Genomic DNA, 54,562 nt, shown 5'->3' on the forward strand with positions numbered 1-54,562 from the left:
GAGACGCAGCTGGGCCTGCTGATGACCGGCAGCGGCCAGCACTGAGGTCGCGTCAGGCGGGGGGCCGGGGATGCACCCCGGCCCCTTTTTATGGGCCCTCGCCCTGCCGGCTGCTCAGGTTGATGCCGGCGCTCGCGGCGATCACGCACAGCATCGCCAGCCACTGCGCGCCGCTCAGGTGCTCCTGCAGGAACAGCCAGCCGCTCAGGGCCGCGATGGCCGGCTCGATGCTCATCATCACCCCGAACACCCGCGCCGGAATGGCCCGCAGGGCGATCATCTCCAGGGTGTACGGCAGGGCGCTGGACAGCACCGCCACCCCCACGCCCAGCAGGAACAGGTTCGGCGTGAGCAGTTTCGTGCCGGCCTGCGCCACCCCGAACGGCAGGGTCACCAGGGCCGCGACCAGCATGCCCGCCGCGACGCCGGTCGTGCCGGGCACGCTGCGGCCCAGCCGGCCCCCGGCGAGGATGTACGCTGCCCAGAACGCGCCGGCCAGCAGCGCCAGCCCGATCCCCACCAGGCTCACCGCCTCACCTCCGCTGCCGTGCGGGGTGATCAGCCAGATGCCCAGGCCTGCCAGGGCCACCCACGCGAAATCCTGTGCCCGGCGCGACAGGGCCATGGCGAGCGCCAGCGGGCCCACGAACTCGATGGTCACCGCCAGCCCCAGTGGCAGGTGCAGCAGCGACTGGTAGAAGGCGAGGTTCATCAGGCCCAGCGCCAGCCCGTACGGCACGACCGCCGCCCAGCCCGCGCGGCCCAGCGCGCGCAGGTTCGGGCGGAACACCGCCAGCAGGATCACGGCCGCCAGTGACACCCGCAGCGCCGACGTGCCGCCCGGCCCCAGGTCCGGGAACAGCGTCTTGGCCAGCGCCGCGCCCCCCTGAATGCTGAGCATGGCGAGCAGCAGCGCGGGCACCGGGGGCAGGCGGACAGCAGACATGACCGGCATTACAGCACCTTCCCGCCGGTGTCCCGTGCACGATCTGGACAGGCTCCCCGCCGCCGCAGGCCTGTTCAGGGTCGCCAAGCGTGGGTGAGCGACAAAGGAACTCCCCCGCCCGGGCGTGGGGCAGGGGAGAGGCTGTTCAGTGGTGTGGGTCTGGGCTTACGCCCACTTGATCAGGCCGGCCTCCAGCGGGTTGCTCAGCCCGGGAACCTCCGGGATCATGCGCACGCCCACGGAGTACAGGCCACTCTCGGTGAGGGGCACGTCGGCGCGGAAGGTGCCGTCCGGCTGCACCTGCAGCGGGTGGTGCGTGAGGTGCCCGCCGCGGTTCAGGACCGCCTCGACCTTCAGTTCGTTCAGCTTGATGCCGGCGGAGTTCACCTGCGCGGTCACGGGAATCGTCTGACCGGGCTGGGCGCTGGCCGGGAGGGTGGCCTGCGCGGTGATGGTGGTGTACGGCCACTGGGCGCGCACCCAGGTCTTCCAGGCGCCCAGGTCCCGGGCGCGCTGGGCGCCGTTCGCGGCGACTTCCGCGCCCCGCACGGCCAGCGGGCGGTAGTACTTCTGCACGTAGTCGATGACCTGCCGCTGCATGGAAAAGCGCGGGCTGACCGTCTCGATGGACCGGCGGACCGTGTGCGCCCAGGACTGCTCGCCGGACTGCGTGCCGTAGTAGCGGGGCACGATCAAGTCCTCCAGCGTCTCGTACAGGCTGTAGGCGTCGGCGTCGTCCTGCACGTTCAGGTCGGCGTACTCGCGTTCCTCGCCGATGGGCCAGCCGTTCGTGCCGTCGTACCCCTCGCGCCACCAGCCGTCCAGCACGCTGAAGTTGGGCGAGCCGTTGAAACTGGCCTTCATGCCGCTCGTGCCGGACGCTTCCAGCGGACGGCGGGGGTTGTTCAGCCAGATGTCCACGCCCTGCACGAGGTGACGGGCGACGTTCATGTCGTAGTTCTCCAGGATCACGATCTTCCCGCGGAACTCGGGCTCCTGCGACACCCGGTAGATCTCCTGGATGAACGCCTTGCCGGGGTTGTCGGCCGGGTGGGCCTTCCCGGCGAACACGAACTGCACCGGGTGCTCCGGGTCGTTCACGATGCGGCTGAGCCTGGCCTTGTCGCGGAACAGCAGCGTGGCGCGCTTGTACGTCGCAAATCTCCGCGCGAACCCAATGGTCAGGGCCTTCTCGCTGAGCAACTCGTCGGTGGCGGCCACGTCCGCGGCCGAAGCGCCGTTGCGGAGCATCTGCTCGCGCATGCGGGCGCGCACGAACGTGATCATCTCGCGCTTCATGACCAGCTGCACGTCGCTCAGCTGCGCGTCCGAGAGGTTGTCCACGCCCTTCCACATGTCCTCGTCTTCCAGGCGCTCGGTCCAGTCGGCGGGCAGCACGGTCGAGAGCAGGTCCCGCATGTGCTGGGACGTGAAGGTCAGGTTGTGCGCCCCGTTCGTCACGTGCCCGATCGGGACTTCCTCGGCCTCGGCGCCGTCGTACAGGAACTTCCACATGTCGCGGCTGACCTCGCCGTGCAGTTCCGACACGGCGTTCGCCGCGCGGCTCATGTTCAGCGCGAACACCGTCATGGAAAACGCCGGCACCAGATGCCCGTCCCAGTGCTGGTCATGGCGGGCCAGGGCGTACAGGTCGTCGCGGCTGGTCGCCAGCTGCGCCGGCCAGTCCCCGATGTAGCGGTCCATCAGGTCGTACGCGAACGCGTCGTTCCCCGCCGCGACCGGCGTGTGCGTGGTGAACAGCGTGCTGCTCGCCACCGTCTCCAGCGCCGTGCGGAAGTCCAGGCCGCCCGCGACCAGCTCCCGCACACGTTCCAGGCCCAGCAGCGCCGCATGCCCCTCGTTCATATGGTACACGTCCGCCGGCACGTTCAGCGCCCGCAGCGCCCGGATGCCCGCCACGCCCAGCAGCACGTACTGCTGCACGCGCAATTCCTGGTTGCCGCCGTACAGCCGCGCCGTGAGCTTGCGGTCGTCCTCACTGTTCTCCGGGACGTTCGTGTCCAGCAGCAGCACCCGGATGCGGCCCACCTGCAGCTGCCACACGCGAACCTGCACCGTCCGGCCCGCGATCTGCACACTCACGCGGACCTCCTGCCCGTCTGCCGTCTTCGCGGGCGTCAGGGGCAGGGTGGTCAGGTCCAGGTCGTCGTACGCCTCGTTCTGCCAGCCGTCCTTGTCGAACAGCTGCCGGAAGTACCCCTGGTGAAACAGCATCCCCACCGCCGTGAAGGGAATCCCCAGGTCCGACGCGCTCTTGCAGTGGTCGCCGGCCAGCACGCCCAGCCCCCCGGAGTAGATCGGCAGGGACTCGTGGAACGCGTACTCCATGCTGAAGTACGCCACCGGCTTCATGTCCGGCGCGTTCCTCGCCGCCCAGGTGTCCCGCTTGCCCATGTACGCGTCGAAGTCCGCCATCACCTGCGCGTACCGCTCCAGGTAGGCGGCGTCCGCGGCCACCTGCTCCAGCCGCTCCCGCGGCACCTCCAGGAGGGTCCGCACGGGGTTTTGCTGGAAGCGCTCCCAAATGGACGAGTCCAACTCCCGGTACAGCGCCTGCGCCCGCGGCGTCCACGACCAGTACACGTTGTACGCCAGCTCCGAAAGCCGCGACACCGCCGCCGGAAGCTGCGGCAACACGGTCACTTTCCCAATCACGTTCATGGCCCTGAGCTTACCGCACCCAGCCCCGCCAACCGCCCCCACCCCCCATGACCTACCCTGCCCCCATGACCGACCCCGCCCCCCTCACCCTCCTCAACGACGAAGGCGACCGCCTCGCCCGGCACCTCACCCAGACCCTCCACATCACCGAACACCAGCTCACCCGCACCACCCTCATCGGCCGCACCCTCACCTACAACCTGCTCCAGGCCTTCCCCCCCACCCTCGAACAGATCACCCGCCGCGCCGGACACCCCCTCCAGGCGCAGCTCACCACCGACGACCGCGGCCGCGCCCTGCTCCGCATCACCACCCCGGACGGCCAGGAACGCGCTCGCCTCCCCGCCGAAGACCTCCTCCACACCCTCCTGTACACCCACGGCCGCCTCCACCCCACCCTCCACACCCACCTGCAGGACGCCCTGACCGGCGATGAACACCACGCCACCCGCGCCCTCGTCGCTGCCCTGCGCAGCAAACCCGTCCTGGACGCCATGAACCGAGCACTCCAGAAGCTGATGGGGAAGTGAGGGGTGTCTCCGATGCCCGGCGGAACGAAGACAGGAGGCCATCAACGTTGGCTGTCAATCAATGTTGTTGGGGGTCACAAGTCATTGATGCAGATCAAGTTTTTGGGCGACGTCCCCTCGGTGGCTTCGGAGGGGCAGGCCTGAATGAAGAGGCCTGGCCAACCTAGCGTGCTGTCCAGCGAGAAGTAAGACACCGGAGCCGACCGTCGGGCCGTCCATTCTTCCAGCAATTCGCCTGCTTCGCCGAAACAGGCTGATTTGAGCAGGTAGGGTCGTCCCTTCGCGAAGCCGTAGGCTCTCGACGACCAGGAAGAGCCGGGGGCGACGACCGGACTGGTGTCTCGACCGCCCTCTCCTGAGACCGAGACCTGCAGTCCGCCCGGGCAATTCGTCCGAACTGCACCGAACTCGGGAAGATTCGCGACATGCAGATCTGCCTGCGCCCAGTCCCCAATGGGAATCACTGTTCCACATGACGACAGCGAGGCTGAAAATAAGACCAGCGCCAGTGCTCGCCATCTGAAAGGGGACATGCTTTCACGCTACAGTCTGTGCGTCCACGGTGCAGTCCCATCTGCGGCATCCCGCAGCAAGTCTCCTATTGCTCAGTTCAGGCGCTTTTTTTCCATTTGCCTTTGCTGCGGTAGCCGACCTTGTTGCCGGCCTGGGCGGTGCGGGTGCGGATGCGTTCGTCGTCGTAGCGGAGCATCAGGGCGAGGCGGGCGCGGCTGATGATGTGGTGGGGGTTTTTGGGCACGAAGGCGGTGACGATGTCCACGTGGCCGTCGCGGTAGTGCTGCACGACGACGTGCAGGGGGAGTTTCACGCCGTGCGCTTCAAAGTACCCGGCGACCAGCCAGCGGTGCTCCTGGGTGTACACGGCCTTGACGCGGCCGGCCAGGAGGACGTGCATGATGTCGTGTTCGAGGAAGCCTTCGGCGCGGGCGTGCTGGATGGCGTGCGGGCAGATGTGGTAGCGGGCGTCGTACACGGCCTCGCGGAGTTTCAGGTGCGCGCGGCCGAGGCTGAATTCGTCGGTGTTGACGCCGTCGAGGTCCACGGCCCGCTGGGGTTTGAGGGGCGTGGTGGTCTTTTTGGTGCTGGGGGCGGGTTCAGGGGGTTTGCGGGCGGCTTTTTCGGCGCGGTGCAGCTGGGCACGCAGGGCGAGGAGGTCCATGCCGGGGCGGGTGTCGTGGGCGGGGGGCGTGTCCGTCCTGGCGGCAGGCTGTTGTTTGCTGGGTCGTTTCGTCATGGCGCAGCACCTCCCGGCGAGCCGTGGTCGCCCGGTCCCTGAGTCTGCCCGCGCCGCTTCCCTGAAAAAGGAAAAATCCCCTCAAACACGCGTGTCGTGTTCGTGGGGTGGCAGGCGAAGTACCCAGTTCAGGGCATAAGCGGAGTGTATCACGCGTCCTGAAGTGAAGATGTGACGCTCCCGGCTGACACGCGGGGGGGGGAATCCTAGGCTGAGCGCAGTGAACCCAGCACTGCACGCGCCCGATCCGCACGCGCTTTGCGCCAGACGGCCTGATTCCTAGTTTCGCCCCGGTCCCGGCCGGGAACCGCATCACAGGAGGCACCGCAGATGATTCGCCCCATGCAGCACACCGACACGCCCGACGTCCTGACCCTGCTTCACTGGATGGACGGTGCGCCGGAACGCGAGGTGTTCGCCCCGGACGCCCGTGACCCGCACGAACTGCGCATGGAGGTGGAGGACAGCCGCTGTTACGTCACCGACGGACCGGACGGCGTGGACGCCTACTGCGGCATCAGTCCCTTCCGGGACGGCATGATCCTGGAAGGCCCGGTGGGCCACGACCCGGCCCGCATGAAGAACCTGATCGAGCGGGCCGTGAAGGACGCCGAGGGCCTGCCGGTGTACGCGTTCTGCTCGCGGGACAACACGCTGGTCCGGGACGCGCTGGAAGCGGCCGGGCTGAACCCCATGCACAGCACCGCGTTTTACAGCGCGCCCATCAGCGCCCTGCAGCACGCGCGGCCGCTGCCGCCCGGGTACACGTTCTCGGATTCCCTGGGCTTCACGGAGTACCGGGACCTGTACCGCGCCGCGGAGGACGCCTGGGCGGACCGCCTGGAGTGGACGCCGGAGGAGTACGACGCGCACTTCCGGCACGGGGACGTGAAACTCGTGGCCCTGCGCCGCGAGGGGCGCCCGGTGGGTTTCGCGGAACTGGAGCTGTGCCCGGAGGAGTCCCGCGCGGACCTGACGTACCTGGCGGTGCACCCGGCCGAGCGGGGCCGCGGGTACAGCCGGGCCCTGGTTGCGCAGGCGGCGCGCGTGGCGGGGCAGGACCCCACGGTGAAGACCCTGCGGGCGCGGGCGCATGACCACATGCACTCCGCGCGGGCGCTGTACACGAAACTCGGCCTGAACCAGTGCCGGTCCATCGTGACCTACATGAAGGAAGCGGAAGAGGAGGCCTGAACCGCCCGGTCTTGGTTACGGTCCGGGGCGGCGGGGGCAGGTACGCTCGGCGCCTATGGGAAAGAAGGCCCGCCTGTCCGACCGCACGCCGCAGCCGGCGTTCGTGACCCTGCGGGACCTGCCGGGCACCCGCGTGGTGTTCTGGATGGTCTCGGAGTGCCCGTACTGCGCCGGGCAGCACCTGCACGTGGCCGGGAACCTCCGGAACACGGAGACGGAGGTGGTGCTGGGCGAGGTGCCCGCTCCCTGCGACATGGAGCGCACGTACGTGCTGAGCCTGCCGCCCCGCCCGAAGAAGAAGAAGGGAAGACGCAGTGAGCGCCGCGAGCGGCATGAGGCGTGGCTGGACGACCCTGCGGACGGCTGGGGTGAGGACTGACCCCCGCAGCGGCTAGACTGCCGCGCGTGACGGACCGGATCGCCGGCGTGATGGAAGGCCTCGCTCTGGGCGCGGCGCTGGGCCTCCTGGCCGCCTTTCTGGGCGAGGTGCGTGCGCCCGTTCCGCTGCTGCTGGCGCTGCTGGTCGTGGGGGGGCTGCTGGGCACCTTCGGGACGGCGCGGCGCGTGTTCAGGGTGGGGTGCGGCCTGCTGGTGGCCGTGCTGAGCCTGACGCTGCTCACCCCGGTGCTGCGCGGGCCGCTGAACGCCCTGACGCTCTCCCAGACGCCGGTGCCGGCCGACGCGGTCGTGGTGCTGGGCGGCGGCGTGCAGTGCGGCACGCGCGCGCTGGCCCCCACCAGCGCGGCGCGGCTCGCCCGCGGCCTGGAACTGTGGCGGGCCGGATACGCGCCGCGCCTGACGGTTTCCGAGCAGTCGGACGTGTTCAGCGCCACCTGCCCGAAAATCAGCGGGATCATGCAGGCTCAGGTCCGCGCGCTGTACCCCACCGCCGGGCCTGAGGTGCTGAAGCTGCGGAACGTCACCACCACCCGCGACGAGGCCGCCCGCGTCCGCGACCTCGCCCGCGCTGGCGGATGGACGCGGGTGCTGCTGGTCACCTCGCCCAGCCACTCGCGCCGCGCCGCCGCGCTCTTCCGCGCCTCTGGCCTGACCGTGACCAGCGTGCCCGCCGACGAGACGCTGTACGACCCCACGCTGCCGCTGCCCAGCGACCGCCTGTACGCCCTGCGCACCCTGCTCTACGAGGCCCTGTCCCACGTGAAGGCCGCGCTGGGCGCGACCCCCGAACGGTAGACAGTTCCCCGGCCGCCCGGCCCGTACACTGTCCCCCTGATGAGCGGTTCCGACAATACCCCCACCATTACCGTGATCGGCGCCGGGCTCGCCGGGTCCGAGGCCGCGCTGGCCGCCGCGAAGCAGGGCGTGCGCGTGCGCCTGTTCGAGATGCGGCCCGTGAAGATGACGCCCGCGCACCGCACCGGGAACTTCGCGGAGCTGGTGTGCAGCACCAGCCTGGGCGGGGAAGGGGAGATGCAGAGCAAGGGCCTGCTGCAGGCCGAGATGCGCAGCGTCGGCGCGGCCATCGTGACCAGCGCTGACGCCGCCCGCGTGCCCGCCGGGAACGCCCTGGCCGTGGACCGCGAGGCCTTCAGCGAGACGGTCACCGCAAAGGTCCGCGCTCACCCCCTGATCGAGGTGGTGCCCGGCGAGGTGACCCTCATTCCCGACGGGATCGTGGTGATCGCCACCGGGCCCCTCACGTCCGACGCGCTGGCCGAGGACGTCGCCCGGCTCACCGGCAGCGAGCGCCTCGCCTTCTACGACGCGGCCGCGCCCGTGATCGAGGCCGACAGCATCAACTTTGATGTCGCGTGGCGCGCCGGGCGGTACGACCAGCAGGCCGACTACGTCAACTGCCCCTTCGCCAAGGAGGAGTACCTGGCGTTCATCGCGGCGCTGGAACAGGCCCGGGCGCACACCCCGCACGACTGGGAGAAACTGGAATTCTTCGAGGGCTGCATGCCCATCGAGGAGATCGCCCGGCGCGGCGTGGACACCCCCCGCTTCGGCCCGATGTCCCCGAAGGGCCTGGACGACCCCCGCACCGGCCGCTGGCCGTACGCCGTGGCGCAGCTGCGCCAGGAGGACGCGCAGGGCCGCATGTGGTCCCTGGTGGGCTTCCAGACCGGCCTGAAGTGGGGCGACCAGAAGACCCTGGTGCAGATGATCCCGGGACTGGAGAACGCCGAGATCGTGCGCTACGGCGTCATGCACCGCAACACGTACCTGAACGCCCCGCAGGTCCTGCACGGCACCCTGCAGCTGCGCGCCGACCCGCAGAAGTTCGTGGCGGGCGTGCTGGCCGGCACGGAAGGCTACCTGGAGTCCAGCGCGACCGGCTGGCTGGCCGGCACGAACGCCGCCCGCCTCGCCCTGGGCCAGGAGCCGCTGACCCCGCCGGCCGAGAGCATGCTGGGCGGCCTGGTGCGGTACCTCGCGTCCGCCAACCCCAAGGGCTTCCAGCCCATGAACGTGAACTGGGCGCTGGTGCCGGAACTGCCCGCCCCCATCAACCCCAACACCGGCAAGCCCCGCAAGCTGGGCAAACGGGAGAAGCGGCCCCCCATGTACCGCCGCGGCCTGGAGGCATTCACGGCCTGGGCCCGCACGGACGCCGGACTGGACGTCACTGAACCCGCGCCTGCTCCGGCGGAACCGGCCGAAGTGCCCGCCTGAGTCCCGGCGCCCCTGAGGCCCCGCCACGGGGCGGAGAACCACCTCACGCGCCCGCTGCGGGGCTCCTCACCCGCACGGCGCGTTTTCGCCTATGGTGTGCATGTGAACCTGGGGAACAAGGTACTGATTTACGGGCTGGGCCGCAGCGGACGGGGCGTCGCGCGGTTCCTGGCCGGGCGGGGCGTGCGGGCGGACTGGGTGGACGCCCGCCCCGCCCCCGAGGACGAGGCCCTGACCGCCGACCTGGGCCTGACGCGCGGCGACGCGCAGGGCAGTTACGACACCGTGATCGCCGCGCCCGGCGTGCCCATCGACCACGCCGACCTGAACGCCCTGCGAGGCAGGGGCGCCGAGGTGATCGGTGAGGTGACGCTGGCCGCCCGCGCCCGCCCGGACCTGCCGATGGTCGGCGTGACCGGCACCGCCGGGAAGGGCGGCACCACCGTGCTCACCGCCCACCTGCTGCGCACCTGCGGCCTGAGCGCCCTGGAAGGCGGGAACATCGACCCGCCGCTGCTGGACGTCGTGGACCGCGCCGAGGTCGCCGTGGTGGAACTCAGTTCCTTCCAGCTGGAACGCGTCCCCGGCCTGCGGCTCCCGGTGGCGGTCATCACGAACCTGGGCGTGGACCACCTGGACCGCCACCGCACCGTGGAGGCCTACCACGCTGCCAAACGCAACATCACCGCCGGGCAGGAGGCCGGGGACGTGCTGGTCGTGCCCGCCGGCCTGGACGTCCCCACCCGCGCCGATGTGCGGGCGTTCACCCCGGACCGCCTCGCGCTCGCCAACGGCACCGAGGTGCTGCCCGTGGCCGAGCTGCCCGAGGGCCTCCACCCCGCGAACGCCGCCGCCGCCCTGCTGGCCGCCGAGGCCCTGCTGCGCCACCTGGGCCGGCCGGTGGACCCCGCCACGCTGGCCGCTGGCCTGCTCAGCGCGCAGCCCGTGAAGGGCCGCTTCGAGACGGTCGCCCGCCTGGGCGAGGTCCGCTTCATCGAGGACAGCATCGCCACCCGCACCATCGCCGTGCAGGCCGCGCTGGAGCGCGCCGCCGCCCCGATCGCGTGGCTGGTCGGCGGGCGGGACAAGGGCGCCGACCTCGCGCCGCTCCGGGACGCCGCGCAGGGCCGCGTGGTCAAGGTCATCGCCTTCGGCGAGGACGGCCCGGCCCTCGCCGAGCGGCTGGGCCTGCCCGCCGAGACCGTGACCGGCACCACCCCCGACGAGACACTCATGAACGCCGCCCGCGCCGGCCTGCACGCCCTCCCGGACGGACGCGGCACGGTCCTGCTGGCGCCCATCGGCACCAGTTTCGACATGTTCCGCGACTACAAGGCCCGCGGTGAGAGCTTCACCCGCGCCGCCCGGCAGCTCGCCGGCCTGGAGGGTGACGCCCCGTGAGCATTCAGCTGGTGCTCGCTCAGCTGCTCCTGATGACCCTGGGCCTGATCGGGGTCGCCACCGCCGAACCGGGCAAGATCCTCGACCACGGCAGCAAACTCCTGCTGGGCCTCACCGTGACCTTCATGGCCGCCCGCCTACCCCCCCGCACGTACCTGCGCCTCGCCACGCCCGCGTGGCTGTTCACGCTGATCCTGCTGGCCCTGGTGCTGGCCGTCGGGGTGGGCACCGAGGAGAGCAGCGCCACGAAACGCTGGCTGGAATTCGGCCCCGTGCGCTTCCAGCCCAGCGAGCTCGCCAAGCTGGGCCTGGTGCTACAACTCGCGTCCTTCTTCTCCCGCCGCGGCGTGGAACGCAAACTGATCAGCGCCACCGGCATGATCCTGCTCACCACCCTGCTCGTCTTCCTCGAACCGGACCTGGGCACCAGCGTCCTTACGTTCGGGCTGGGCATCATCCTGATGTTCGCGGCCGGCGTGCGCATCAGCAACATCGCGTGGTTCGGCCTGGCGCTCACCCTGGTCAGCCTGCCCGTGGCCGGCATCTACCTGGAAAAACACCCGTACATCATGGAACGCTGGCGCGGCCACCAGAACCACGAGGCCGAACTCGTGCAGGGCCTCGACCAGATCGGCAAGGCGCACCGCGACCTCAGCAACGGCGGCCTGTGGGGCCTCGGCCCGGACGGCCCCCGTTACGAGTACTTCGCCGCGCACACCGACATGATCATCGCCTCGGTGGGCTTCAGCACCGGGCTGCTGGGCGTGACCATGGTGTTCTTCGCGTACTGGATGATCGTGTCCACCGCCCTGCAGGTCAGCCAGCTGGCCGCCCGCATCCGCCCCATGACCCCGGAAATCCACGGGGCGAGCACCATGGCGACCGGCGCGATGTTCATGATCGTCGGGCAGGCCCTCGTGAACCTCGCCGTGGCCGCCCGCATCTTCCCCGTGACCGGCGTGCCGCTGCCGCTCGTCAGTTACGGCTTCAGCTCCATCCTCACCATGAGCCTCGCGCTGGGCATCATTCACAGCGCCATGCGCGTCGTGCGTTCGCAACTGCCGGCCGAACCCAACCCGGCGGAACTCATGGCCATCGCCACCGACTGAGAGGATAAAGATAAGGGGCGGCGCGGGGTGTTCCCGGGCCGCCCTGATTATTTTCAGCGGGTCAGGACGGCGCGGGCGCCTCGGCCTTCCCGGCCTCGATGGCCTTGCGCAGCAGCCGGATCTGCCCGCGGTGACTGACCTCATCCTCCATCACGTGAAACCAGGCCCAGTGCTGGTTCGCGAAGCCCATCGCGTCGCCCGGCAGCAGGCTGGCGAGCCACGCGTCGTCCCGGGTGCGCAGTTCGGCCAGCGTCGCCGCCCGCACCTCCCGCAGTTGCCCCAGCAGGTCGTCCAGGGTGCGGCCCTGCACGCGTTCCCCCTGCTCGCCGAAGGTCATGGCGCCCACGAACGGCCGGTACGCGGGCGTGTCCTCCGTGATCGGGTCGCGGCCCTCGAAGGACAGGAACTGGTAGATGCGGTCGGTGGCGGCCACGTGCGCCAGCAGCATCCCGATGCTGTTCGTGAAGCCGAGCGGCACGGCATCCAGGTCCTTCACGCTCAGCCCCTGCACGGCGTGCTCGGTGGTCATGCGCGCGTACGCGAGCATCTGCACTAGTCGGCCGATGCCGGGCGTGAAGCCGGCCTCCGGCTCGATGCGGTACCAGCGCTGCCAGGAGGTGTCTTCCGGGGTCATGCCCGCAGTGTAGGGCGCGCTCAGGGCACTGCGGTGCTCACCTGAGCGCGGCGCTGCACCACCAGCGGGCCGGCCGGGCCCAGCGTGATGCCGGGGCGGGCCCGCGCGTCCCCCCAGTGCGCCCGCAGGGGCGGCAGGCCCTCAAGCACGGTCAGGATGATGCTCTGCGCGAGGTGCAGGCCCAGGCAGGTGCGCTCCCCGCCGCCGAACGGCAGGTAGGCCCACGCGGGCGGAGGCGCCGCCCAGCGGTGCGGGCGGAACGCCAGCGGGTCTGGCCACAGCGCCGCGTCCCGGCCCGTCAGGTACGGCGAATACAGCGCGACCGCGCCACCTGGAAGGCGCACGCCCTGCCAGTCCACGTCCCGCGCCAGCCGGCGGCTGCCCATCCACCCGGGCGGCCACAGGCGCAGCACCTCCTTCAGCACCCACGGGTGCCCCTCCGGCCGGTGCCACTCCGGGTGCAGCGCCAACTGCCACAGCGCGTACGCCAGGGCATGCGTGGTCGTGTCGTGCGCCGCGGCCAGACTCACCCGCGCCTCCAGCAGCCCGTCCGGCACGCCCGCCAGGAATCCCAGAAGGTCGTCCCGGCCGCCCTCCCGCGCCCGCAGGTCCATCAGGCGGCGCAACTCCCCGTCCATCCGGCGGAACAGCAGGGGCCGCGGCACGGCCGGAACCGGAAACGGCCGCCTCAGGGGCGCCAGGAACGCGTGCAGCAGCCGCTCGTCGGCCTCGCCACTGAAGTACGCGGCGTTCAGGGCGCGCAGCACCGCCCCGTCCGCCCAGGCCAGCGCGTCGAACGGCCCCTCCGGCACGGCCGGCACCGCCCGCCTCACCCGCTCCTGCAGCGCCAGGACCGCCCGCCGCCCGAACCCCGGGTTCAGCACGCCGCGCCGCCCGGCGTGCTCCGGCACGTCCGACAGGATCACCCCGCCCGACAGGTACGGCACCACCCGCGAGAAACTTCCCGCGCTCACGAAGGTCTCCAGGTCCGACAGCAGCCGCCGGTTCCACGCCGGGCTGAAGCCCACCACCGCCGGCAGGCCCAGCCGCAGCCGGAACACGTCCCCTCCAGCGCGGCGCGCCGCCTCGGCGCCCGCCTCGATCAGCGGCAGCGGTGCGCGCCCCCACTCGGGCAGGTGCCCGAACGCCCTCACTTCACACGGCGGCTCCGGCAGGGCGGCAAACGAGGACGGCACGCCCCACCCTACCCCGCAGGCAAAGCAGAACGCCCACCCCGGAAACCTGGGATGGGCAATCCGAGCCGGCTGGGGCCGCCGCGGGTTTCAGAGCCCGCTTGACGACCGCGCCGGGCAGTATTTGCTTTACATGTTGTGCAGCACGTTCATGATGTCGCCGTCTTTCATGACGTAGTCCTTGCCCTCGGTGCGCACCCAGCCCTTGCTCTTGGCGGCGGCCCAGCCGCCGGCCTCCACCATCCTGTTCCACTCGATCACCTCGGCGCGGATGAAGCCGCGCTGCAGGTCGCTGTGGATCTCCCCGGCCGCTTCCGGCGCCGTTTCACCCTTGCGGATCGTCCAGGCGCGGACTTCCTTCTCGCCGCTGGTGATGAACGTGATCAGGCCCAGCGTCTCGTACCCGACCTTCACGAGCTGGTCCAGGCCGCTTTCCTGCACGCCCAGGTCATGCAGGAACTCGCGGGCCTCGTCCTCCGGCATCTCGGCCAGTTCACCCTCGATCTGCGCGCTGATCTTCACGACCTGCGCACCTTCTTTCGCGGCGTACTCGCGCACGAGCTTCACGTACTCGTTGTCCTCCGTCAGGTCGCCCTCGCCGACGTTCGCGACGTAGATCACGGGTTTGGTGGTGATCAGCCCGAACTCCTTCGGCACGCGGCCCTCGATCTCGGCTGCGCGGGCGGGCTTGCCCTCGCCCAGCACCTGAATCAGCGCCTCGGCCATCTCCAGCTGCTCCTTGGCTTCCTTGTCGCCGCCCTTGGCCTTCTTCTGGAGGTTCTGCGCGCGTTTTTCCAGGCCGGAGAGGTCCGCCAGGATCAGCTCGGTGTTGATGGTCTCGATGTCGTCGAGGGGGTCCACCTTGCCGGCCACGTGAATGACGTTCCCGTCCTCGAAGCAGCGGACGACGTGCGCGATGGCGTCCACCTCGCGGATGTTCGCCAGGAACTGGTTTCCCAGCCCCTCGCCCTGAGAGGCCCCCTTGACGAGCCCGGCGATGTCCACGAACTCCACGAAGGTGGGGATGATGGGCGGCACGCGCTCGCCTTTCGTGAACACCTGACTCAGGGCCGTGAGGCGCTCGTCCGGCACGGTCACCCGGCCGACGTTCGGTTCGATGGTCGCGAAGGGGTAGTTCGCCGCCAGGGCGCCCGCGCGGGTGATCGCGTTAAAGAGCGTGCTCTTGCCGACGTTCGGCAGACCGACAATTCCAATACCTAAACCCATGATCAGCACTCTCCTCGCCCGCCCGGGCGCCCAGGGGGCCGGCCGGCGGGGCAACCCTGACAGTTTACGTCACGCGCTCCCGCGCGCCCGGCCGGGGGCCGTCCAGTCAGGCCAGGCGCACTTGCAGGCGCGGGCGGTACGCTCGGCGGCATGACCCGCGCCGCTCCGCTGATTCACCTGACCCGCCTGCCCCGGGCGGGCCAGTACGCGCTGCTGCTCGCGGGCCTGTTCATGTACGGCCTGAGCCTGCGCCTGATGCTGAACGCCGGGGTGGGCGTGTCCCCCTGGGACGTGTTTCACGTGGGCGTCACCCGGCACCTGCCGGTCACGGTGGGGATGGTCAGCATCGGTTCGGGCCTGCTGCTGCTGGGGTACACGGCCCTGGTGCTGCGCGAGAAGTTCGGGCCGGGCACCCTGCTGAACATCCTGCTGATCGGGGTGGTCATGGACCTGCTGGCGACCGTGGTGCCGCACCCGGCGCAGCCGCCCGTGCAGTGGGCGCAGTTCCTGCTGGGCGTGCTGCTGCTGGGGCTCGCCACCGGCGCGTACGTGGGCGCGGGCCTGGGCGCCGGCCCGCGGGACAGCCTGATGCTGGGCCTGCACCGCGTGTACGGCTGGCCGGTGGCCCGCATCCGCACGGCGGTGGAGGTCGTGGTGCTGCTCGCCGGCGTGCTGCTGGGCGGCCCGGCCGGCTGGGGCACGCTGGCCTTCGCGCTGCTGGTGGGTCACAGTGTGAGCGTCGGGCTGCGGCTGTTCGGACTGGGACCAGAAAAACCCCAACGCGGCCTGGGTGCCCGCCCATCGTGACCTCACCTGCCCGAACGCAGACTGGGGCATGACCACCACGCTTCCCCCCCAGGCGCAGGACGCCATGACCACCCAGCTTCAGGCCATCCGGGACCGGCTCCTGGAACCCGGCGACGCCCGCCCGGACCCCGAGAGCCTGGACATCACCACCCGCGAGAAGGGCAGCGGCGTGCTGGTCGTGACCGTGCAGGGCCGCGCGGACGACGTGCACCGCGTCACCCCCACCACCGCTACCTTCGAACTGCACCCCCGCACCCAGGACGGCGAGGTCACGTACACGAGCACCGAGGTGGACTACAGCAGCTCCGACTACTGACGCCCCGGTAAAACGCGAAGGGACGCCCAGTCGTGCCGGGCGTCCCTCTGCGTTGTGCTGGCGCTTCTGGTCAGCGGGCCCGGATCACGCCGGCCCGGCGGTGAGCTGGTAGCCCGCCCACTTCCGCCAGAAGGCCTGCAGCCGGTCCAGGCACGCGTGGGCCTCCGGGGAGTCGCGGCGGTCGGTGTGCAGGTACCGGCGCAGCCACTCCGTCTTCGCCTGAAGGTACGCGGCGTGATGTCCGGCGGTCCCGCCGGGGTTCGGGGTCACCGTCTCCCAGCGCGGCTCGAAGGACTCCAGCAGCCACAGGGACAGCTCCTCGCAGGCGGCCTGCGCGGCGACCGGGTTCACGTCCGGCAGCGCCCCGCCCACGTCCACCAGGATGTGCGGCTGGAACACCTGTTCCAGTTCGGCGTGGCGGTCCGCGGTCACGCGCTCACTCCCACTCGATGGTGGCGGGCGGCTTGCCGGTGATGTCGTACACCACGCGGTTGATCTCGTGCACCTGGTTCACGATGCGGTTGCTCATGGTCGCCAGGAACTCGTACGGCAGCCGCGCCCACTCGGCAGTCATGAAGTCGTCGGTGCTCACGGCGCGCAGCGCGGCCGTGTAGCTGTAGGTGCGCTCGTCGCCCATCACGCCCACGCTGCGGATCGGGGTGAGGACCGCCAGCGCCTGCGAGCAGCCGTCGTACAGCCCGAACTCGCGCAGGCCCGAGATGAAGATGTCGTCCACGCGGCGCAGGATGTCCAGTTTCTCCTCGCTCACCGCGCCCAGGCAGCGGATCGCCAGACCCGGACCGGGGAAGGGGTGGCGCATGCGGATGTGCTCCGGCAGGCCCAGCAGCCGCGCGATCTCGCGGACCTCGTCCTTGAACAGAGTCCGGAAGGGTTCCACCAGCTTGAACTTCAGGTCCTCGGGCAGGCCGCCCACGTTGTGGTGGCTCTTGATGTTCGCCGCGCCCTCCCCGCCGGCGGACTCGATCACGTCCGGGTACAGGGTGCCCTGCGCCAGGAAATCAAAGTCGCCCAGCTTGGCGGTTTCGCGTTCGAACGCGCGGATGAACTCCCGGCCGATGATCTTGCGTTTCTGCTCCGGGTCGTCCACGCCGCTCAGCGCGCCCAGGAACTCCTCGCGGGCGTCCACGGTGATCAGGTTCACGCCCAGCGGCCGCAGCGCCGCTTCCACCTGCTCGCGTTCGCCCAGGCGCAGCAGCCCGTGGTCGATGAACACGGCCGTCAGCTGGTCCCCCACGGCCTTCGCGAGCAGCAGCGCCAGCGTGCTGGAATCCACGCCGCCGCTGATGCCCAGCAGCACCCGGCCCTGGCCCACCTGCGCCTGCACGTCGGCGACCAGTTCGTCCACGATGTGCTCGGCCGTCCAGTCGCGCGTCACGCCGCAGATGTCCAGGAAGTTCGCCAGCAGCTGACCGCCCTTGGGCGTGTGCACGACCTCCGGGTGGAACTGCACGCCGTAGCGCCGCGTCTGCGTGTTCTGAATGCCAGTCACGGGCGTGTCCTCGGTCTGGGCGCACACCTCGTACCCCTGCGGCAGCTGCGTGACGCTGTCACTGTGGCTCATCCACGCCACGAACTCGCCCTGGATGCCGCGGAACAGCTCGCCGCCGTACTGCGTCAGGTCGGCCTTGCCGTACTCGCGTTTCCCGGCGCGTTTCACGTCCCCGCCCGCCTGGTGCGCCAGGTACTGCATGCCGTAGCACACGCCCAGCACCGGGATGTCCAGGTCCAGCACGCCCGGAGCGGGCTTCGGGGCGTTCTCGTCGTACACGCTGCTGGGCCCGCCACTCAGCACGAGGCCCTGAGGGTTTTCCTGCTGAATGCGCTCCAGGCTGGCCCCGCCCGGCAGGATGACGCTGTACGCGCCCAGTTCCCGGAACCGGCGGGCGATCAGGCGCGTGAATTGACTCCCGAAATCAAGGATGACGATGCTCACGACCCGGATTCTCTCACGCGGGCGCCCCTCCCCGTCCGGCCTGCCCAGCAGCCCAGCCCGGACCCCCGCCGGTCGCGCGGCCTCAGCGGGCCAGGACGACCGGCACCGGCCGGCCCAGCGGGGCGCTGAGTTCCACCGTGACCGGCGCGCGCCCCGCGGCCGTGAACTTCAGGGTGTACGCCCCCTCGCCGTTCAGGTGCAGCGTGCCCGGCACCTGCCCCAGGGCCTGCCCGGCGTAGTGCCCCCGGCCGGCCGGGGCGCGCAGCACGAACGCCTTGGCGCTCTGCGCGCCCCGCACCGTGAAGGCCACGTCACAGCACGCCGCGCCCGCCTGGGCCGGCGTCCCGAACGCCCGCGCCGCCCACAGGACCCCCACCGTCAGGACCAGCAGGGCCAGCAGCGGCCACACCCAGCGCGGCAGGGCCGGCCCGGGCGGCGGCGCGGGCACCTCGCGCACCACGCGCCACGTGCCGTCCTCGTCCCAGCCGATCCGGATCGGGTCGCCCTGGCGGTGCCGGCCCGGCAGTTTCCCCGCCTCCAGCGGCCGCTCCCCCTCCGGGCCGGGCTCGGGCGGCAGGGGCTCCCGGCGCATGTGCTCGGGCACGCGCGGCACGTCCCGCATGGTCAGGCGCGGGGCCGGCGCGTCCCCGTCCACCGCGTCACTGTGCGCCAGCTCCGGCGTCCAGTCGGGCAGGTCGTCGTCCCCGCCGATCACGGTGACGGGTGTGTCCGTCTCCCCGGCCCCAAAGCCGATCCGCAGGGGGTGGATTTCCGTGGTGGCCGCCTCGGCCCGCTGCGCTTCGGCCTGGGCGCGCAGGCGTTCGGCCTTGCGTTTCGCGCCGGCCTGCGCGTCCAGAATCGCCTGTGCGCGGCGTTCCTCGTTCTCCCGGCGGCGGCGCTCCTGCGGCGTCTCCTTCCCGGGGTCTGGGGCAGGGGCCGCGGGGGCCGCCGGAGGTTCCGGCGTGACCTCCGGCGCCGCGCGGATCACGATCACCTCCGCCTCCGAGGGCGCGGCGGCCACCGGCGCCGCCTGGGGGCGGGCTGGTGCGGGGTCCGGCGCGCGCACGCCGGCGATCTCGGGCGGCAGGTCCGGCAGGGGCTGCTCGCCGTTCAGGGCGCGCAGGGCGTCCAGGGCGCTCACCCGGTCGGCCTGCCGCGCCAGGGTGCGCAGCGGGGTCGGCACGCCCCCCAGGGCGTCCAGCGTCCGGGCCAGGTCCCGCAGGTCTCCGGCGGGCGTGGGTTCGTCCTGCCAGGGGAGGCCGGCGCCGGCCAGCAGCACCTCGCCGTCCACCGCCCACAGCTGCGCGGCGCTCACCCCGCCGTGCGCCTGCCCGCGGGCGTGCAGGGCGGCCAGGGCGGCCAGTGCGCCCCGCGCGGCCGGCTCGGGGTCACGGGCGGGCTGGGCGGCCAGCGGCAGCTCGGTCACCAGGTACGCCTGGGTGCCGTCCAGGCCGGCGTCCGTGAAGGGCAGCAGCGGCGCGGTGCCGGGCAGGTCCGGCAGCGTGACCGGGTGGGGCAGCAGGTGCAGCAGGGCGGGCATGCCCGTCAGGCGGTCGGTGGCGCGCACCGTGCGCACGCCCCCGCCGGACTCGTCCGCCAGGGGCTGCACGTCCCGCGCCGCCACGTAAGGGCCGATGGGCTTCATTGCCGGCAGTATAGGCCGCGCCCGTCCCGCGCCCGGCACGGTTGCGGGGGCCGCCGGCGGGTGTTCCGGCGTCCGTGACCGGCCAGTGTGACGCCGTGGCTTGCTGTGCCCGGGCGCCGGGTGGTACTACTGGCGGGATATGCGTGACGCTCTCATGAACGCCCTGAAAACAGTGAACGACCCGGAGCTTCACCGGGACCTCGTGTCGCTGGGCATGATCGAGCGGGCCGAAATGGACGGCGGGCTGGCGCACGTGAAGGTGAACCTCACCACCCCCGCCTGTCCCCTGAAGGGCAAGATCGAATCGGACGTCCGCGCGGCGGTCCTGGCGGTGCCGGGCGTGCAGGACGTCCGCGTGACCTTCGGCGCGACCGTGCGCGCCGCGGCGCAGCCGGCCCTGCCGGGCGTGAAGCACGTGGTGCTGGTCGGCAGCGGCAAGGGCGGCGTGGGCAAGAGCAGCGTGGCCGTGAACCTCGCCGCGTCCCTGGCCCGGGACGGCGCGCGGGTGGGCCTGCTGGACGCCGACGTGTACGGCCCCAGCGTGGCGCACATGATGGGCCAGCCGGCCGCGCGCATCACCGCCAACGAGGACCGCAAGATGCTGCCCCTGGAAGCGCACGGCGTGAAGTTCCTCAGCATGGCGAACCTCTCGCCGGCCGGGCAGGCGCTGGTGTGGCGCGGGCCGATGCTGCACTCGGCCATCCAGCAGTTCATCAAGGACGCCGCGTGGGGGGAACTCGATTACCTGATCGTGGACCTGCCCCCGGGTACTGGGGACGTGCAGCTGTCCCTCACGCAGACGGTGCAGGTCACCGGGGCGGTCATCGTGACCACCCCGCAGGACGTGGCCCTCATCGACGCGGCGCGCGCGGTGGACATGTTCCGCAAGGCCAGCGTGCCGGTGCTGGGCGTGGTGGAGAACATGAGTTACTTCGTGGCGCCCGACACCGGGCACACCTACGACATCTTCGGCCGGGGCGGCAGCCGCAAGCTGGGCAGCGAGTACCCGCTGCTGGGCGAGATTCCCTTGGACGTCGAGGTCCGGCAGGACGCCGATCAGGGCGCCCCGGCGGTGCTGGCGCACCCGGACTCGGCGGCCGCGCAGGCGCTCGCGGGCGTGGCCCGGACCCTGGCCGGGCAGATCAGCGTGCGCACGCTGCACTCCACCCTGGCGGAGTTGCCGGACCAGCTCACCGTGGTATGACGGCCCTGACCGTCACCCCCCTGCACGTCACGACCAGCGCGGCGAACGGCACGGAGCGCACCAAACGCCGGCTGCTGGACGTCCTGAAACGCTGCGGCCCGCAGACTGCCCAGGACCTCGCCGGGCAGCTGGAGGTCACCGTTCCGGCCGCCCGGCGGCACCTGGGCGACCTGCTGGACCACGGCCTGATCGAGACGCGGGTGGAGAAACCCGGCGGGCGCGGCCGGCCGCAGCACGTGTACCGCCTGACCGAGCGGGGCGAGGCGGCCTTCCCGAAAACGTACGCGGCGCTGTGCGTGGACGTGCTGCGTCACCTGCAGGACCTGTACGGCCAGGACGCCGTGCTGAAGGTCTTCGAGGCCCGCAACGAGCAGGTTGCCGGCCCGCTGAAAGAGGAACTGGACGCCCTGGACAGCCTGCCCGCGCGGCTGGCCCTGCTGACCGCGCGCCTCACCGAGCAGGGCTTCGACGCCGTGCTGGAGGAGACGCTGGAAGGCGGGGAGGTCGTGTGGACGATCACGCAGCGCAACTGCCCCAGCCTGACCGTGGCCCGGCAGTTCCCGGAGCTGTGCATGGCCGAACTGACCTTCATGGCGCACCTGACGGGCCTGCCGGTCACCCGCGACGCCCGGATCGTGACCGGGCAGCCCTACTGCCGTTACCGCGTGGCGGCTGGCGCGCACGCTGAATCCGCAATTGGGGCCTCGTGCCCCTGCCGCGCGGCACAGCCGGGCCAGGACGGAAAATGAGCGGGTTCCTGCCGACGGTCGGGGAGAAACCCCCGCCGCTGCACAGTCTGGTGGCGTGGCCGCCCGAGGCGCTGGACACCTGGATGCGCCGCACGCAGGCGCGCCTGGGCGTGAGCGGGTTCGGGCTGCCACACCTGAACATCCGCGCGCCCTTCCAGACGTCCCTGAGCGCCGCCGAGCTCACGGCCGCCTTCCGGGACGTGCTGCGCGACCAGACGGAGTTCGAGGTGCAGATCAAGGGCTGGAAGCGCCTGCCGAACGTGCTGTTCCTGCAGTGCGGCGCGGGCGGCATCCTGCGCGCCCTGCACGAGCGGGCGCTGGAGGTGGGGCCGTCCAGCCGCGCGCCGTACGACGGGCCGGACTTCGTGCCGCACCTGACCCTGGCGCTGGGCGTGCTGCCCTGCGCCGAGGACGAACTGTGGGCCGCGGTGCAGGACCTGCGCCCGCCGGTCTCGTCGTTTACCGTGCAGGCGCTGAGCCTCACGCGGGAGGAACGGGGGGAGGTGCAGGAACTGCACACCTTCCCCCTGCTGCCGGTGGGCGCGCCGCGCGAACCGGAGTTCCTGCCGGCCGGCGCGGAACCCAGCTGAGACGCCCGCCGGCAGTCCCTCCTTTCAGGGGGCCGCCGGCGGCTTTTCCTGCTCAGGCGGTCCCGGCCCGTTTCAGGCCCGGCAGCAGCAGCACCAACGTGAGCAGCGCCAGGGCAGTGACCAGCAGGCCCGCGTGCCCGCCACTCAGGAAGGCCAGCGGCACGGCCGCCGCGATCAGGGCAGGCACCCGCAGCGCCGGGCCCAGCGCCAGGGCGGCCAGGACCGCGCCGGTCAGGGCGCCCAGCGGCAGGGCCAGCAGGGGCGGCAGGTAGGCGGTGAGCACGCTGCCCAGAACGAAGCCCAGGCCCAGGCCCAGCAGGGCGGCGGCCAGGCCCAGCGGTGCCAGCGGCAGGCGGCGCGTCCAGGCCCACGCAGTGCTCAGGCCCAGCAGCAGCAGCAGCGCGGCGGGCGCGGCGAAGCCCACCTTGCCCAGCGTCTCGCGCAGGCTGCCCTGCGTGAACACCACGGCGATGTCCTGCGCGGTGATCACGTCCCGCAGCCGCCACGTCAGGGTCTGCCGGCCGGTCAGGGCCCGCCCGGTCTGCGCGGTGGGGAACAGGGCGTAACGCTGGACCTTGGCGGGCCTGTCGGCATTCACGGTCAGGTCGAAGGCCCGGACCGGTTCGCGGCGCCCGGCCAGCTGGTAACTCCAGCTGCGCGCTCCCTGGTTGCGGTACGTGACGGTCACGCGCACGCCCGCCCCGCCGGGCACCTCGCCCTCCCAGACGCTGCCGCCGGTGAGGTCGCTGGCGCGGAACGCCCGGCCGTTGACCGTAAGCCGGAAGTCACTGAGGGTGCCGCTGCCGGTCGGCAGGGGGAACGCGAAGCGCATCACGGCCGGGTCGGGTGAGGGGTTGCGGAAAGTGTACTCGCCGGTAAACACGGCGTTGTAGTACGTGCCGCGCCCACCGGCCGGGTCCACGAACTTCAGGTCCGCGCGCACGGCGCTGGTGTCCAGCGCCACCGGCTGCTCGGTGCGCAGCGTGACCTGCCGGGCGTACACCAGTGCCGCGCCCTGCCGCACGAAGCCCTCGCGCAGGTCCTGGACGTTCGCGCCGTCCGCGCCGTGCAGGTAGGGCAGCAGGGCCTCCCAGCCGTCCTGCACGTTTATGCGGGCGTACAGGTCGCGGGGAAGGGTGAGGGTGCGGGTGTAGGTGCGGTCCTCCACGGTGGCGGCGCGGGGGGCGGCCTGCACGGTCTGCCCGCCGTCCGGGTCGGCAGCGTTCGCGTACCGGGCGCTCTGCTGCGCGGCGAGGCGCAGGTCCACGGCGTGCCGGGCGACCGTCAGCGCCAGCACGCTGGCCCCCAGCGCGGCCGCCACGACCCCCCAGCGGCCCAGGGCGGGCAGTCGGCGGCCCAGCGCGTCCAGCGTGCGGGTGAAGCGGGCGCGGTCCAGCAGGCCGACCAGCAGCAGGGCGAGCAGGAGGGCGGCCAGCAGCAGGCCCAGCGGGACCAGCAGCGAGAGCAGCGATCCCAGGGCGGTGGTGAGGAGGTGAAGGGCGGCTTGAACCATGGGAGCCTCCGGGCGGGGGAGAGGAACAGGGCGAGGGTGAGTTGTGTGCTCACCTGAGTACATACCGCATTCGGGTTGGGCCTGACATCCGCCTTTCGGACGAGGAGAAGGAGGTGGTCCGGAAGGCGGACACCTCGCGGCCGGCATAAAATCAACTCTGCTTGATAAATCGGTTGATTTTTTAAACCATAGGAGGTAAGGTGGTCCCATGACTCCTCCCGTTCTGCATCCCACCAGCGCCGTCGGTGAGGTCACCCTCCTCGCCCGCGACCTGCCCCGCCTGCACGCCTTCTACCGCGACCTGCTGCGCCTCACCGAGCTGGAGACAGGCCCCGACCACGTCACCCTGGGCGTCCCCGGCCGGCCCCTGATCACCCTGCGCGCCGCCCCCGACCTGCCCACACCGGCCCCCGGGCGGCCCGGCCTGTACCACACGGCGTTCCTGATGCCCACCCGCGCCGAGCTGGGCCGCTGGCTGGGCCACGCCGCGCGCCTGAACCTGCGGATCGGCAGCGGCGACCACCTCGTCAGCGAGGCCTTCTACCTGAACGACCCGGAAGGCAACGGCATCGAGGTCTACGCCGACCGGCCCCGCGACACCTGGACATGGCAGAACGGGCAGGTCCGCATGGATACCCTGCCTGTGGACGCCCAGGCGGTATTTGATGCCGGCGAGGGCCAGCCGTACGCGGCGGCCCCGGCCGGGCTGACGGTGGGGCACGTGCACCTGAAGGTCGGCAGCGCCGCCCAGGCTGCGCAGTTCTACCGCGACACGCTGGGCCTGGACATCGTGTCGCACTTTCCCGGCGCGGCCTTCCTGTCGTGGGGCGGGTACCACCACCACGTCGGCCTGAACGAATGGGAGTCCCGCGGGCAGGGCCGCCCGGCCGCGCCGGCCACCGGGCTGCACGGCGTGAGCTTCACCACCCCGGACCTCGCCCCGCTGCGCGCGCTCCTGCACGGCCAGGAGGGCGTGGAGGACCACGGCGACGCCCTGACCCTGCACGACCCGTGGGGGAACCGCATCACTGTCCGCGCGCAGGCCTGAGCTCCCGCGGGCGCCGTCGCCGCCTAAGCTGGGGGCATGCCGCGCCCCCTGCCTCTGGTGATCGCGCTGGGCCTCGTGACGGCCAGCCTGCCCGCCGCCGCCCGCGTGCCCGTCCCGGCGTTCCAGCCGGTGCTGGTGCAACTGCCCGGCGAGCGTGAACCCGACCTGCTGGGCGGCTGGGCAGCCGGGTGGCTCACGCCCCCGCAGGCCGCCCGGCGCCTCACCGCGCCCCTGAACCTGCACGCCCGCACGTTGACCGGCCCGGCCTCGCCCGTGCGGACCGGGCCCGCGCGGTCCTTCGGGGATCCCTGCCTGGACGCCTGGGCGGTGCCGGTGCAGCCCGCCCGGGCCCTGAATGCCTTCCAGGTGTTCACGGGGCCGGGCGTGACCGTGCGCCCGCGGCCGGTCACGGCCCTGCCCACCGGGAACGCCACGTACCGGGCGGTGGTGGCGCAGGAACTGAAGCGGCGGGGTGTGGCGAACCCCGACGTGCGCCTGCGCGGCGTGACCCGCGTGGACCTGAACGGCGACGGCCGCGACGAGGTGCTGCTCGAAGCGTGGCGCTTCCCCGGCAGTCCGGCCTTCCCGCCGCCGGTGGGGGACCCCGGTGATTACAGCGTGCTGCTGCTGCGGCACGTGGTGGGCGGCCGGGCGGTCACGCAGGTGCTGGCCGCGCACGTCGCCCCGGCCGCGCGCTGGGACCCGGGAAGCGATCAGCCCATGCCCATGGCGACCCTGCACCGCCTGGCGGGCGTGGCCGACCTGAACGGGGACGGCCGCATGGAACTGCTGCTGTACGGCGCCTACTACGAGGGCTACGCCCTGACGGCCGCCGAGTGGACGCCCACGGGCGGCCTGCGCCCGCGGCTGGAGGCGGGGTGCGGGGTGTGACGTCCCCGGATTCTCACGTTCCGCACGGAACGTTATGCTGATCGTATGGGCTTCATCCTCAGACTGCTGGTCAATGCACTGGCGCTGTACCTGCTGACGCAGGTGTACTCCGGCGTGCGCTTCGCGTCCGGGGCGGACATCGGCAGCGTGCTGCTGGCCGCGCTGGTCATGGGCATCGTGAACGCCCTGATCCGCCCGGTGCTGCTGCTGCTCAGCCTGCCGATCAACCTGCTCACGCTGGGGCTGTTCACGCTGGTCGTGAACGCCGCCGTGCTGTGGATCGTGGCGAGCGTCACCGCCCTGAACGTGGCGGGCTTCGGCGCGGCGTTCATCGGCGCGATCATCCTGGCCGTGATCTCCTGGGTGCTGGACGGCGTGATGGGCGCCCTGGGCCTGGACGGCGCCCGTGACTGAGGCGCCCGGCGGCGTGCAGGTGGTCCGCACGCCCGAGGCCCTGCGGGCCGTGCGGCAGGGCCTCGGCCCGGTGGGGTTCGTGCCCACCATGGGTTACCTGCACGAGGGGCACGCGGCCCTGATCCGCCGCGCCCGGCAGGAGAACGCGCTGGCGGTGGTGAGCATCTTCGTGAACCCCATGCAGTTCGGCCCCACCGACGACCTCGCCCGCTACCCCCGCGACCTGGACCGCGACCTGCGCGTGTGCGCGGAGGCCGGCGCGCAGGTCGTGTTCACGCCGGACGCGGGCGTGATGTACCCTCCGGGCTTCAGCACCCAGGTCAGCCTGACCGGCGTGTCCGAACCGCTGGACGGCGCGGCGCGCCCCGGGCACTTCACGGGCGTGGCCACGGTCGTGCTGAAGCTCCTGAACCTCGTGCAGCCGGATCGGGCGTACTTCGGCGAGAAGGACTGGCAGCAGCTCGCCGTGATCCGCCGTATGGTCGCGGACCTGAACGTGCCGGTGCAGGTGGTGGGCGTGCCCACCGTCCGCGCCGACTCCGGGCTGGCGCTGAGCAGCCGCAACAGCTACCTGGGCACCGAGCAGCAGGCCCGCGCCACGGTGCTCAGCCGCGCGCTGCGGGCCGTGCAGGCCGCGTACGCCGCCGGAGAGCGCGACACCGCCCGCCTCGAACAGGCCGGGCTGGACGTGCTCGCCACCGATCCCGAGGTGCAGCCCGACTACCTCGCGGTGGTGCCCCCGGACCTCCAGCGTCAGCCCACCGTCACGCCCGACCCCCTGAACCGCGTGCTGGTCGCCGCGCGCATGTTCGGGGTGCGTCTCATCGACAACCTGCCCCTGGACCCCGCCGACCCTGTTCCCGCCGCCCTGCCCCCTGGAGGCCCCGCATGACCCTCGATGATCTCCTGACCGAAATGGTCCAACGCCGCGCGTCCGACGTGCACCTCCAGGCCGGCAGCCCCCCCATGGGCCGCATCGACGGCGCGCTGGTGCCGTTCGGGACGGAGAAACTCATGCCGCCGGACACCGAGGCGCTCGCGCAGGCCATGCTCACCCCGGAGCAGTGGGAGGACTTCGAGTACCGCCACGAACTGGACACCGCGTACAGCGTGACGGGCCTGGGCCGCTTCCGCTGCAACGTGTTCCGCCAGCGCGGCGCGGTGGGCATCGTCATGCGCATCCTCACCGACGTGATCCCCGGCTTCGAGGCGCTGGGCCTCCCGGCCGACGTGATGCGCGGCTTCGCCGAGCACGCCCGCGGCCTGATCCTGGTCACCGGGCCCACCGGCAGCGGCAAGAGCACCACGCTCGCCAGCCTGATCGACCACCTGAACCGCAGCCACCCGTACAACATCATCACCGTGGAGGACCCCATCGAGATCCTCCACCGCAACAAGCGCAGCCTGGTCGTGCAGCGCGAGGTCGGCAACGACACCCGCGACTTCCGCACCGCGCTGAAGTACGCCATGCGCCAGGACCCGGACGTCATCATGATCGGCGAGATGCGCGACAAGGAAACCGTCGAAGCGGCGCTGTCTGCCGCGCAGACCGGGCACCTGGTGCTCAGCACCCTGCACACCCAGGACGCCATCCGCACCGTGAACCGCATCATCGATTTCTTCCCCCCGCACGAGCGGGACCAGATCCGCGTGCAGCTCAGCGAATCGCTGGTCGGCATCCTGAGCCAGCGCCTGCTGCAGCGCGCCGACGGCGTGGGCCGCGCCCTGGCCTCCGAGGTGCTGATCAACACACCCCTGATCCAGGACTACATCCGCGACGAGCAGAAGACCCCGCTGATCAAGGACGCGCTGATGGAGGACAACATCCGCGGCATGCGCACCTTCGACCAGCACCTCGTGGAACTGCACCAGCACGGCCTGATCAGCATGGAGGACGCCATGGAGGCCGCCACCAGTCCCCACGAACTCAAGCTGATGGTCACGCGCAGCGGCTTCGCATACTGAGACGCGCCGGCAAGCGGTCCCGGGTGTACACTCGCCATGTCGGCATGGCGTTGGTGTAGGCCCGGGTCTCTCGTGTGTACCCCGGTTCCCCGACCTGCCTCCCGAACGGCACCCGCGTGCCGGACGGGCGGCCCTCTCACGGGGAAGAGCAGGGGCAGTAAAGGTAGGCATGTATGGCTGACGTGATCCTGGAGCACATCTACAAGCGGTACGGCACGAAGCAGGTGGCGGTCAAGGACTTCAACCTGCACATTCAGGACAAGGAACTGATGGTGTTCGTCGGGCCGTCCGGCTGCGGGAAGTCCACCACCCTGCGCATGATCGCGGGCCTGGAAGACATCAGCGACGGCATCCTGAAGATCGGGGACCGCATCGTGAACGACGTGCCCCCCAAGGACCGGGACATCGCGATGGTCTTCCAGAACTACGCGCTGTACCCGCACATGAACGTCTACGAGAACATGGCGTTCGGGCTGAAACTCCGCAAGACGCCCCGCGACGAGATCGACCGGCGCGTGCGGGACGCCGCGAAGATCCTCCAGATCGACCACCTGCTGGGCCGCAAGCCCAAGGAACTGTCCGGCGGGCAGCGTCAGCGCGTGGCGATGGGCCGCGCCATCGTGCGCGAACCCAAGGTCTTCCTGATGGACGAACCGCTGTCGAACCTGGACGCGAAACTGCGCGTGGAGATGCGCAGCCAGATCTCCCAGCTGCACCGCCGCCTGGGCGCCACCATCGTGTACGTCACGCACGACCAGGTGGAGGCCATGACGCTCGGCAACCGCATCGTGGTGATGCGCGACGGCGTGATCATGCAGGTGGACACCCCCATGAACCTGTACGACTTCCCGCAGAACAAGTTCGTGGCGGGCTTCATCGGGTCGCCCAGCATGAACTTCCTCACCGCCCGCGTGCAGAACGGCGAGTTCACGATCGGCGGCAGCCGCATCGCCGCCATGGGCCGCCTCGCGGAGTCCCTCAAGGCCTTCGAGGGCCGGGACGTGATCATGGGCGTGCGCCCCGAGCACCTCGGCGTGCCCGGCGTGACCGACATCCCCCAGGGCGTGAACCACCTGCGCGGCAAGGTGATCGTGGTCGAGCCGCTGGGCGCCCAGACGGACCTGATCGTGAACATCGGCGACGAACCCATCGTGGTGAAGGTCGAGGGGCAGGCGATGGTGAACGTCGGGGACGACATCGACCTGCTGGTGGACCAGACCCGCCTGCACGCCTTCGACCCGGCCACCGAGGCCGCCGTCGACCGCGGCACGCCCTCAGGCACGCGCGGCCAGGCGGACACGACCGGCCTGGGCTACGAGTACCCGGGCCGCGCGGCCCCGCAGGCGGTCATGGTGACCGGCGCCAGCAGCGCCGACTGAGTACGGCCGCACTGGCAGGGAGCGCCCGGGGGTGACCTGGGCGCTCCCGCCTGTGTGGGCGGCTGCGCTACACTTTGCCCGACCCCCTCATCGCCCGCGGCGGCCCGGCGTCCGTGCCCCCGGTTCCCCCAGGAGACCCCATGAAAAAAGCGTTCCTTGCCCTGACCACCCTCGTTCTGCTCGCCTCCAGCGCCGAAGCCCGCACCTGGGCGGAGATCAAGAAGAGCGGCACCATCAAGATCGCCACCGAGGGCGCCTTCCCGCCCTTCAACATCATGAAAGGCACCCAGCTCACCGGGTTCGAGGTGGACCTCGCGAACATCCTCGCCAAGAACCTGGGCCTGAAGGTCCAGTGGGTCACGCAGCCCTTCGACAACCTGCTGATCGGCCTGAATCAGGACCGCTACGACTTCGTGATCGCCAGCCACGGCATCACGGCTGAGCGCGCCAAGGCCGTGGACTTCGCCAGCCCGCACTACTGCACCGGGGGCGCCATCGTGACCAAGCCCGGCGGCCCCATGAACGCCGCCGCGCTGAAGGGTAAGACGGTGGCCGTGCAGGTCGGCACGACTTACCTCACGAACGTGCAGAAGGTGCCGGGCGTGGGCAGCGTGAAGACCTTCCCCAAGGACACCGACGCGCAGGCCGCGCTGATGGCCGGCCGGGTGGACGCCTGGGTGGGCGACAAGTTCACCGGCCTGGACCTCGTGAAGGCCCAGAAGGGCAAGGTCGTTCAGGGCAGCCTGCTGTTCAGCGAGCGCATCGCCATGGCCGTGAAGAAGGGCAACAGCAGCCTGCTGAAGGAGCTGAACGCTGCGCTGGCCAAGACGCTGAACAACGGCCAGTACGCCAAGCTGAGCACCACGTACTTCGGTCAGGACGTGCGCTGCAAGTAAACGTTCACGGGTAGAGGGCCAGGGAAAATTACCCTGGCCCTTCGTTTTTGTACGTCAGGGCGCGGCGGCGACCGCCTCCACCTCGATCAGCAGTTCCGGGCGCACCAGCGCGGCCACCTGCACGGCGCTGCTGGCCGGCGGCCGGGCGGTGTTCACGAACTCGTCCCGCACCGAGCGCATCTGGGGCAGGTGCGCGAAATCCGTGAGGAAGAAGGTCAGTTTCACGACCGCGTCGAAGGTCAGGTCCACGGCCGCCAGGGCGGCGCGCAGGTTCTCGAACACCTGCCGGGCCTGCGCGGTGAAGTCCCCTTCGCCCACCACCTCACCCCGGGCGTTCACGGCGATCTGTCCGGACAGGTACACGGTCCGGCCGCCGCGCACCTCGGCGGCGTGCGAGTACCCGGGCGTGGCGGGCAGGTCAGGGGCGTTCACGAACCGGACAGCGGGCGGGTCGGTCATGCCTCAGCCTACCCGCCCGCGGGTCAGTTGCTGTTGCCGCTGCCGTCCGGGCCGGGGGCGGCCAGGGGCGGCGTCTCGTGCGTCACCGTGCCGCCCGAGGTGAGGGCGGGGCCCATCAGGGCTTCGAGTTCGGCGAGCATGGCGCGCTCCTTGTCGTTCACCTGCTCGCCGCCCATCCCGAGGAAGCCCCCCTCCTTGGCGGCGTGAGCGGTCTTCTGCGCAACTTCCAGCAGCATCGCGCGGTACGCGGCGGCGTCCTCGGGGCTGGCCTTGCTGCTGACCAGCCACACGGCCTGCCGCACGCCTTCGAGGCTGAGGCGCTTGGCGTCCTCCAGCCCGCGGGCCCGTTCCACGTCCATGCCCTTGAGTTCGTCGGCGGTGGGCGGGGTGCCGAGCAGGTCGGCGGCCATGGCCTCCATCAGGGGGGTGCGGCCGGCGCGGCTGACGTTGTCCCGCACGCTGTCGGCGATGGCGCGGGCCTCGGCGAGCAGGCCGGTGACGCCGCTGGGGCTGCTGGCCACGATGGCCGCGCCGGCCCGGCCGGGGCCGGTCATGATCTTGAACCATTCCTCGCGCGTGAACGTGTCTTTCAGGCTCATGCCCAAGCGTAGGCCGGGGCTCGCCGCGGGGCCGTGTGAAGGGGTTCACGGCGCCTTGGGAGTCCCCGGCCGGGGGGCGCTTACGCGGGGGTGAGCTCCGCGTCCACGCCCAGGTGCGTGCGGCCCCAGGTGTCGATGGCGGTGATGACGCTCTGGAGTTCCCGGCCGGCGGGCGTCAGGGCGTAGACGCTGCGGGCGAGTTTGCCGCTGCTGTCCTCGGTGCGTTTGCTGATCAGCGCCAGGCTCTCCAGGTGTTCGAGGCGCTGCGTGAGTGTGGCGCTGTTGCAGCCGCCGACCGCGCGGGAGAGTTCATTGAATCCTTTCTCGCCGTCGAGCAGGGCGCGCACGATGTGCAGCACCCATTTTTCCTGCAACACGCCGATGGCCCGGTAGACCGGGCAGAAACCAGTGTGTTCGGTACTCATGGACCACACTCTACACCTAAACGCTGATCAAAGTATGACGGGAATCACACCGCTTGACAATCCAAAGCACTTCGCCTAGGCTTGCTCCCATGACTGTTGCCGAACCCCGCCCCATCACCGCCACCACCGTCGCCGAGGCCATCGAAAGCCGCCGCAGCATCCGCACCTTCGTGCAGGAACCCATGGACCAGGGCGACCTGCGCGAGATCCTGCGCCTCGCCAGCCTGGCCCCCAGCGCCTGGAACGCCCAGACCTGGCGCTTCGCCGTCGTGCAGGACGCCGCCCTCAAGGAGCAGCTGCGCGAGGCCGCGTACGGCCAGGGCCAGATCACCAGCGCCCCCGCCGTCATCGTCGTCTACAGCGACATGGAAGACACCCTGGCGACCGTCGAGGAAACCGCCCACCCCGGCATGGGCGAGCAGGGCCGCGCCGGCCAGCGCAGCACCTTCGACAACGTCTTCGGCGCCCAGGAAGTCGCGCAGCGCGGCCAGTGGGGCCTCACCCAGGCCAACATCGCCTTCGGGTTCCTGATGCTCGCCGCCCGCGGCCTCGGCTACGACACCGTGCCCATGCTCGGCTTCCAGCCCGACCGCGTGAAGGACATCCTGGGCCTGCCCGCCCACGTGCAGTTCGCCGGCCTGCTGCCCATCGGCAAGCGCGCCGAGGAAGGCTTCCCCCACCACCGCCACAACGTGGAGCGCATCACCAAGTTCTACTGAGCCCCACACGAGCAGGCCGCCCGGAATCATCTTCCGGGCGGCCTGTTTTGACTCGCGGTCAGGCCACGGGCACCGGCCGGTCCAGCTCCGTGACCTGCCCGCCCTGCACCTCCCACCGGCGCGTCGCCACCCGCCCGATCAGGGACCGGTCGTGCGAGGCGAGCAGCACTGTGCCCGCAAAGCCCAGCAGCAGTGCCTCCAGCGCCTCGATCATGCGGATGTCCAGGTGGTTGGTCGGCTCGTCCAGCACCAGCACCTGCGCCCGCGTCACGTTCAGGCGCGCCAGGCTCAGCCGCGTGCGCTGCCCGCCCGACAGCCCGGACAGCGCGAAGGCCGGGCCGGGCAGGCCCACCTGCGCCGCCACCTCGTGCAGCTGGTGCGGGCTCAGGCCGGCGTTCGCGTGCAGCAGCGCGTCCCCCACCGTCTCCAAGCCGCGCAGTTCCTCGCCGTGCTGCCCGGCCACGTAGCGCGTCAGCCCCGGCCCCCAGCGGACCTCGCCGCCATGCGGCAGCTCGCCCAGCAGGGCCCGCAGCAGCGTGCTCTTGCCCCCGCCGTTCGGCCCCACCAGCGCGATCCGGTCGCCGCGCCGCACGTGCAGGCTCACGCCGTCCAGCACCGCGCGCTCCCCCCGCACCACGCCCAGGTCCCGCACGGTCAGCACCTCGGCCGGACCGGGCAGGGCGGGCGGCAGGTCCAGGCGCACCAGCCGCCGGTCCTGGAAGGGTTTGTCCACAGCATGCGCGTCCAGACGGTCAATCTGCTTCTGCATGGCCCTGGCCCGGCTGGCGAACACCTGCTGGTTGCGCTCCGCCTTGAAGGTCGAGCGGAACTTGTCGCTGTCCGTGGCGCGCCGGCGGTTTTCCTTCACCCCGCCCATGCTGGCCTGACGCTGCATCTCCTCGTCCAGCGCAGCGCGCTTCCGGCGGTACGCCGCGTAATCCCGTTCCTGCGCCTCCCGCAGCGTGGCCTTCAGGTCCATCGCCGCCGAGTACGCCCCCGGGTACACGCTCAGGTGCCCACGCTCCAGCTCGGCCGTGCCGGTCGCCACGGCATCCAGAAACGCCCGGTCGTGACTGGCCAGCACGAACGCCGCGCCGGACGCCCGGATCCAGCCTTCCAGCCACTGCGCGCCCTCCAGGTCCAGGTGGTTGGTCGGCTCGTCCAGCAGGAACACGTCCGCCGGGGCCAGCAGCAGCCGCGCCAGCATCACGCGCCGCATCTGCCCGCCCGACAGCGCCCCCACCCCCAGGTCTGCCGGGAGGGCCAGGCCCGCCAGGACCGCCGCGGCGCGGCCCTCGAACTCGTACCCGCCGGCCAGCCGGTACGTTTCCTCCGCCTGCGCGAAGGCGTCCAGGGCGGCGTCCGACCCGTTCCCCAGCGCGTCCGTCGCGGCCGCTAGTGCCGACGCGGCGCCGCGCAACTCCGGCGGTGTGACCGCCTCCAGCACCGTGCCGGCCGGCAGGTCTGCGTGCTGCGCCAGCCACGCCACCCGCCCCGCCCGGATCAAGGTTCCGGCGTCCGGGGCGTCCAGCCCGGCCAGCAGGCGCAGCAGCGTGCTCTTCCCGCTGCCGTTCTCTCCGATCAGGGCCAGGCGGTCGCCAGCCCCGAGTTCCACGTTCACATCATCAAAAATTGTCCGGTCGCCGTACACACGGGCGACCCCAACAGCACGCAACAGCACAAGTAACCCCCAGCGGGCGAGCCGTCCCCCACGCGGGGCGGGGACGTGGCTTCAAGCCGATCTGACTGGGGTTAGCGACGCAACGAAAGCAATCCTTTGAAAGAACGAACACCGAACGCCGGGCAACCCGGAACCGTTGCGCCCAGCATACCCGACCCCCGCCGGAAGTCCAGCCCGGCCAGGGGAACGCGCCGCCGCGCCCCTGGCGGCGCGTTCCCCTGGAGTGGCGCTCAGGTGCGTTTCAGTGCGGGAATCCGCAGGCCGCCGCGGCCATCCCAGCCCTTGAAGGCATAGAAGCGCCCTGGTTCGCCAGTGTGCAGGTAATCGCTCAGCGGCTCCCGCATGGGCGGGGAATCCAGCTTCTCCAGCGCCTCCTCCACCGAGCAGAACTTCGCCTCCACGATGAAACCGTCCGGGTCGCTGGGGTTCAGCAGGCCCTCCCACGTCGCCTCAAACGCCACCGCGATCGCCCGCTCCCCGCGCCGCTCGTCCTCAATGTGCATGGTGTACGCCATGTGCCGGATGCCGGTGAGCTTCAGGCCGGTCTCCTCGTAGATCTCGCGGTACAGCGCCTCCGGGAGCGTCTCGCCGGACTCCACCACCCCGCCCGGCAGGGTGTACCGCACCCTGCCGTGCCCCTGCCAGTCGTTCCCGACCAGCAGCACCCGCCCGAAGCGGTCTTTCAGGATGCCGGCCGCGACCAGCAGGTCACGCCGCGCCATACTGCCCCCCGCCGTCCTGCGCGGCCATCTGCAGCAGCTGCCGCTCCCGCTCGTCCCGCGCCAGCGCCGCGACCACCGGCGCCAGCCCGCCCGCGATCACGCTGTCCAGCGGGTGATTCTTCGCGTCGCCTTCCAGGCGGTGATCCGTCACGCGGTTCTGCGGGTAGTTGTACGTGCGGATCTTCTCGCTGCGGTCCCCGCTGCCCACCTGCGAGGCCCGCTCCGTCCGCTCGCGTTCCTCCCGCGCCGCCCGCTCCCGCTCCGCCAGCCGGGACGCCAGCACCAGCAGCGCCTTCTCGCGGTTCTTGATCTGCGAGCGGCCGTCCTGGCACACCACCACGATCTCGTCCGGCGTGCCCGCCCGGTACACCGCCCGCACCGCCGAGTCGGTGGTGTTCACGCCCTGACCGCCCGCGCCCTGCGACCGGAACACGTCGATGCGGACCTCCGACAGGTCCAGCTGCACCTCGCCTTCCTCCGCTTCGGGCAGCACGGCCACCGTCACGGTGCTCGTGTGAATGCGGCCCTGGGATTCCGTGGCCGGCACGCGCTGCACGCGGTGTACGCCCCGCTCCCACTTGAACGCCCGGAACGCGAACTCCCCCGTGACCTCCGCCACGACCTTGCTCGCGCCGCCCAGGTCCGACTCGCTGGCGTCCAGCACGTTCAGTTTCAGGCCCGCGCCCTCCGCGTAGCGGGTGTACATGCGCAGCAGGTCCACCGCGAACAGCCCGGCCTCCGCGCCGCCCGCCCCGGCCCGCAGTTCAAGGATCACGTCCTTCACGTCGTCCGGGTCGGTGGGCAGCAGCAGCACCTCCAGCTCCGATTCGATCTCGGCCAGCCGGGCCGTCAGGGCCTGCACCTCCCCCTGCGCCAGGTCCCGCATGTCCGGGTCGTCCAGCAGTTCCCGCGCGCCCCGCAGGTCGGACACCCGCGCTTCCTGCTCGCGCAGCAGCGTGACCAGCGGCAGCAGCTCCCGGTGGCGGCGGGTCAGGCGCGCGTACGCCCGGCCGTCCGCCAGGGCCGCCGGGTCCCCCAGCGCCCGCTCCACCATGCTGAACTCGGCCGCCAGTTCGGCGAGCCGCCCGCTCATGACCGCGTGTCGCAGCCAACACCGGGGATCTGAGCGATCAGTGTCTTGCGAACGGCACGAGAACGGAACCTCACGGCAGGCCCCGCGCCCCCCGGCCGGGCATGCCCAGCCGGGGCCGGGCACGGCCCCCCACGTCCACTCGACAACGCCCGGCCGGGCGACTCGCCCGGCGGACCACCGCACAGCACAGTCAGGATCGACACAGGAAACATGAGTGCAGTGTACTGCCCGTCCCACGCGCCCACCCTGAAGGGACACTCCACGCGCCTCACACCTGACCCGCCCCCCCGGGCGCGTATAGCAGGGCCCGCGCGCCCGGGGGCGGCAGCCGGTACGCTGGGCGGATGCGAACCGTGACCGTGGGCGTGCTCGGCAGTGGCACCGTGGGCCAGGACGTCCTCACCCTCATTCAGCGCCGCCGCGACATCTTCAGCGACATCGGCGTGAACATCGAGATTTCCGGCGTGCTCGTGCGCGACCTCACCAAGGCCCGCAACGTCCCCGCAGGTACCCCCCTGACCGACACCTGCGATTTCCTGCAGCAGTCCGAGGTCGTCATCGAATGCATGGGCGGCATCGACCGGCCGCTGGGCCTGCTGCGGCCCTACCTGAAATCCGGCCGGCCGCTGATCACCGCGAACAAGGCCCTGCTCGCCGAACGCTGGGACGAACTGCGCGAGTACGCCCTGAACGGCAAGCTGTACTACGAGGCCAGCGTCATGGCCGGCACGCCCGTCATCGGGCCCATGAGCACCGTCCTGCGCGCCAGCACCTTCAAGGGCCTGCTCGCCACCCTGAACGGCACCTGCAACTTCATCCTCACCCAGATGGAACAGGGCAAGGAGTACGCCCAGGCCCTCAGCGAGGCGCAGGCCCTCGGGTACGCCGAGGACCCCCCCACCCTGGACGTCGGGGGCTTCGACACCGCGCACAAGCTCACCGTCCTGGCCCGCTTCAGCGCCGACGGCAACTACGCCTACGAGAACGTGCAGGTCACCGGCATCGAACACGTCACCCTGGAGGACGTCCAGGCCGCCCGCGCCCGGGGGGAACACATCAAGCTCGTGGGTGAGCTGCACCAGGAGGGCGGCCAGTGGCAGGCCACCGTCGCCCCCCGCAGCCTTCCGCACGACCACCCCCTGTGCAACGCCGGCGCCGGCCGCAACGCCCTGGTGTACGAGGGCGAGGAAAGCGGCAGCCTGATCTTCGCCGGGGGCGGCGCCGGCGGCATGGTCACCGCCAGCGCCATGGTCGGCGATCTGCTGGACTACGTGCTCGGCTTCCCCGGCCACGTCCCGCTGCACTGAGCGCAATCTGGAGCACCCTGAACCCCCGGCATACTGGCGACGCGCCCGGAGGTTCACGGTGCTCACTTGACCTGCACCCCCGCCGCGTGGGATACGTCTGGGTGTGAACTCTTCAGGCTCGGCGGGCGCGGGCGGGACTTCCGACCTGGGTGAGGTCGTGCGGCTGACGCTGCGGCTCTCGCGGCGCTTCCGGCGGGCGCTGGACGAACCATTGCTCTCCGAACTAGGCCTGAACGTCAAGGAACTGCTGGTCCTGGCCGCCGTGATGGACGGCGCGCAGACGCCGGGCGGCGTGGCGGCGCGGCAGAGCCTGCCGGCGCCGACGGTGTCGCGCATCGTGGGCAAACTGGTGGAGATGGGCCTGATCGTGCGCGCGGCCGACCCGGTGGACCTGCGGCGCTTCGAGCTGCGCCTCACGCCGGAAGGGGAGCGGCGGCGCGAGCGGGTGCGGGAGGTGGCCGAACGGGTGGTGGACGAGCACTTCGGGCACCTCCCTCCCGAGCGGCTGGCGCAGGCCCGCCGGGCGCTGGAGGACCTGCACGCGGCGCTGGAAGGCGCGGGCGAGAACGCGCCCTGATCCGCCGTCTGGCGGAGGGAAGGGGAGGATGACGTAGGATCACCGGATGACTGTCTGGTCCGCCGAACTTTTCCCGTGTGAAGGAGGTGCCGCGTGGAAGGGCTGATGCTGGCGCGCGTGCTGCGTGACCTGGAGCCCCTGCTGCCCGCGCGGACGCTGGGGTGGGTGTTCCCGGACGAGACGACCGCCGCGCTGCTGATCGACGGGGTGGGGAACCTGGTGCTGTCGTACCGGCCGCCGCAGCCGGTCCTGTTCGTATCCCGGGAGCGGCTGCGGGGCGAGCCGCGCAGCCCCTTCCAGCGCTTCCTCGCGGCGCGCGTGCGGGGCGACCTGCTGCGCGTGGAGCAGCTGAAGCTGGACCGGGTGGTGCTGCTGCACTTCGGCGGCGAGTCGGGGTTCGTGGATCAGGCGCCCACCCGGCTGCTGTTCGAGGTGACGGGCCGCAACGCGAACGTGCTGGTCCTGCCGGAAGGGGAGGGCTTCGCCGGGCGGATCGTGATGGCCGCGCGGGAGGTCACCGGCAGCCGTAACCGCTTCCGCACCATCCGCACCGGGGGCACGTACACGCCGCCGCCGCCGTACGAGAAGCTGGACCCGCGCTCGCTGACGCCGGAGCAGGCGCAGGCGCTGAAACAGGTGCCGGTGGGCCGCTGGCGTGAACACCTGGACGGCCTGGGCCCGCTGCTGGGGGCCGAACTGGCCCGCCGCGCCCACCTGACGTCCGGAGACGTGCCCGGCGACGCGTGGCCGCGGGTGCTGGAGGCCGTGCAGTCCCTGGTGGCCGACCCGACCGTGAGCGAGGGCGTGATGGAACAGGGCGCCCGCGAGGCCGCCCGCACGGAAAAGGCCGCGGCGCTGCGCAAGGCCCTGCGCGAACCGCTGGAAAAGCGCGTGACGCTGCTGCGCAACCAGCTCGCGGACGTGACCCGCGCCGAGCAGGGCCTGGAAGCGGCGGCCGTGGACCGCGAGGAAGCCGACCTGCTGATGGCGTACGCGCACGACGTGAAGACCGGGGAGGTCAGCGTGACCCTGCCCGCCTTCGACGGCAGCGGCCCCCGCCCGGTGAGCCTGGAACCGCAGCTGACCGCCCTGCAGAACGCCGAGAAGCGCTACACCCGGGCGCGGCGGCGCGAGGAGGTGTACCTGCGCCTCGCCGAGCGGGAGGACGTGCTGCGCCGCGACCTGCACGACGCCGAGGCGCGCCTCGCGGACCTGGACAGCGCCGACCTGGGCGCCCTGGAGGCCCTGAGCGCGCAGCTGCAGCAGGAACGCCCGGAGAAGAGCGCGTACGGCATGCGCTTCATCACGCCCGGCGGGCATGAGGTGCTGGTCGGGCGGAACAACAAGGAGAACGCCACCCTGACGCACCGGATCGGGAAATCCCTGGACTACTGGTTTCACGCGCAGGGGTACCCGGGCAGCCACGTGCTGGTGCGCAGCGGCGGGCGGGAGCTGGCGCCGCCGGACATTCTGTACGCGGCGCGGCTGGCGGCCACGCACAGCAAGGCGCGCGGCAGCAGCAACGTGCCGGTGGACTACACCCGCATCAAGCACGTGTGGAAACCGCGGGGCGCCCCGGCCGGGCAGGTGCACTACACCGATCAGAAGACGGTGTTCGTGGACGGCACCCTGCCGGAATCCTGAAGCCTCACGCAACAGGAACCGGCGGTGCGGGACGCCCGGCCTTGACCGTTCCCCTGCAATTGTCCGCGCGCGCTTCTTTCCTTCCCGGCCGGCGCGTACAATGCCTGACCGTGGAACGCATCATGTTCAGGTCCAAGATTCACCGCGCGACCGTGACCCAGGCCGACCTGGATTACGTCGGGAGCGTGACCATCGACCAGGACCTGCTCGACGCAGCGGACATCCTGGTGAACGAGAAGGTGGACATCTGGAACATCACCAACGGCAACCGCCTGCACACCTACGCTCTGAGCGGCCCGCGCGGCAGCGGCGTGATCGGCATCAACGGCGCCGCCGCGCACCTGATGCGCCCCGGTGACATGGTGATCATCGCGGCGTTCGGGAACTTCACCGAGGAGGAAGCCCGGACGCTGGAACCGAAGGTGGTGCTGGTGGACGCCCGCAACCGCATCCTGGAGCTGCAGCCCGCCTGACCCTCTTCCCGCCCGGCGCACCGGCCCCCTGAGCGCGTGGGCCGGTGCCGCCTGTGACACGCGCAAAATCAGACTTCGGGAAACGTGCAGGTGCTACACTTCGCGCGTGTCCAGCGCACAACCGTGGCTTTACGCCCTGTTCGCGGCCTCCGTCGGGATTCTGATGGTCGGTGCGGGCCTCGGCTCCGGCGGGCTGATCGCCGCCGGCACGGTGCTGCTGTCCTTCGCGACCTCCACGCTCAGCGCGCCCTTCCGGTTCGTGCCGCTGCTGGTCGCGCCCCTGATCTTCGCGGCGTCCAGCACCCTGACCGGCATGACCCTGCCGCTCGCGGACCTGCTGGGCCTGCTGCTGGCCGCCGCCGCCCTGCTGCTGTTCCTGCACCGCGACCACACCCACCGCCGGGAGCGCGACATGCGCCGCAAGGTGCTCGGCGCGCTGAAAGACGGCAGCCGCACCCTCTCTGAGGCGCGCGACGCCGACGCCATCATCCGCGCCGGCGTGAGCACCCTGGACCACCTGCAGGTCGCGCCGAACATCGCCTTCATCGCGTACCGGCGCGGCACGCCGCACATCCTCGCCGCCCGCGGCGCGTACGAACCGCTGCTGGACCGCCCCATCCACCCCGGCACCGGGGACAGCCACGGCGTCGAGGCCGACCACTGGGTGTCCGGCGAGGCGCTGCGGCTGCTCCGGTCCACGCAGCGCGTGCAGGAGCACGTGGTGTACGTGCACGGGCACTCCGGCATCCAGCTGGGCGTGCTGATCCTCACCCGCCCCGAGAACCGCCCCTTCGACGAGCAGGAGATCAACGTGATCGAGTCCTTCGCGCGGCTGCTGGGCGCGCAGTTGGGGCAGTGGCAGGCCATCCGGGACCTCAGGGACGCGAACGAACTCACCCTGCGCTCCCTGGGCGCCGCCCTGGAACAGCGCGACGACGACACCGGCGGGCACACCCTGCGGGTCGTGGCCCTCAGCGTGCGCCTCGCGCGGCTGCTGGGCTGGACGGAAGAGCAGGTGCAGGCGCTGCGCTGGGGCGCGTACCTGCACGACCTCGGGAAACTTGCCATTCCCGACGGCATCCTGCACAAACGCGGCCCCCTCACGCCCGAGGAACGCCGCGTGATCCAGGGCCACAGCGTGCTCGGGTACGACATGCTGCAGGACCTGCACTTCCTGCCCGCCGAGACGCTGGACCTCGTGCGTTTCCACCACGAACGCTGGGACGGCACCGGGTACCCGTCCGGGCTGAGCGGCGCGAGCATTCCCGCCACGGCGCGCCTGTTCTCCATCGTGGACGTTTTCGACGCCCTGACCAGCGCCCGGCCCTACAAGGCCGCCTGGACGCGGACCCGGGCCCTGGCCGAGATCCGCGCGCAGTCGGGCCGGCAGTTCGACCCGGACATGGTCGCCGCCTTCCTGGCCCTGATGGTCGAGGAGGACGAGGCCGTCCTCGTCCACGCCTGAAGGCCGGCCCTCAATCCGAGGTGGTGCCCTCCAGCCCCAGGTCGGCGCGGGTGGGCGCGTACGCCCCCGCGTGCGCGCAGGCGGCCGCCGCGGCCCGCAGCCCCAGCCGCAGGTGCTCGGTCCACAGCGCCCCCGGGCGTTCCACCGCGCTGACCAGCAGGCCCGCGCACAGCGCGTCCCCGGCGCCCACGGTGTCCACCACGCGCACGGCCGGGGCCGGCAGGTCCACCCGCCCGGCCGAGTGGTACAGGGTCGCGCCGGCCGCCCCGCGCGTCACCACCAGGGGCGCGCGGGCGTTCATGCCGCGCACGTCCCGCAGGGCGTCCGCCTCGGAGCGGTCCGGGTGAAAGAAGCGCAGGTCCTCGTCACTCAGCTTGATCAGGTCCGCGGCCGCCATCACCTCGCGGTACACCGCCGGGTACGCCGGGTCGCGGTGCGTGCTGCGGGCGTTCGGGTCGAAACTCACGCGCACGCCGGCCCGCCGCGCCTCGCGCATCAGGGTCAGCAGCGTGCCGGCCAGTGGCGGGCGGCTCAGGCTGATGCCGCCCAGGTGCAGCCACCGCGCCGCGCCCAGCCAGCCGCCCGGCAGCCGGGCCGGGTCGAAGTGCAGGTCCGCGCTGTTCTCCCCCAGGAAGCGGTACGCGGGCGGGTCGGTGGCGTACACGACGGCCAGCAGCGTCGGCTGCGGCACCCGCTGCAGAAAGCGCAGGTCCAGGCCCGCGCCGGCTGACGCGCGCCACAGGTCCTCCCCGAAGTTGTCCTGCCCGACCGCGCCCGCGAAGGCCGAGGGCACGCCCAGCCGCGCGCAGGCCCGCGCGACATTCCAGCCGGCCCCGCCCGGATGCGCCGTCCAGGCGTTCCCGCCGGCCGTCACGAGGTCCGTCAGGGCCTCCCCGGCACTCACGATCACGGGCAGCGGAACCGGCGGGGCGTCGGGGGTCATGCGGCAGCTTACCGCCCCGGCCGGCCCCGCCTCAGGAGACCGGGTACTCGTACAGGCTCACCGGCCACGCCCGCACCACCCGCTCGCCCACGTGCCGGAACCCGAAGCGCTCGTACACGGCCCGCAGGCGCGGCCGGGCGCTGGCCGTGTCCAGCCGCAGGAACGGCCGCTTCCGCCCGGCCGTTTCCTGCACGGCCTGCCGCAGCAGCCGGCCGCTCACGCCCTGTCCCTGAACGTCCGGGTGTACGGCCAGCTTGTGCAGGTACAGCGCCTCGCCCGGCGGGGCGTCCGGCCAGAACAGCGGGTCCGCGTCCAGCAGCACGTAGGCCCCCACCGGCCGGCCCGCCGCCCACGCCACCCGCCAGTCCGGGGCGGGGTAGTGCCGCAGCAACCTCGCTGGCGTGAGGCTCTCCAGCGGCCACAAGTCCTCCCCGCGCGCGATCAGGGCGGCGGCCGTGGCCGTCAGCACCTCGGACGCGGCCGTCACGTCCCCCCGCGTCAGGGTCACCGTCTCTGGAGTCACCGCCGCACCTCAGTTCGAGGGGGTCGGCGCGGGCTCGATGCCGGTGGCGTACACGTCCCCGCCGCGCACCTCCAGCTGCACGCGCGGCAGCGGCAGGGTCGCCTTCCCGAACACCGCCTCCCCGCCCTTGAGGGGATCGAAGATGCTGTAGTGACAGCGGCAGCCCAGCTGCGGGTGCCGGTCCGCGGGCGGCGGCCGGTAGTTGAACGCGAACGCCATGACCTCCTGGTCCCGGATCAGGTTCACCGGGCAGGACAGGTGCGTGCATATGCGCGAGAACGCCGCCAGCGGCACCTCGCCGCCCGCCGCCGGGACCACCAGGCCGCCCGGGGTGGCGCGCGGCACCCGCAGCAGCGTGCAGGGCCGGCCGTCGTACGTGAACTCCACCTCCGCCCAGTCCTCCTGCAGGTCGGCCAGGGCGGCGACGCGCTGCGCGGCCACCGCCTGGAACGCCGTGCGGCCCGGGCGGCGCTTGTTGAAGGTCACGTTCGACGCGTACCAGCCCATGTACCCGAAGGCCCCCACCGTGCCCGCCACCGGTACCACCCACCAGTGCTCCAGCAGGGACCGCCGCGTCACCCGCACCCGGCGCGCGCCGGCCGGCCGGTCACCCCTGGGGTCCGGGGCGGGCTCGCCATTCACAGCGCGCCCTCCTTCAGGGCCGGCACGCCGATGGTGCCCAGCCCGGCGTTCAGGCGCGCGAGGTCCAGCCCGCCGCGGTCGATGTGCCGGATGACGCCCTGCGGGTCGATGAAGACCGTCTCGGGAATGCCGGACACGCCGTAATCGATGGCGGTCGCGGCGCGCGGGTCCAGGAGATGCGGGTAGTTCAGGCCGTACTGCTGCGCGAAGCGTTTCGCGGCGTCCAGTTTCGGTTCCTGGAACAGCACGCCCACCACCGCCAGACCGTCCGGGCGGGCCTGGGCGTTCAGGGCGTTGAACAGCGGCGCTTCCTCCCGGCACGGGTCGCACCACGACGCCCAGAAGTTCAGCACGACCGGCCGGCCCCGCAACGCGGCCAGGGTCACGTTCTGGCCTTCCGGGGTGGTCAGCGCGAAGGCCGGCGCTTCCCGCCCGACGAGCACGCCGCCGGTGGTCGTGTCACTGGCGGGTTTCAGCAGGGCGTACCCGAGCAGGGCCACCAGACTCGCGGCGAACAGGGGCGGCAGGTAACGCCGCAGGCCGGCGCGCGGCGCGGCCGGGGTGGGGGAGGGGGTGGTCGGCTCGTTCATTCGGCTTTCTTCAGCATGTCCTTGAGTTCGGCCTGCGTCTTGGGCACGTTGTACTCCTCGCTGTGCTTCACGATCAGCTCGTTGGCATGGAAGGTCTCGCCCTCGAACTGCCCGCGCACCACGACGCCCTGGTCTTCCTTGAACAGGTCACTGACCGCCCCGTGGTACTGCACCGGGAAGGTGGCGGTGCCGTCCGTCACGCTGAATTTCAGGTCCAGGGTCTGCGTGTTGTACTGCACGTCCTTGACCAGCCCGCCGATGCGGATGGCGCGGCCCTGCAACTCCGCGTGCTGCTGCTGGTACTCGCTGGGCGTCACGAAGTACTCCAGGCTGCGGCTCATGTTCCCGAACGCGATGTACCCGGTCAGGCCCGCCAGGGCCACCAGCCCCAGCACGGCCGGTACGGGGTTCTTCTTCCGGCGCCGGGCCTGCGGCAGCGGCGCGGGCGTGGGAAGCGGCCCGGTCATCTTCGGCCGTCCTCAGGCAGAGGCGCCCCCTCGTCTTTCAGGGCTTTGAGGCGCAGCCACATCCACACCAGGTAGGCCACCAGCAACCCCAGCGTCACCACGTAGGTGATGATCACGTACCCGCTGTACTTATCCACGAGCCACCCCCAGGGCGTCCGCCCCGTTCAGGTCCTGCATCAGTTCCCGTTCCTCTTTCGCCTCTTCCCGCGCCGCCAGGATGCCCCGCACGCGCAGCAGGTAGAAGTACAGCAGGCTGAAGGCCACCGTCGCCACCAGCAGCGTCACGCCGTAGATGGGCGAGGCGTCAAAGCGCAGGCCGCCCAGCAGCTTCACGGTCTGCGTCTGGTGCACGCCGCGCCACCACTCCACGGCCATGTAGTTGATCGGCACGTACAGCGTGCCCACGATGCCCACCACCGCCGCGATCCGGGCGCGTTTTTCCGGATCGTCGATCAAGCTGCGGATCAGCAGGTATCCGCCGTACACCACCAGGCTCAGCGCGGTGGTCGTCAGGCGCGCGTCCCACACCCAGTACGCCCCCCAGGTCGGTTTGGCCCACAGCATCCCCCCCACGATGGTCGCCAGGGTGAACACCACGCCGATCTCCGCGCTGGCCATCGCCAGGCGGTCCCAGCGCCGCTGCCGCTGCACCAGGTACAGCAGCCCGAACAGCCCCGTGCCGATGTACGCCAGGTAACTCAGCCACGCGGCGGGCACGTGCACGAACATCAGGCGCACCAGCGAGCCCTGGTTCTCGTCCAGCGGGGCGGTCACGCCCATGCCGAGACTCACCAGCACGAGCAGCAGCGTGACGCCGCCGAGGGAGGTCGTTATGCGGTCCTTGTTCATCGTGCCTCTATTCTGCTGCACCGGGCTCAGGATTCAAGGTGACGCATGGCCCGGAGTGACCCGGACACCCCGGACCGTCCCGCCAGGGACAGCTCAGGGCCGCGTGCTCGATTTCTCCGTGAGGAGGCAGGGGGGCGGCACCTCTGCGGCGGCAGCGCCCGGGCCGGTCGAATCCCGGGAGTGGGGGCGCTACTGTCAGCCGTCCAGGGCGTAGGGGAACAGCATGGTCGCCAGGATCACCGTGCCCACGTCGAAGGCCGTCAGGAAGGTCAGCCAGGTCGTGACCTCCGGGGTCCAGCCGGACGCGATCAGGTCGGTGGTGGCGCGCACGCTGGCGATCACCACGGGCACCAGGATCGGGAAGGCCAGCGCCGGCAGCAGCGCCTCACGGGCCCGCAGGCTGACGGTGATGCTGCCGTAGAAGGTGGTGCCGGCCGCGAAGCCCACCACGCCCAGCAGGGTGGCCAGCAGCAGCGCCGGCCAGGGCAGGGCCCGCCCCGCGCCGGCCGCGCCGAACAGGATCAGCCCGGTCGGCATGGTCAGGGCGGCGACCAGCAGCAGCGGGCCCAGCACGCCCAGCAGTTTGCCCAGGTACAGCGCCCCATGCGGGCCCGGGTACAGGGTCAGCTGCTCCAGCGCGCCGGCCTCCTGTTCCTGCGAGAAGGCCCGCTGCGCGCCCACCGCCGCGGCCAGGGCCAGCGCCGTCCAGACCGCCCCGGCGGCCGTGCCGGCCGACTGCGCCAGGGTGCGGCCCATGTTCCCGCCCAGCGCGAGGCCCAGCACCAGCAGCACCAGAGCCGCGAAGAACGCCGTGGACAGCAGCGTGTCCCGGGTGCGGCCGGTGACCCGCAGGTCCTTCAGGGCCAGTTCCAGCGCGGTTCTCACGCCCGGACCGCCGGCCGCTGTGCGCCCAGTTCGCTCAGTTTCCCGCCGGCCAGCCACAGCGCCCGCGGCGCGATGGCCCGCGCGAGCTCCGGTTCATGCGCGGCGATCACCAGGGTCGCCCCGCCCGCGCGGACCTCACCCAGCAGGTCGCGCACCAGGGCGCGGCCCGCGTCGTCCAGGTTCGCGAAGGGCTCGTCCACCAGCGTGACCGGCCGGGCCAGCATCCAGGCGCGCGCCAGCGCCAGCCGCTTGCGCATGCCGGCCGAGAGGAAGCGCACGCGCCGCCCGGCGGCCGCTTCCAGGTTCACGCGCCGCAGCGCCGCGGCCGGGTCGGCGGGGTGCCCGTGCATGCGCGCGGCGAAGGCGAGGTTCTCGGTGCAGGTCAGGTCCGGGTACAGCCCGCCGTCCACCGGCATGACGTGCACGAAGTCCCGCACCGCGCGGGAGTCACGCAGGTCGAAGCCCATCACGCGGCCCTCGCCGCGGGTGGGCCGCAGCGTGGAGGCCAGCAGGCGCAGCAGCGTGGTCTTGCCGGCGCCGTTCTCGCCGAGCAGGGTCACGCCCTCGCCCACGCCGATGTCCAGGGTCACGCCGCGCAGGATCACCTCGCGGCCCAGCCGCAGCCACACGTCCCGGAGTTGCAGCGCCTCGCCCGCCTGGTTAACCGCGTCTTCCGCCCGGGGGGCGTTCACAACTTCAGCCATTCGGGCGTGACCTCCAGGAAGAACGCCGCCAGCCGCGTGAACTGCCCCGTGAGCATCAGGGTGCCCACCGCGATCAGGACCACGCCGCCCACCTTCTCGAACACCCCGGCGAAGCGGTTGAGGCGCCGCAGGTTCCAGCGGTCCCACACCAGCGCCGCCAGCAGGAACGGCACGGCCAGTCCCAGCGTGTACACCGCCAGCAGCGTCACGCCCTGGCCCAGGCTGGCGCTGCTGGCCGCCAGGCCCAGGATGCTGCCCAGCGCCGGGCCCAGGCAGGGGCTCCACCCGAACGCGAAGGCCGCGCCCAGCGCCACCGGGCCGTACCCGCCGGCGTCCGCCAGGGCGCGGGTGTCGCGCATCAGCCACGGGAAGCGCACCACGCCCAGCATCACCAGTCCGAAGAACACGATCAGCGCTCCGGAAATCTGCCCCAGCAGCACCTTCTGCGGGGCCAGCAGGGCGCCCACGCTGCTGGCCGTGGCACCCAGCGCGATGAACACCAGCCCGAACCCGGCGATGAACCCCAGCGCCCGCGACCAGGGCGCCTTCGCGCCGCCCAGCACGCCCAGGTAGCTGGGCACCAGCGGCAGCACGCAGGGACTCAGGAAGGACACCAGACCGGCCAGAAACGCCACCGTGAGCGACGGTGCAGACGACGAAACCATACCCGGAGCATACAGGGACGCGCGAAGCGGAAAGGGGACGGGCGCCCCCCGCCCGGCCGCGGTCAGTTCAGGCGGTCCAGGCCCAGTTCACCCGTGAAGTCACCCTCCCAGGCGTTCAGGACGCGGCCCTGCTGCACCAGCAGCACCGTGGGGTACGTGCCCACCCGCAGCGCCCGCGCGAAGGCCGTGGCGTCCGGGCCGCGCCAGGGTTTCAGGCCGCCGGGCGCGGGCGTGAGCACCGCCTCGGCGTTCACGGCCCGCACCGGCAGGCCGCTGCGCAGCACGGCGTTCCACAGGTCGCCCAGGTCGCCGCAGTCGTGGCTGTACACCACGACCAGTTCGCGCTCGGCGGCCGTCCAGGGGTGCGCGGGCAGCGGTTCCCCCAGGCGGACGAGGGCGCTGGCCGGGCTGAGGCCCAGCAGGGTCAGGGCCAGCAGCAGGGACACGATGGGCGCGCGGGCGGCTCGGGTCATGGCCGGATGATGCCGCGCCGGCCCGGCGCCTGTCATGACCGCCCCGTGAGAGCCGCGCAAGGGCCAGGAGAAGCGCCAGCCGCCGCCCCTGGCAAGGAAGCGGCGGCCGGAACTGCACGTGAGGGGACCTTACGGCTGTGTCAGGGGCGCAGGCTTCGGGGCGGGCGTGGCGGTGCCCTGGTTGCGCACGGCCTTCACGGCGGCCGGGTCCGGCTGCTGGTCCGTGAGGGGCGCCGGCTTGGGGTCCGGGGCGTAGGCGGGCAGTTCGCTGATCTGCACGCGGCGCTTCACGACGTTCTCGGGCGGCGTGAACTCGGTCGCCATGCGGTTGGTGGTGCGGTCCAGGCCAATGATCACGGTGCTGGGATCCGAGGCGCCCTGAGCGTAGCGGCTCTCGCGGTACTGCACGGGCGGGGGGGCGCTGGCGTCAATCGTGCTGTCGTAGTTCCAGTAGCGCCGCTCGATGAACGCCAGTTTCACGTTCGGGAGGAACTGCGGGTCGGGCGCGTCGGCGTAGTAGATGCCGGGCGGTTCGCTGAACTGCCGCACGGGCATGCCCTGGTGCGCGAGTTCCATCATGCGCCGCCAGATGGGGGCGTTCACGTACCCGGAGTAGTAGTTCACGGGCATGTCACCGCCCTGCTGCTTGCCCACCCACACGGCGCCGGTGTACACGGGCGTGGTGCCCACGAACCAGAAGTCCTTGGGGCCGTTACTGGTGCCGGTCTTCCCGGCGACCGGCCACTCGCCGAACTTGGCGCGGCCGGCCAGGCCGCCCTGCACTTCGGTCAGGTCGTTCACCACGCCGCGGATCATGTCCAGGCCCTGGAAGGCCACCTGCGGCGTCCAGATGCGTTTGGGGCGCACGGGGTCGGTGGCGGCGTCGTACAGCACCTCGCCGCGGGCGGTGGTGACCCGGTCGATGTAGCGGGGCGCGCGGTACAGCCCGCCGTTCACGAAGGGCGCGTAGGCGGCCGCCATCTTCACGGGGGTGGTTTCCACGGCGCCCAGCGCGGCGGCGAGGCCGGTGCCGTCGTTGGGGGGGATGTCCATGGCGCGCAGTTTGTCGAAGAGCTTGTTCACGCCGATGCGGTCGGCGAGGCGCACGGTCACGAGGTTCAGGGAGCGGTCGAGCGCCTCGCGGATGGTCATCTCGCGGTAGGTGGTGGCACCCTCGAAGTTCTTCGGTTCGTAGCGGCCGTTCTTGCACCCGACCGGGCAGGGGAAGCTCACGGGCTTGTCGTCCTCGCGGTGGTCCTGGGTCAGGCCGGTGGAGAGGGCGGTGGTGTACAGGATGGGCTTGATGGTCGAGCCGATCTGCCGCTGGCCCTGCGCGGCGTTGTTCCAGTCGGCGGGCGGGGCGCTGCCCTGGAGTTTCTGCCCGATCATGCCCAGCACCTCGCTGGTGCCCGGGTCCACGACCACGGCCGCCAGCGTGGCGCCGAAGGGCAGGCCGGTCGCCTCGCGGCTGGCGGTTTCCACGGCGTTCTGCACCTTGGGGTTCAGGGTGGTGTACACGCGCAGGCCGCCGGAGCCGTAGACCTTGTCCTGCCCGAAGCGCCGCACGAGTTCCTGCTCGACCTGCGCGACGAAGTGCGGGGCGCGGGTGGTGGTCACGGCCTTGAGTTCCTTCGCGGTGCGGTCCACCAGTTTCGCGCTGACGATCCCGCCCTGCGCGTCGTACTTGACCTGCCAGCCGCGGGGCTGCAGGTTTTCCTTCCAGGCGGCGTCGGCCTGCGCCTGGGTGATCCACTGGTCCTCGACCATGCGGCCCAGCAGGGTCTTTATCAGGGGGCGCACGGCGGCGTAGTCCTCGTAGCGGCGGGCGCGGGGCACCAGGATGGTCAGGTACGCGGCCTGCGCCAGCGTCAGGTTTTTCGGGGTGGTGCGGAAGTACGCCTGCGCGGCGGAGGCCACGCCGTACAGTTCCACCGGCCCGCCGTCTCCCCAGTAGATGGTGTTCAGGTAGTTCTGGAGGATCTCTTCCTTGGTGAAGCTGCGCTCGACCTGCACGCTCAGCATCCATTCCTTGAGCTTGCGGTCGGGCGTGCGGGCCTGCTGGTATTCCTCCAGCAGCAGGGTGTTCTTCACGAGCTGGTTGGTGAGGGTCGAGCCGCCCTGCACGTCCTCGCCCTGCGACAGGCGCCGGAACTGCCGGGCCAAGCCGTAGGGGTCCATGCCGTAGTGCTCGAAGAAGCGCCGGTCCTCGTTGGCGACCAGGGCGGCGATCATGTAGGGGCTGATCTCGTCCAGCGTGACCAGCGTGCGGCTGATGCGCTGGTCCCCGACCTTGGGAATCAGGGTGCCCAGCGGGGTGTTGTCGCGCGCGTACACCTTCGTCTCGCTGCCCATGGACCGGGTCAGGCTGTCCAGTTCGCGGTAGTCGGGCAGTTCACGGGTCCATTTCAGGCCGTAGGTGGCGGCCACGCCCAGTCCGGCGACCAGCGCGGCGATCAGCAGGGAAAGCAGGAATTTCAGGAAACGGACGAGGAAGATCAAGCGGTGAACCTCGGGACGCCCCCCGGCAGGCGGGCGGCGGGCAGGAAGCCGGAAAGCGGGTGGGGGGGGCCGGCGCGCATGGGGGCGGCCGTCACTGGGCCGGGCGGCGGGCCTGGATCAGCTGGGTGATGCGGGCGCGCAGGTTCTTGCCGGACAGGGGCTTGTACACGATGTCGTCCGCGCCGACCAGTTTGGCGTGGTCGCGGGTCTGGTCGTCGTCCTGGGCGGTCAGGAGCAGCACCGGCGTCTGCTGCAGGCGCCGGACGCGTTTGACGCGCGAGCAGATCTCGAAGCCGTCCATGTGGGGCATCTTGACGTCCAGCAGCAGCGCGTCGGGCGTGTGGTCCTTGAGGTACTCCAGGGCCGCCCGGCCGTCGGGCACCGCGGTGATCTCATGGCCGTCCGCCGAGAGGATGACCTCCAGCATGGTCCGGATTGCCGGTTCATCATCTGCGACGAGGATGGTGTACGCCATGCCCGGCATGATAAAGCACCGGCCCTCACCACATCCTGACGCCGGCAGGCGCGCCGGGGGGCGGTGAGGGCCGGCGCCCGGCGCTCAGTCGGCGCTGTTCGCGGCGCTGCGGCGCTCGGCGGCTTCCTTCGCCAGCTGGCGGCGCAGGATCTTCCCGACCGCCGTCTTGGGCAGTTCACTGCGGAATTCCACGCTGCGGGGGGCCTTGTACGCGCTGAGCTCCGCGCGGCACAGCGCGATGATCTCCTTTTCCGTGACGTGCATGCCGGGCTTGAGGGCCACGACGGCGTGCACGCTCTCGCCGCGGTACGTGTCCGGGATGCCCACCGCCGCCGCTTCCAGCACGGCCGGGTGGGTCATCAGCACTTCCTCCACCTCGCGGGGGTAGATGTTGTACCCGCCGGCGATGATCAGTTCCTTCTTGCGGTCCACGATCTGGAAGTAGCCCTTCTCGTCCATGCGGGCCATGTCGCCGGTCAGCAGCCAGCGCTTGCCGTCCAGGTCCCGAATGGTCTTGTCGGTCTCGTCCGGGCGCTGCCAGTAGCCTTTCATGACCTGTGGCCCCGCCACCCACAGCTCCCCGATCTCCCCCTGCGCGACCGGCTGCCCGGCGTCGTCCATGATCAGGGCGTCGGTGCCGGGCACCGGCAGGCCGATGCTGCCTTCCTGCTGCTCGCCGAAGATGGGGTTCACGTGCGTGACCGGGCTGGTCTCGGTCAGGCCGTAGCCCTCCACGAGGTTCGCGCCGTGCGTGATCTCCTTGAACTTGCGGGAGGTTTCCAGCAGCAGCGGCGCGGACCCGCTGATGCACGCGCGGATGCTGGTCACGTCGTGCCGCGCGAGGTCCGGGTGGTTGTTGATGGCGTTGTACAGCGTGGGCACGCCCGGGAACAGCGTGGCTTTCGTGCGGGCGATCTGCGTGAGGACCATCTTGATGTCGCGGGCGTTGGGCACCAGCACCATGGTCGCCCCGGTCATGACGCTGAGGTTCATGCTGACCGTCATGCCGTACACGTGGAAGAACGGTATGGCGGCCATGGTGACCTCCTGGCCTTCTCTCAGGTCGGACATCCACATGCGGCACTGCTCGGCGTTCGACACGAGGTTCTCGTGCGTGAGCATGGCGCCCTTGGGCACGCCGGTCGTGCCGCCCGTGTACTGCAGCAGCGCCACGTCGCCGGGGGTGACGGCCGCCGGCTGCGGGATGGGCGGCTGGCTCTTGCGCAGCTGCGTGAAGCTGAACACCTTCCCGCCGATGGGCACCTTGACCCACATGCCGTCCTTGCGGGCCTTGATGGGGTAGAGCTTGTTCTTCGGGAAGGGCAGGGCGTCCTGAATGCCGGTCACGATCACGCGCCGCACCGGCACGCGCTCCTGCACCTCCGCGTAGCGGGGGTAGAAGGAATCCAGCATGATCAGCGTCTCGCTGCCGCTGTCCTTCAACTGGTGCTCGAGTTCGTGCGGGGTGTACAGCGGGCTGGTGTTCACGACCACGCCACCCGCGAGCAGCACCGCGTAGAAACTCACCACGAACTGCGGGGTGTTGGGCAGCATGACCGCCACGCGCTCCCCGGGCTGCACGCCGAGTTTCTGCAGGGCGTGCGCGAACCGCTGCACCTGGAACCACAGCTCGCGGTAGTTGGTGGTGCGGCCCAGGAAGTCCAGGGCCACGCGGTCCGGATGGTGCTTGGCGGCCTGTTCCAGCAGTTGCGGCAGCGTGCGGCCGCTGGGCTGGAAGTCGTGGGGGATGCCCGGCTCGTAGTGGGCCAGCCAGGGGCGGGGGTGGGCGGTGGTGGTCATGGGGACTCCTTGGGCGCGGGGCAGCTCGGCACGGCGGCGGGACGGGGGCGGCTCGGCGGACGAGGGGACGGGCGCGGCAGGTGGGGTGGGGGAGGACGGGGCAGCAGCCGGTGTGCAGACGGGCAGGGACATGGGCTGGAGATGAGTGAAATTGAACCAAGTATAAGGGCGGGGTCCCGGGTTGCAAGACACCCACCCGAACCCAGCCCGTGCTTCCCCTCCTGCACGGGTTTTTCCACGGCGGCCCGCTCTGCAGGCCCTCGCAGGTGGCACACTGCACGCATGACGGCCTCCCCGCCCCAGGTGCTGGTCATCGGCAGCGTGAACGCCGACCTGACCGTCCAGGCCCCCCGCATCCCCCGCCCCGGCGAGACCGTCCTGGGCGACCACGCCCAGGTCAGCCCCGGCGGCAAGGGCGCCAACCAGGCCGTCGCCGCCGCCCAGGCCGGCGCGCACGTCACCCTGATCGCCGCGGTGGGCGACGACCCCTTCCGCGCCCCCGCCCTGGAGGGCCTGCAGGCCGCCGGCGTGCACCTGAACGGCCTGACCACCGCGCCCGCGCCCACCGGCCTGGCCCTCATCACCGTCGCCGGGGACGGGGAGAACGCCATCACGGTCGCCAGCGGCGCGAACCTGCACCTCGCGGCCACGCACCTGCCCGCGGACCTCGGGGCCGCCCACACCCTGCTGCTGCAACAGGAACTCACGCCCGAAGTCACCCGCGAGGCCGCCCGGCGCGCGCACGCCGCCGGGGTGAGGGTGCTGCTGAACGCCGCGCCCGCCCGCGGCGCCGACCCGGACCTCCTCGCGCACACCCACCACCTGATCGTGAACGAGCACGAACTCGCCGCCGTGCTGCCGGCTACCGCGCACCTGCCCCGGCAGGCCGGCTCGGCCGACATCGCCGCGGCCGCCCGCAGCCTGCTGGCCCCGGCCGGTCAGGGCCCGGACACCGTGACCGTCACGCTGGGCGCGCACGGCAGCGTCACCGTGACCGCCGCCCACACCCACATCCAGCCGGCCCTGAACGTCACCGTGGTGGACACCACCGGCGCCGGCGACACCTACTGCGGCACGCTCGCCGCCCGCCTCGCGCACGGCGAGGGTCTGGAACGCGCGCTGGCGGTGGCCGGCGCGGCCGCCGCGCTGGCCTGCACCCGGCCCGGCGCGCAGGCCGCCATGCCGCCTCTGGCCGACACCCTGGCCCTGCTGGACCGCCCGGCCCGCTGACCGGGCGCCCCCAGACCGGTCTGGGGGTGGAGTAGCCTGACCGCATGCAGTCCTACCGCTCCTTCACCGAACGCGATTACGGGGTCATGCAGGCCCTGGACCTCGCCGCGCAACGCCACGCCGACCCCGAGTTCGACACCCGGCCCGACCGGGAACGCGAGGGCCGGCTGAACACCAGCCTTCCCGCCCTGAAGTTCTACGAGCGCAGCGAGCACTCCTTCCTCGCCGAGGACGAGCAGGGCGTGGCGCAGGGCTTCGTGCTGGCCCAGCCGGTCTGGCAGGGCGACCGGCCCATCGTGCTGGTCCGCACCGTGACCCTCGCGCCCGGCGCGCCCGAGGCGACCGCCCCGGGGCTGCTGCACGCCGCGGTGAAAAGCGCCTACGACACCGCCGTGTACGAGGTGCACTACCCCCTCACCCCTGCCCTGCTGCCCGCCGCGGAGGCCGAGGGCAGCAACGTGATCGGCCGCTACGCCG

Annotated in this window: 59 protein-coding genes (2 of these 59 running past the window's edge); 28 read left to right on the forward strand and 31 right to left on the reverse strand. The window is 71.5% G+C overall.

The window, feature by feature from the left end; genetic code table 11:
* Positions 1-45 carry the end of an ABC transporter ATP-binding protein gene (locus DFI_RS03730; RefSeq protein ID WP_022800020.1) on the forward strand. The gene continues 1,515 nt to the left of window position 1, outside the view, so only the last 45 of its 1,560 coding nucleotides appear in the window; its start codon lies off the left edge, out of view; it ends in the stop codon at positions 43-45.
* A 43-nt stretch (positions 46-88) separates the two neighbouring features.
* Here DFI_RS03730 and DFI_RS03735 read toward each other — a convergent pair whose 3' ends face one another.
* Together DFI_RS03735 and glgP are read right to left on the reverse strand one after the other, a co-directional pair.
* The gene (locus DFI_RS03735; RefSeq protein WP_420810875.1) at positions 89-946 is read right to left on the reverse strand and encodes an EamA family transporter; all 858 of its coding nucleotides are present in this window, start codon (positions 944-946) and stop codon (positions 89-91) included.
* A 165-nt stretch (positions 947-1,111) separates the two neighbouring features.
* Positions 1,112-3,628 carry an alpha-glucan family phosphorylase gene (gene glgP, locus DFI_RS03740; protein ID WP_027461996.1) on the reverse strand — a complete coding sequence of 839 codons (2,517 nt, stop codon included), beginning with the start codon at positions 3,626-3,628 and terminating at the stop codon, positions 1,112-1,114.
* A 65-nt stretch (positions 3,629-3,693) separates the two neighbouring features.
* On the opposite strand from glgP, the gene DFI_RS03745 reads away from it, so the two are divergent.
* Entirely contained in the window at positions 3,694-4,158 is a 465-nt protein-coding gene (locus DFI_RS03745) for a hypothetical protein (protein WP_027461997.1), read from the forward strand.
* 74 nt (positions 4,159-4,232) lie between these two features.
* On the opposite strand, the gene DFI_RS20075 is transcribed toward DFI_RS03745, so the two are convergent.
* Together DFI_RS20075 and DFI_RS03750 are read right to left on the reverse strand one after the other, a co-directional pair.
* Positions 4,233-4,691 carry a hypothetical protein gene (locus DFI_RS20075; protein WP_155864499.1) on the reverse strand — a complete coding sequence of 153 codons (459 nt, stop codon included), beginning with the start codon at positions 4,689-4,691 and terminating at the stop codon, positions 4,233-4,235.
* A gap of 77 nt (positions 4,692-4,768) precedes the next feature.
* Positions 4,769-5,410: a DUF4258 domain-containing protein gene (locus tag DFI_RS03750; RefSeq protein WP_027461998.1), complete on the reverse strand. Its 642-nt coding sequence runs from the start codon at positions 5,408-5,410 to the stop codon at positions 4,769-4,771.
* Positions 5,411-5,740: 330 nt separating this feature from the next.
* Here DFI_RS03750 and DFI_RS03755 point away from each other — a divergent pair, with 330 nt between their 5' ends.
* The 6 genes from DFI_RS03755 (at position 5,741) to DFI_RS03780 (ending at position 11,751) form a co-directional block, all read left to right on the forward strand.
* Positions 5,741-6,604 (forward strand): GNAT family N-acetyltransferase, encoded by an 864-nt coding sequence (locus DFI_RS03755; RefSeq protein ID WP_027461999.1) that lies wholly within the window; start codon positions 5,741-5,743, stop codon positions 6,602-6,604.
* A gap of 55 nt (positions 6,605-6,659) precedes the next feature.
* The gene (locus DFI_RS03760; RefSeq protein WP_027462000.1) at positions 6,660-6,983 is read left to right on the forward strand and encodes a hypothetical protein; all 324 of its coding nucleotides are present in this window, start codon (positions 6,660-6,662) and stop codon (positions 6,981-6,983) included.
* Positions 6,984-7,009: 26 nt separating this feature from the next.
* Entirely contained in the window at positions 7,010-7,798 is a 789-nt protein-coding gene (locus DFI_RS03765; RefSeq protein ID WP_338030632.1) for a YdcF family protein, read from the forward strand.
* Positions 7,799-7,837: 39 nt separating this feature from the next.
* Positions 7,838-9,241 (forward strand): methylenetetrahydrofolate--tRNA-(uracil(54)-C(5))-methyltransferase (FADH(2)-oxidizing) TrmFO, encoded by a 1,404-nt coding sequence (gene trmFO, locus DFI_RS03770; RefSeq protein WP_027462002.1) that lies wholly within the window; start codon positions 7,838-7,840, stop codon positions 9,239-9,241.
* A 102-nt stretch (positions 9,242-9,343) separates the two neighbouring features.
* Positions 9,344-10,642, forward strand: a complete 1,299-nt coding sequence (murD, locus tag DFI_RS03775) for a UDP-N-acetylmuramoyl-L-alanine--D-glutamate ligase (RefSeq protein ID WP_043776934.1) — start codon at positions 9,344-9,346, stop codon at positions 10,640-10,642.
* Positions 10,639-11,751 carry an FtsW/RodA/SpoVE family cell cycle protein gene (locus DFI_RS03780; protein ID WP_027462004.1) on the forward strand — a complete coding sequence of 371 codons (1,113 nt, stop codon included), beginning with the start codon at positions 10,639-10,641 and terminating at the stop codon, positions 11,749-11,751. Before murD ends, DFI_RS03780 begins: the two co-directional genes overlap by 4 nt.
* Positions 11,752-11,812: 61 nt before the next feature.
* Here DFI_RS03780 and DFI_RS03785 read toward each other — a convergent pair whose 3' ends face one another.
* The 3 genes from DFI_RS03785 to ychF all read right to left on the reverse strand — a co-directional run bounded on the left by DFI_RS03785 (position 11,813) and on the right by ychF (position 14,805).
* Entirely contained in the window at positions 11,813-12,385 is a 573-nt protein-coding gene (locus DFI_RS03785) for a mycothiol transferase (protein WP_027462005.1), read from the reverse strand.
* Positions 12,386-12,405: 20 nt separating this feature from the next.
* Entirely contained in the window at positions 12,406-13,581 is a 1,176-nt protein-coding gene (locus tag DFI_RS03790; RefSeq protein WP_027462006.1) for a cytochrome P450, read from the reverse strand.
* A gap of 126 nt (positions 13,582-13,707) precedes the next feature.
* A complete protein-coding gene (gene ychF, locus DFI_RS03795; RefSeq protein ID WP_027462007.1) occupies positions 13,708-14,805 on the reverse strand; it encodes a redox-regulated ATPase YchF in 1,098 nt (365 codons plus the stop codon).
* 150 nt (positions 14,806-14,955) lie between these two features.
* Here ychF and DFI_RS03800 point away from each other — a divergent pair, with 150 nt between their 5' ends.
* Together DFI_RS03800 and DFI_RS03805 are read left to right on the forward strand one after the other, a co-directional pair.
* Complete coding sequence (locus DFI_RS03800) at positions 14,956-15,612, forward strand: YczE/YyaS/YitT family protein (protein ID WP_027462008.1); 657 nt, start codon at positions 14,956-14,958, stop codon at positions 15,610-15,612.
* Between the two features lie 28 nt (positions 15,613-15,640).
* A complete protein-coding gene (locus DFI_RS03805; protein ID WP_027462009.1) occupies positions 15,641-15,928 on the forward strand; it encodes a hypothetical protein in 288 nt (95 codons plus the stop codon).
* An 84-nt stretch (positions 15,929-16,012) separates the two neighbouring features.
* Here DFI_RS03805 and DFI_RS03810 read toward each other — a convergent pair whose 3' ends face one another.
* From DFI_RS03810 to DFI_RS03820, 3 genes are all read right to left on the reverse strand, one after another.
* Positions 16,013-16,360, reverse strand: a complete 348-nt coding sequence (locus DFI_RS03810; protein ID WP_027462010.1) for a hypothetical protein — start codon at positions 16,358-16,360, stop codon at positions 16,013-16,015.
* A 4-nt stretch (positions 16,361-16,364) separates the two neighbouring features.
* Positions 16,365-17,882, reverse strand: coding sequence for a glutamine-hydrolyzing GMP synthase (guaA, locus tag DFI_RS03815; RefSeq protein WP_027462011.1), 1,518 nt, complete (start codon positions 17,880-17,882; stop codon positions 16,365-16,367).
* An 82-nt stretch (positions 17,883-17,964) separates the two neighbouring features.
* Complete coding sequence (locus DFI_RS03820) at positions 17,965-19,527, reverse strand: hypothetical protein (protein ID WP_027462012.1); 1,563 nt, start codon at positions 19,525-19,527, stop codon at positions 17,965-17,967.
* Positions 19,528-19,666: 139 nt separating this feature from the next.
* Between DFI_RS03820 and DFI_RS03825 the strand changes: the two genes are divergently transcribed.
* The 3 genes from DFI_RS03825 to DFI_RS03835 are packed head-to-tail and all read left to right on the forward strand — an operon-like array spanning position 19,667 to position 22,070.
* Positions 19,667-20,731 carry an Mrp/NBP35 family ATP-binding protein gene (locus DFI_RS03825; protein WP_027462013.1) on the forward strand — a complete coding sequence of 355 codons (1,065 nt, stop codon included), beginning with the start codon at positions 19,667-19,669 and terminating at the stop codon, positions 20,729-20,731.
* Positions 20,728-21,480, forward strand: a complete 753-nt coding sequence (locus DFI_RS03830) for a helix-turn-helix transcriptional regulator (RefSeq protein ID WP_081425703.1) — start codon at positions 20,728-20,730, stop codon at positions 21,478-21,480. The genes DFI_RS03825 and DFI_RS03830 overlap by 4 nt, the downstream gene beginning before the upstream one ends.
* Positions 21,477-22,070: a 2'-5' RNA ligase family protein gene (locus DFI_RS03835; RefSeq protein WP_043776937.1), complete on the forward strand. Its 594-nt coding sequence runs from the start codon at positions 21,477-21,479 to the stop codon at positions 22,068-22,070. Before DFI_RS03830 ends, DFI_RS03835 begins: the two co-directional genes overlap by 4 nt.
* 52 nt (positions 22,071-22,122) lie before the next feature.
* Here DFI_RS03835 and DFI_RS20080 read toward each other — a convergent pair whose 3' ends face one another.
* A complete protein-coding gene (locus DFI_RS20080) occupies positions 22,123-23,583 on the reverse strand; it encodes a hypothetical protein (RefSeq protein ID WP_027462015.1) in 1,461 nt (486 codons plus the stop codon).
* Positions 23,584-23,791: 208 nt separating this feature from the next.
* Between DFI_RS20080 and DFI_RS03845 the strand changes: the two genes are divergently transcribed.
* The 7 genes from DFI_RS03845 to DFI_RS03875 all read left to right on the forward strand — a co-directional run bounded on the left by DFI_RS03845 (position 23,792) and on the right by DFI_RS03875 (position 30,176).
* Positions 23,792-24,631 carry a VOC family protein gene (locus tag DFI_RS03845; RefSeq protein WP_027462016.1) on the forward strand — a complete coding sequence of 280 codons (840 nt, stop codon included), beginning with the start codon at positions 23,792-23,794 and terminating at the stop codon, positions 24,629-24,631.
* Positions 24,632-24,667: 36 nt separating this feature from the next.
* The gene (locus DFI_RS03850; RefSeq protein WP_027462017.1) at positions 24,668-25,522 is read left to right on the forward strand and encodes an FG-GAP repeat domain-containing protein; all 855 of its coding nucleotides are present in this window, start codon (positions 24,668-24,670) and stop codon (positions 25,520-25,522) included.
* Positions 25,523-25,567: 45 nt separating this feature from the next.
* Positions 25,568-25,936 (forward strand): phage holin family protein, encoded by a 369-nt coding sequence (locus DFI_RS03855; protein ID WP_027462018.1) that lies wholly within the window; start codon positions 25,568-25,570, stop codon positions 25,934-25,936.
* 13 nt (positions 25,937-25,949) lie between these two features.
* The gene (gene panC / locus DFI_RS03860; RefSeq protein ID WP_051307491.1) at positions 25,950-26,828 is read left to right on the forward strand and encodes a pantoate--beta-alanine ligase; all 879 of its coding nucleotides are present in this window, start codon (positions 25,950-25,952) and stop codon (positions 26,826-26,828) included.
* A complete protein-coding gene (locus tag DFI_RS03865) occupies positions 26,825-27,901 on the forward strand; it encodes a type IV pilus twitching motility protein PilT (RefSeq protein ID WP_022799993.1) in 1,077 nt (358 codons plus the stop codon). Before panC ends, DFI_RS03865 begins: the two co-directional genes overlap by 4 nt.
* A 173-nt stretch (positions 27,902-28,074) precedes the next feature.
* Positions 28,075-29,280: an ABC transporter ATP-binding protein gene (locus DFI_RS03870; RefSeq protein WP_027462020.1), complete on the forward strand. Its 1,206-nt coding sequence runs from the start codon at positions 28,075-28,077 to the stop codon at positions 29,278-29,280.
* A gap of 140 nt (positions 29,281-29,420) precedes the next feature.
* Entirely contained in the window at positions 29,421-30,176 is a 756-nt protein-coding gene (locus DFI_RS03875; protein WP_022799991.1) for an ABC transporter substrate-binding protein, read from the forward strand.
* 54 nt (positions 30,177-30,230) lie between these two features.
* Here DFI_RS03875 and DFI_RS03880 read toward each other — a convergent pair whose 3' ends face one another.
* From DFI_RS03880 to DFI_RS03890, 3 genes are all read right to left on the reverse strand, one after another.
* Complete coding sequence (locus tag DFI_RS03880) at positions 30,231-30,635, reverse strand: RidA family protein (RefSeq protein WP_027462021.1); 405 nt, start codon at positions 30,633-30,635, stop codon at positions 30,231-30,233.
* 23 nt (positions 30,636-30,658) lie between these two features.
* Complete coding sequence (locus tag DFI_RS20085) at positions 30,659-31,234, reverse strand: hypothetical protein (protein ID WP_022799989.1); 576 nt, start codon at positions 31,232-31,234, stop codon at positions 30,659-30,661.
* A gap of 80 nt (positions 31,235-31,314) precedes the next feature.
* The gene (locus tag DFI_RS03890; protein ID WP_022799988.1) at positions 31,315-31,659 is read right to left on the reverse strand and encodes a winged helix-turn-helix transcriptional regulator; all 345 of its coding nucleotides are present in this window, start codon (positions 31,657-31,659) and stop codon (positions 31,315-31,317) included.
* An 89-nt stretch (positions 31,660-31,748) separates the two neighbouring features.
* Here DFI_RS03890 and DFI_RS03895 point away from each other — a divergent pair, with 89 nt between their 5' ends.
* Positions 31,749-32,378 carry a nitroreductase family protein gene (locus tag DFI_RS03895; protein WP_027462022.1) on the forward strand — a complete coding sequence of 210 codons (630 nt, stop codon included), beginning with the start codon at positions 31,749-31,751 and terminating at the stop codon, positions 32,376-32,378.
* Between the two features lie 58 nt (positions 32,379-32,436).
* Here the strand turns inward: DFI_RS03895 and DFI_RS03900 are convergent, their stop codons facing one another.
* The 3 genes from DFI_RS03900 to prfA all read right to left on the reverse strand — a co-directional run bounded on the left by DFI_RS03900 (position 32,437) and on the right by prfA (position 35,874).
* Positions 32,437-33,993, reverse strand: coding sequence for an ABC-F family ATP-binding cassette domain-containing protein (locus tag DFI_RS03900; RefSeq protein WP_244940308.1), 1,557 nt, complete (start codon positions 33,991-33,993; stop codon positions 32,437-32,439).
* Between the two features lie 296 nt (positions 33,994-34,289).
* Entirely contained in the window at positions 34,290-34,781 is a 492-nt protein-coding gene (locus DFI_RS03905; protein ID WP_022799985.1) for an NUDIX hydrolase, read from the reverse strand.
* On the reverse strand, positions 34,768-35,874 hold the full coding sequence (gene prfA, locus DFI_RS03910; protein ID WP_027462023.1) for a peptide chain release factor 1: 1,107 nt from the start codon (positions 35,872-35,874) through the stop codon (positions 34,768-34,770). The genes DFI_RS03905 and prfA overlap by 14 nt, the downstream gene beginning before the upstream one ends.
* Before the next feature lie 344 nt (positions 35,875-36,218).
* Between prfA and DFI_RS03915 the strand changes: the two genes are divergently transcribed.
* The 5 genes from DFI_RS03915 to DFI_RS03935 all read left to right on the forward strand — a co-directional run bounded on the left by DFI_RS03915 (position 36,219) and on the right by DFI_RS03935 (position 41,340).
* On the forward strand, positions 36,219-37,181 hold the full coding sequence (locus DFI_RS03915; protein WP_027462024.1) for a homoserine dehydrogenase: 963 nt from the start codon (positions 36,219-36,221) through the stop codon (positions 37,179-37,181).
* 103 nt (positions 37,182-37,284) lie between these two features.
* Positions 37,285-37,758 carry a MarR family winged helix-turn-helix transcriptional regulator gene (locus DFI_RS03920; RefSeq protein ID WP_027462025.1) on the forward strand — a complete coding sequence of 158 codons (474 nt, stop codon included), beginning with the start codon at positions 37,285-37,287 and terminating at the stop codon, positions 37,756-37,758.
* A gap of 93 nt (positions 37,759-37,851) precedes the next feature.
* Positions 37,852-39,402, forward strand: a complete 1,551-nt coding sequence (locus DFI_RS03925; protein ID WP_027462026.1) for an Rqc2 family fibronectin-binding protein — start codon at positions 37,852-37,854, stop codon at positions 39,400-39,402.
* 110 nt (positions 39,403-39,512) lie between these two features.
* The gene (gene panD / locus DFI_RS03930) at positions 39,513-39,875 is read left to right on the forward strand and encodes an aspartate 1-decarboxylase (protein ID WP_027462027.1); all 363 of its coding nucleotides are present in this window, start codon (positions 39,513-39,515) and stop codon (positions 39,873-39,875) included.
* Positions 39,876-39,981: 106 nt separating this feature from the next.
* Positions 39,982-41,340, forward strand: coding sequence for an HD-GYP domain-containing protein (locus DFI_RS03935; protein ID WP_022799979.1), 1,359 nt, complete (start codon positions 39,982-39,984; stop codon positions 41,338-41,340).
* A gap of 10 nt (positions 41,341-41,350) precedes the next feature.
* Here DFI_RS03935 and DFI_RS03940 read toward each other — a convergent pair whose 3' ends face one another.
* The 14 genes from DFI_RS03940 to DFI_RS03995 all read right to left on the reverse strand — a co-directional run bounded on the left by DFI_RS03940 (position 41,351) and on the right by DFI_RS03995 (position 52,855).
* Complete coding sequence (locus tag DFI_RS03940) at positions 41,351-42,283, reverse strand: carbohydrate kinase family protein (protein WP_027462028.1); 933 nt, start codon at positions 42,281-42,283, stop codon at positions 41,351-41,353.
* Between the two features lie 31 nt (positions 42,284-42,314).
* A complete protein-coding gene (locus DFI_RS03945) occupies positions 42,315-42,806 on the reverse strand; it encodes a GNAT family N-acetyltransferase (RefSeq protein ID WP_081425704.1) in 492 nt (163 codons plus the stop codon).
* A 9-nt stretch (positions 42,807-42,815) separates the two neighbouring features.
* On the reverse strand, positions 42,816-43,448 hold the full coding sequence (locus DFI_RS03950; protein ID WP_244940309.1) for a Rieske (2Fe-2S) protein: 633 nt from the start codon (positions 43,446-43,448) through the stop codon (positions 42,816-42,818).
* Entirely contained in the window at positions 43,445-44,038 is a 594-nt protein-coding gene (locus DFI_RS03955; RefSeq protein WP_027462031.1) for a TlpA disulfide reductase family protein, read from the reverse strand. Before DFI_RS03955 ends, DFI_RS03950 begins: the two co-directional genes overlap by 4 nt.
* Complete coding sequence (ccmE, locus tag DFI_RS03960; RefSeq protein ID WP_022799974.1) at positions 44,035-44,505, reverse strand: cytochrome c maturation protein CcmE; 471 nt, start codon at positions 44,503-44,505, stop codon at positions 44,035-44,037. Before ccmE ends, DFI_RS03955 begins: the two co-directional genes overlap by 4 nt.
* Positions 44,502-44,642: a hypothetical protein gene (locus DFI_RS20090; protein WP_162899071.1), complete on the reverse strand. Its 141-nt coding sequence runs from the start codon at positions 44,640-44,642 to the stop codon at positions 44,502-44,504. The genes ccmE and DFI_RS20090 overlap by 4 nt, the downstream gene beginning before the upstream one ends.
* Positions 44,635-45,354 (reverse strand): cytochrome c biogenesis protein CcsA, encoded by a 720-nt coding sequence (gene ccsA, locus DFI_RS03965; RefSeq protein ID WP_022799972.1) that lies wholly within the window; start codon positions 45,352-45,354, stop codon positions 44,635-44,637. The genes DFI_RS20090 and ccsA overlap by 8 nt, the downstream gene beginning before the upstream one ends.
* A gap of 195 nt (positions 45,355-45,549) precedes the next feature.
* Complete coding sequence (locus DFI_RS03970) at positions 45,550-46,239, reverse strand: heme exporter protein CcmB (RefSeq protein WP_027462032.1); 690 nt, start codon at positions 46,237-46,239, stop codon at positions 45,550-45,552.
* Complete coding sequence (locus tag DFI_RS03975; protein WP_051307459.1) at positions 46,236-46,943, reverse strand: ATP-binding cassette domain-containing protein; 708 nt, start codon at positions 46,941-46,943, stop codon at positions 46,236-46,238. The genes DFI_RS03970 and DFI_RS03975 overlap by 4 nt, the downstream gene beginning before the upstream one ends.
* The gene (locus DFI_RS03980) at positions 46,928-47,608 is read right to left on the reverse strand and encodes a cytochrome c biogenesis CcdA family protein (protein WP_022799969.1); all 681 of its coding nucleotides are present in this window, start codon (positions 47,606-47,608) and stop codon (positions 46,928-46,930) included. Before DFI_RS03980 ends, DFI_RS03975 begins: the two co-directional genes overlap by 16 nt.
* A gap of 62 nt (positions 47,609-47,670) precedes the next feature.
* Positions 47,671-48,081, reverse strand: a complete 411-nt coding sequence (locus DFI_RS20095; protein ID WP_027462033.1) for a hypothetical protein — start codon at positions 48,079-48,081, stop codon at positions 47,671-47,673.
* A gap of 129 nt (positions 48,082-48,210) precedes the next feature.
* A complete protein-coding gene (locus DFI_RS03985) occupies positions 48,211-50,580 on the reverse strand; it encodes a transglycosylase domain-containing protein (RefSeq protein ID WP_027462034.1) in 2,370 nt (789 codons plus the stop codon).
* A 91-nt stretch (positions 50,581-50,671) separates the two neighbouring features.
* Positions 50,672-51,064, reverse strand: coding sequence for a response regulator (locus tag DFI_RS03990; protein WP_028305708.1), 393 nt, complete (start codon positions 51,062-51,064; stop codon positions 50,672-50,674).
* A gap of 75 nt (positions 51,065-51,139) precedes the next feature.
* The gene (locus DFI_RS03995; protein WP_027462035.1) at positions 51,140-52,855 is read right to left on the reverse strand and encodes a long-chain-fatty-acid--CoA ligase; all 1,716 of its coding nucleotides are present in this window, start codon (positions 52,853-52,855) and stop codon (positions 51,140-51,142) included.
* Positions 52,856-53,137: 282 nt separating this feature from the next.
* Here DFI_RS03995 and DFI_RS04000 point away from each other — a divergent pair, with 282 nt between their 5' ends.
* A complete protein-coding gene (locus DFI_RS04000) occupies positions 53,138-54,085 on the forward strand; it encodes a ribokinase (protein ID WP_027462036.1) in 948 nt (315 codons plus the stop codon).
* Positions 54,086-54,129: 44 nt separating this feature from the next.
* Positions 54,130-54,562, forward strand: the 5' portion of a protein-coding gene (locus tag DFI_RS04005; RefSeq protein WP_051307460.1) for a DUF1999 domain-containing protein. It continues 101 nt past the right edge of the window; 433 of the gene's 534 nt are visible here — the first part of the coding sequence; it begins with the start codon at positions 54,130-54,132; its stop codon lies beyond the right edge, outside the window.

It is taken from the genome of Deinococcus ficus, from assembly GCF_003444775.1.
Lineage (GTDB): Bacteria > Deinococcota > Deinococci > Deinococcales > Deinococcaceae > Deinococcus > Deinococcus ficus.

What these genes read in the sequence shown, in the direction of transcription:
- DFI_RS03735 (WP_420810875.1), bottom strand. Translation starts at nt 946, where the DNA reads ATGTCTGCTGTCCGCCTGCCCCCGGTGCCCGCGCTGCTGCTCGCCATG.
- glgP (WP_027461996.1), bottom strand. Translation starts at nt 3,628, where the DNA reads ATGAACGTGATTGGGAAAGTGACCGTGTTGCCGCAGCTTCCGGCGGCG.
- DFI_RS03745 (WP_027461997.1), top strand. Translation starts at nt 3,694, where the DNA reads ATGACCGACCCCGCCCCCCTCACCCTCCTCAACGACGAAGGCGACCGC.
- DFI_RS20075 (WP_155864499.1), bottom strand. Translation starts at nt 4,691, where the DNA reads ATGTCCCCTTTCAGATGGCGAGCACTGGCGCTGGTCTTATTTTCAGCC.
- DFI_RS03750 (WP_027461998.1), bottom strand. Translation starts at nt 5,410, where the DNA reads ATGACGAAACGACCCAGCAAACAACAGCCTGCCGCCAGGACGGACACG.
- DFI_RS03755 (WP_027461999.1), top strand. Translation starts at nt 5,741, where the DNA reads ATGATTCGCCCCATGCAGCACACCGACACGCCCGACGTCCTGACCCTG.
- DFI_RS03760 (WP_027462000.1), top strand. Translation starts at nt 6,660, where the DNA reads ATGGGAAAGAAGGCCCGCCTGTCCGACCGCACGCCGCAGCCGGCGTTC.
- trmFO (WP_027462002.1), top strand. Translation starts at nt 7,838, where the DNA reads ATGAGCGGTTCCGACAATACCCCCACCATTACCGTGATCGGCGCCGGG.
- DFI_RS03785 (WP_027462005.1), bottom strand. Translation starts at nt 12,385, where the DNA reads ATGACCCCGGAAGACACCTCCTGGCAGCGCTGGTACCGCATCGAGCCG.
- ychF (WP_027462007.1), bottom strand. Translation starts at nt 14,805, where the DNA reads ATGGGTTTAGGTATTGGAATTGTCGGTCTGCCGAACGTCGGCAAGAGC.
- DFI_RS03800 (WP_027462008.1), top strand. Translation starts at nt 14,956, where the DNA reads ATGACCCGCGCCGCTCCGCTGATTCACCTGACCCGCCTGCCCCGGGCG.
- DFI_RS03805 (WP_027462009.1), top strand. Translation starts at nt 15,641, where the DNA reads ATGACCACCACGCTTCCCCCCCAGGCGCAGGACGCCATGACCACCCAG.
- DFI_RS03820 (WP_027462012.1), bottom strand. Translation starts at nt 19,527, where the DNA reads ATGAAGCCCATCGGCCCTTACGTGGCGGCGCGGGACGTGCAGCCCCTG.
- DFI_RS03825 (WP_027462013.1), top strand. Translation starts at nt 19,667, where the DNA reads ATGCGTGACGCTCTCATGAACGCCCTGAAAACAGTGAACGACCCGGAG.
- DFI_RS03830 (WP_081425703.1), top strand. Translation starts at nt 20,728, where the DNA reads ATGACGGCCCTGACCGTCACCCCCCTGCACGTCACGACCAGCGCGGCG.
- DFI_RS03835 (WP_043776937.1), top strand. Translation starts at nt 21,477, where the DNA reads ATGAGCGGGTTCCTGCCGACGGTCGGGGAGAAACCCCCGCCGCTGCAC.
- DFI_RS20080 (WP_027462015.1), bottom strand. Translation starts at nt 23,583, where the DNA reads ATGGTTCAAGCCGCCCTTCACCTCCTCACCACCGCCCTGGGATCGCTG.
- DFI_RS03845 (WP_027462016.1), top strand. Translation starts at nt 23,792, where the DNA reads ATGACTCCTCCCGTTCTGCATCCCACCAGCGCCGTCGGTGAGGTCACC.
- DFI_RS03850 (WP_027462017.1), top strand. Translation starts at nt 24,668, where the DNA reads ATGCCGCGCCCCCTGCCTCTGGTGATCGCGCTGGGCCTCGTGACGGCC.
- DFI_RS03855 (WP_027462018.1), top strand. Translation starts at nt 25,568, where the DNA reads ATGGGCTTCATCCTCAGACTGCTGGTCAATGCACTGGCGCTGTACCTG.
- DFI_RS03865 (WP_022799993.1), top strand. Translation starts at nt 26,825, where the DNA reads ATGACCCTCGATGATCTCCTGACCGAAATGGTCCAACGCCGCGCGTCC.
- DFI_RS03870 (WP_027462020.1), top strand. Translation starts at nt 28,075, where the DNA reads ATGGCTGACGTGATCCTGGAGCACATCTACAAGCGGTACGGCACGAAG.
- DFI_RS03875 (WP_022799991.1), top strand. Translation starts at nt 29,421, where the DNA reads ATGAAAAAAGCGTTCCTTGCCCTGACCACCCTCGTTCTGCTCGCCTCC.
- DFI_RS03880 (WP_027462021.1), bottom strand. Translation starts at nt 30,635, where the DNA reads ATGACCGACCCGCCCGCTGTCCGGTTCGTGAACGCCCCTGACCTGCCC.
- DFI_RS20085 (WP_022799989.1), bottom strand. Translation starts at nt 31,234, where the DNA reads ATGAGCCTGAAAGACACGTTCACGCGCGAGGAATGGTTCAAGATCATG.
- DFI_RS03890 (WP_022799988.1), bottom strand. Translation starts at nt 31,659, where the DNA reads ATGAGTACCGAACACACTGGTTTCTGCCCGGTCTACCGGGCCATCGGC.
- DFI_RS03895 (WP_027462022.1), top strand. Translation starts at nt 31,749, where the DNA reads ATGACTGTTGCCGAACCCCGCCCCATCACCGCCACCACCGTCGCCGAG.
- DFI_RS03905 (WP_022799985.1), bottom strand. Translation starts at nt 34,781, where the DNA reads ATGGCGCGGCGTGACCTGCTGGTCGCGGCCGGCATCCTGAAAGACCGC.
- prfA (WP_027462023.1), bottom strand. Translation starts at nt 35,874, where the DNA reads ATGAGCGGGCGGCTCGCCGAACTGGCGGCCGAGTTCAGCATGGTGGAG.
- DFI_RS03915 (WP_027462024.1), top strand. Translation starts at nt 36,219, where the DNA reads ATGCGAACCGTGACCGTGGGCGTGCTCGGCAGTGGCACCGTGGGCCAG.
- DFI_RS03940 (WP_027462028.1), bottom strand. Translation starts at nt 42,283, where the DNA reads ATGACCCCCGACGCCCCGCCGGTTCCGCTGCCCGTGATCGTGAGTGCC.
- DFI_RS03955 (WP_027462031.1), bottom strand. Translation starts at nt 44,038, where the DNA reads ATGAACGAGCCGACCACCCCCTCCCCCACCCCGGCCGCGCCGCGCGCC.
- ccmE (WP_022799974.1), bottom strand. Translation starts at nt 44,505, where the DNA reads ATGACCGGGCCGCTTCCCACGCCCGCGCCGCTGCCGCAGGCCCGGCGC.
- ccsA (WP_022799972.1), bottom strand. Translation starts at nt 45,354, where the DNA reads ATGAACAAGGACCGCATAACGACCTCCCTCGGCGGCGTCACGCTGCTG.
- DFI_RS03975 (WP_051307459.1), bottom strand. Translation starts at nt 46,943, where the DNA reads ATGGCTGAAGTTGTGAACGCCCCCCGGGCGGAAGACGCGGTTAACCAG.
- DFI_RS03980 (WP_022799969.1), bottom strand. Translation starts at nt 47,608, where the DNA reads ATGGTTTCGTCGTCTGCACCGTCGCTCACGGTGGCGTTTCTGGCCGGT.
- DFI_RS20095 (WP_027462033.1), bottom strand. Translation starts at nt 48,081, where the DNA reads ATGACCCGAGCCGCCCGCGCGCCCATCGTGTCCCTGCTGCTGGCCCTG.
- DFI_RS03990 (WP_028305708.1), bottom strand. Translation starts at nt 51,064, where the DNA reads ATGCCGGGCATGGCGTACACCATCCTCGTCGCAGATGATGAACCGGCA.
- DFI_RS03995 (WP_027462035.1), bottom strand. Translation starts at nt 52,855, where the DNA reads ATGACCACCACCGCCCACCCCCGCCCCTGGCTGGCCCACTACGAGCCG.
- DFI_RS04000 (WP_027462036.1), top strand. Translation starts at nt 53,138, where the DNA reads ATGACGGCCTCCCCGCCCCAGGTGCTGGTCATCGGCAGCGTGAACGCC.